The following is a 54,876-nucleotide window of genomic DNA, read 5'->3' as shown; positions in this document are numbered from 1 at the left end:
CCTGGAAGCCGAAGGAAAGCTGGCTGCCGAAAGGCGCCAGGCGGCCGCGGAAGTTGGGGGCTATGCCACCGGTGACGATGAGGCCGACGCCACCTTCGGCGCGGGCCTTGTAGAAGGCGGCCATCTTGGCAAAGCCGTTCTTTTCTTCCTCGAGCCCTGTATGCATGGAGCCCATCAGCACCCTGTTCTTGAGGGTGGTAAAACCGAGGTCCAGGGGGCTGAGCAAGTGGGGGTAAGCTGCGTTCATTAGCAAGTCTGTCTTAGTTGTTGTCCCCAAGAGCCTACTCATCCGATGAGTCAGGATCAATCCACCCTCATCAACAAACCGTTACAAATTCCCTTTCGCTTCGCGCGGCCAATGCCATAGCATGCCAAAAGAGACTGTAAATCAAGGAAGCAACCCACCCATGCTGACGATGTTGAGAAAGGTGTTTTCCATTCTCTGGCAGGCCATCAACGGCCTGCGCCGCCTGGTCATGAGCCTGTTCGTGCTCTTCATCTTGGTGCTTGTCATCGGCTCCCTCGGCGAAGCCGAAGGCCCCAAAGTACCCAAGGACGGCGCCCTGCTGTTGAACCTGGACGGGGTCATAGTCGAGAAAGCCAAGACCAAGGATCCCTTCGAAGCCTTCGCCAAAGAGCTGCAAGGCAACAAGGAGCCGCCGGAGATCCAGCTTTCCGACGTGCTGGACGTCATCAAGAACGCCAAGGACGACAACCGCATCAAGGTGCTGGTGTTGAAGCTGGACGACCTCTGGACCAGCAGTCCCGACAAGCTGATGACCATCGGTGACGCCATTACCGACTTCAAGACCAGCGGCAAGAGGGTGATCGCCAAGGGCGACTACTACACCCAGGCCCAGTACCTGCTGGCCGCCTACGCCGACACCATCTACCTCAACGAAGACGGCTTCATGTCCATCGACGGCTACGGCCGTTACCGCACCTACTACAAGTCGTTGCTGGACAAGCTCAAGGTCACCACCCATGTGTTCCGGGTCGGTACCTTCAAGTCCGCCGTGGAGCCCTATATCCGCGACGACATGTCCGAACCGGCCAAGGAAGCCAACAAGGTGTTCCTGACGGCCCTTTGGAACCAGTACCAGGACAAGATCGTGGCGCTGCGCCACCTCAAACCTGGCGCCCTGGATGCCCTGCTGGAGAACCTGCCTGACCGCTTCGAAGCGGCCGGCGCCGACTTCGCCCAGTTGGCCATCAAGGAAGGCCTGGTGGACAAGCTGGCCTCCCGCGAGGACATGGATCAGGCCCTGATCGCCCTGGTCGGTGAAGACAAGGACGACCACCACTACCGCCGCATCAACTTCGACGACTACCTGTCCATCATCCATCCCAAGCTGCCGATGACCCCGCAGGGGCCCAAGGTTGGCATAGTGGTGGCCCAGGGCGAGATCGTCGACGGCGAGGCCCCCGAGAACATGTCCGGTGGCGACTCCATCGTCGCCCTGCTGCGCCAGGCCCGCCTGGACAAGGACATCAAGGCCGTAGTGCTGCGGGTCGACAGCCCTGGCGGCAGCGCCTTTGCCAGTGAAATCATCCGCAAGGAACTGCTGGCCCTGAAGAAATCCGGCAAGCCGGTGGTAGCCTCCATGGGCACCTACGCGGCCTCTGGCGGCTACTGGATCTCCGCCAGCGCCGATGAAATAGTGGCCCACCCCACTACCCTCACCGGCTCCATCGGCATCTTCGGCATGCTGGCCACCTTCGAGAACAGCCTGGACGCCATAGGGGTGCACACCGACGGCGTCGGCACCTCCGAATACGCCGGCACCACCCTGACCAGGCCCTTGTCCGACAACCTCAAGCGCATCATCCAGGCCAACGTCGAAAAAGGCTATGACCGCTTCCTGACCCTGGTGGCCAACAGCCGCCACATGACCAAGGAAAACGTCGACAAGATAGCCCAGGGCCATATCTGGATCGGCGCCCAGGCCAAGGAGCTGGGGCTGGTGGACAAGCTGGGCGATATGCAGCTGGCCATCGACGACGCCGCCAAGCTGGCCAAATTGGACCACTACAAGGTGGTGCAGGTGCGCCGCAAGCTGAGCCCCAAGGAGGAGTTCATCAAGGCCCTGTTCGGCGATGCCGCCAAGGTCGCCTCCGGCCTGCAGACCGAGCAGAACCCCTGGCTCGGCAAGCTGATGGCGGTGCTGGACCAGCAGGTCAAACCCCTGGTCGACATGCAGGACCCCCAAGGCATGTATCTCTACTGCCGGGACTGCGGTTTCGAGTAACAGCGCAGACCACAAAAAACCGGGCTAAGGCCCGGTTTTTTCATATAATGCGGCGGTCACAGACAGGAGCAGTTCATGGCTAAGAAGCGCATCTATGTCGCCTACACCGGCGGCACCATCGGCATGAAGAAGTCCGCCAAGGGCTATGTGCCCGTGCCCGGCTTCCTGGTGGAACAGGTGCTGGCGCACCCGGACTTCCAGCGCCCCGAGATGCCCGACTTCGACATCCATGAATACAACCCGCTGATGGACAGCTCGGACATGACCCCTGCCGACTGGCAGCACATTGCCGACGACATCGCCCAGCATTACGACAGCTACGACGGCTTCGTTATCCTCCACGGCACCGACACCATGGCCTATACGGCCTCGGCCCTGTCCTTCATGCAGGAAAACCTGGCCAAGCCGGTGATTGTCACCGGCTCCCAGATCCCGCTGTCGGCACTGCGCTCCGACGGCCAGGAAAACCTGCTCACCGCCCTCTACCTGGCCGCCGAATACCCCATTCCCGAGGTCAGCCTCTTCTTCAGCAACCAGCTGTTCCGGGGCAACAGGGCCACCAAGGCCCATGCCGACGGCTTCGACGCCTTCGCCTCCCCCAACTTCCCGCCGCTGCTGGAAGCGGGCATCCAGATCCGCAAGGTGGCCCCCTGCCTGGCCCAACCCCAGGGCCCGCTCAAGGTGCACAGGATCACCCCCCAACCCATCGGCATGGTGCGCCTCTATCCGGGCATCGATCCGGCCATCATCAGCAACCTCATCCAGCAGCCGGTCAAGGCCCTGATCCTGCAAAGCTACGGGGTCGGTAACGCCCCCAGCAGCCCCCGCCTGCTCCAGGCCCTGGAAAAGGCCAGCCAGGACGGCATAGTGGTGCTCAACCTCAGCCAGTGTTTCAAGGGCGCCGTCAACATGACCGGCTATGCCACAGGCACCGGCCTTGCCGCCTGCGGCGTGGTCTCCGGCGGCGACATGACGGTGGAAGCGGCCCTCACCAAGCTCCACTACCTGTTCAGCCTGGGCCTGGATGCCGACGCTATCCGCGCCCAACTGAAGCAAGATCTGCGCGGCGAACTGACCTGCTGATGGCCCAGAACGAAACCAAGGCGCTGCTGTGCGGCATCGGCGCCGTCTTGATGTGGTCCACTGTCGCCAGCGCCTTCAAGCTCACCTTGCGGGAGCTGGGCACGGCCCAGATGCTGCTCATCGCCTCCCTGACCACCATCGCCATCCTCACGACGGTGGCGGCTTGGCAGCGCAAGCTGGGCGGCCTCTGGCCCATGCTCAGGCAGCGCCCCGGTTATTATCTGCTGCTGGGGCTGCTCAACCCCTGCTGCTATTACCTGGTGCTGTTCGGCGCCTATGACCTGCTGCCGGCCCAGCAGGCCCAGGCCCTCAACTACACCTGGGCCATCAGCCTCAGCCTGCTGGCCGTGCCCTTCCTCGGCCACAAGCTGCGCCGCATCGACGGCCTGGCCATCCTCCTGGGTTACAGCGGCGTGCTGGTCATCGCCACCCGCGGCCAGCCCTGGAGCCTGGATCTTCAAAGCCCGTTGGGTGTAGCCCTGGCGCTGCTCTCCACCCTGCTCTGGTCCGGCTACTGGATAGCCAAGACCCGCCATCAGGACGACCCCGTGCTGAGCCTGCTGCTGGGCTTTATCCTCGGCCTGCCCGGGGTGCTGGCCGCGCTTTTCTGGCAGGGCCGCTTCGACTTCAGCCTCAATGGCTGCCTGGGCGCCCTCTATATCGGCGCCTTCGAGATGGGCTTTGCCTTCCTGCTCTGGCTCACCGCCATGAAGCTGACCCGCCACACGGCCCGGCTTTCCAACCTCATCTTCCTCTCCCCTTTCCTGTCGCTCTGGCTGCTGTCGCGCCTGGTGGGGGAAGCCATACTGCCCTCCACCCTCTGGGGCCTGGCCTTCATCCTCGGCGGCCTGGCTGTACAGCAGCTGGGCAAAGCAAAAAAGTCCTGAGGATAGCCGCCCGGGCCATTGACAAGGTGCTTCCCCTCTGGGCACTGTGCTGGAAAGCCAAAACCAGAGGGAAGTTGCCGTCATGCACAAGAAGTCCGCTAAGCTCAAGCACGTCTGTTACGACATCCGTGGTCCTGTGATTGTCGAGGCGGCGCGCATGGAGGCAGCGGGCGAGCAGATCTTGAAGCTCAACATCGGCAACCCAGCCCCCTTCGGTTTCACCGCCCCTCCGGCATTGCTGGAGGCCATAGGCGCCAACCTGCACCAGAGCCAGGGCTATTGCGACGCCAAGGGCCTGGGCCAGGCCCGGGAGCTGGTGGCGAGCCACTACCGGCGCCAGGGCGTACGCCAGGCTGCCGCCGAGAACATCTTCATCGGCAACGGCGTCTCCGAACTTATCCAGATGAGCCTGCAGGCCCTCTTGGACGACGGCGACGAGATCCTGCTGCCGGCCCCCGACTACCCGCTCTGGACCGCCTGCACAGTGCTGGCCGGCGGCAAGGCGGTGCATTACCGCTGCGACGAAGGCAGCGGCTGGCAGCCGGATCTCGAGGATATCCGTGCCAAGATCACGCCCAGGACAAAGGGCCTGGTGGTGATCAACCCCAACAACCCCACTGGCGCCGTCTACGAAAAGGCCATGCTGGAGGCCCTTATCCAGATCGCCCGCGAGCACCAATTGGTACTCTTCGCCGACGAGATCTACGACCAGATCCTCTACGACGGCGCCGTCCACCACCCCATGGCCGCCTTGAGCGACGACGTCCTGACCCTCACCTTCAACGGCCTGTCCAAGGGCTACCTCGCCGCCGGCTTCCGCCAGGGCTGGCTGCTGGTGTCAGGCCCCTTGCACCAGGCCCAGGACTACCTGGAAGGCCTCTCCATGCTGGCCAACATGCGTCTCTGCGCCAACGTGCCGAGCCAGCACGCCCTGCTGGCGGCCCTAGGGGATCCCAAGAGCATACAGCCGCTGCTGCTGCCCACCGGCAGGCTCTGCCAGCAGCGGGACTTGGCCTGGGACATGCTGACCTCCATCAAGGGGGTTAGCTGCGTCAAACCCAAAGGCGCCCTCTACCTCTTCCCGCGTCTTGACCCCAAGCGCTTTGCCATCAGCGACGACCAAGGCCTGGTGCTGGATCTCTTGCGCCAGGAGAAGATCCTGCTGGTCCAGGGCACAGGTTTCCACCACCCCAGCCCGGATCACCTGCGCATCGTCTTCCTGCCGCCCCAAGCGGTACTGCAGGACGCCATAGGCCGCTTTGGCCGTTACCTGGACCGGCTGGCCGAGAGTGTTGGCAGCAGCGCCGCCTGAGCGGCAGGCACAAAAAAAGGCGCCTTGGAGGCGCCTTTTTTCTTGCCGTTAGCGGCTCAACCTACCACCTGCAGCATCACGGCCGCGTAGTGGCAGACGCTGCCCCCCAGCACGAAGCAGTGCCAGATGGCATGGCCGAAGGGAATACGGCGCAACAGGTAGAAAACGGTACCCAGGGTGTAAAAGACGCCGCCGGCCACCAGCCAATGCAGTTCGGTCGCCGTCAGGGCCTGGCTCATGGGCTTGATGGCCACCACCACCAGCCAACCCATGGCGATATAGACCAGGGTGGAGACACCACGGAAGCGGCCGGTGAAGAACAGCTTGAAGACGATGCCCAGGGCCGCCAGGCCCCAGATGGTGCCAAACAGGCTCCAACCCCAGACCCCGCGCAAAGCGATAAGGGTAAAGGGGGTATAGGTGCCGGCAATGAGCACGAAGATGGCGCAGTGGTCGAAGACCTTGAGCTTGGCCTTGGCATCTTGGTGGGGAATGGCGTGGTAGAGGGTGGAGGCGGTGTAAAGCATCAACAGCGCCGCCACGAAGATGGAGGCCGATACTATCTGCCAGGCGTCGCCATAAACGGCCGCCAGGGCGATGAGCACGGCGCCGCCGGCGATGGAGCAGAACATCCCCAGGCCGTGGGTGATGGCGTTGGCCAATTCCTCCTTGAAGGAATAACGGTGACCTAGGGTGATGACTTCCATAACTGCGCCTGTCTGCAGGGGGGTTTCATTATTGAAGACTACGTGAAAAAAAGGGCCCGGCCAAGAGGCCGGACCTCCGTCCTATGGCCGCACCTGGCCGGCGCCTGTCACCAGGAATTTCTCTGTGGTCAGGGCCTCCAGGCCCATGGGGCCGTAGGCATGGAGCTTGGAGGTGGAAATGCCGATCTCGGCCCCCAGTCCCAGCTCGCCGCCGTCGGAAAAACGGCTGGAGGCGTTGACCATCACCACGGCCGCGTCCACGTGGCGCTGGAAGGCCTCAGCCCTGCCCTTGTCTTCGGTGCAGATCACCTCGGTATGGTGGCTGCCGAAACGGTCGATATGGCTGATGGCCCCATCGAAGTCCGGCACCTGGCGGATGGCGATCTCCAGCGCCAGGTATTCCTGGCCGTAGTCGTCCTCCGCCATGGGCAAGGCGCCATCGAAATAGCCGAGGCTCGCCGGATCGGCATGAACCTTGACGCCTTTCTCGGCAAAGGCTGCGGCCACCCTCGGCAGGAAGGCCTGGGCCACATCCTGGTGCACCAGCAGCCCCTCCAGGGCATTGCAGACGCCGGTGCGTTGGGTCTTGCCGTTGACGAGGATCTTCAGCGCCTTGTCGAGATCGGCGTGTTCGTCCACGTAGAGGTGGCAGACCCCCTTGAAATGCTGGATGACGGGGATACGGCTCTGCTCGGTGACGAAACGGATAAGGCCTTCGCCGCCCCTGGGGATCACCAGGTCGATATGCTCGGTCTGCTTCAAAAGCGCCAGCAGCAACTCCCGGTCGGGGTCGTCGACGACGGTGATGGCCTCGGCCGGCAGGCCCTGGGCCCTGAGCGCCTCCTGCAGCACCCGGGCTATGGCCAGGCTGGACTGCAGGGCCTCGCGGCCGCCCCTCAAGATGACGGCGTTGCCGGACTTGAGGCACAGCGCCCCGGCGTCGGCCGTGACGTTGGGGCGCGCCTCGTAAATCATGCACACCACCCCCAGGGGAATGCGCATCTTCTCTATCTGCAGGCCGTTGGGGCGGATCTCCACCGGGCGGCGCTTGCCAACGGGATCGGGAAGATCTGCGATGAAGTCGATGGCGCCGGCCATGGCGTCGATGCGCTCCGGGGTCAGCAGCAGGCGGTCCAGCATGGCCGCATCCAGGCCCTTGTCGCGGCCCGCGGCCATGTCGGCGGCGTTGGCCTTGAGGATAGGCTCATGGCTGGCGCGCAGGGCCTTGGCCATGTCCGCCAGCACGGCGTTCTTCTGGTTGCTATCCAGGCCGGCCAGCACCTTGGCGGCCTTGGCGGCGGCCCTGGCGTAGTCTTGGGCTCTTGCCATCATCAATGGTTTTCCTCCAACAGCATCAGGTTATCGCGGTGGATCACTTCGTCCGGCAGGTAATCGCCCACCAGATCCTGGACGTCCTGGGCTTGACGCCCCTTGAGGTAGTTGAGCTCCCAGGCGCTGTACTGGCAGATCCCCTTGGCCAGGGCCTGGCCCCCTTCGCGGATGATGACGGCGTCACCCCGCTCGAAGTCCCCTTCCACCGCCTTGACGGCGCCACTCAGCAAGGAGCTTCTTCCTTCCAACAAGGCCTTGGCGGCACCGGCGTCCACCTCCAACTCGCCCTGGACCCGCAAGGTGTGGCGCAGCCAATGCTGGCGGTTGGGCAGGGGTTTGGGATGGCGCAAAAACAGTGTGCCGGGATTGTCGCCGCGCAGCAATTGCTCGAAGCTGTCGCTGTCGCGACCGTTGACGATATAGGTATCGATGCCGTGGCTGGTGGCCTTCTCGGCCGCCTCCACCTTGGTCCTCATGCCGCCGGTGGCGATGGCGTTACGGGCGGGGCCGGCCAGGGCAAAGATGCTCTCGTCTATCTCCTCCACCAGCGGGATACGGCGGGCATTGTCGAAGAGGGTGGGATCCTTGTCGTAAAGGCCGTCCACGTCCGAGCAGATCAGCAAGGTGTCGGCGTCCACCACTGTCGCCACCAGGGCCGCCAGGTTGTCGTTGTCCCCCACCCGCAAGGCGTCGGTGGCGACGGTGTCGTTCTCGTTGACGATGGGCAGGATCTGGTTTTCCAGCAGGGCATCCAGGGTATTTTTGATAGAGACGTAACGTTCCCTGTCCCCCAGATCCCCATGGGTCAGCAGCACCTGGGCGCAGGGGAAGTCGAAAAAGCGGGACCAGTTGCTCATCATTTCGTTTTGCCCCACCGCCGCCATGGCCTTCTTGAGCGGCACCGGCAACGCCTCCTGGGAAAAATCGAAATGACTGCGGCCCGCCGCCACACTGCCTGATGACACCAATACCACGTCGATACCGCGCTCGCGGCAGCGGGTGATGAAGCCGGCGATGGCCAGCAGGTATTGGGCGCTGCAGCCCTTACCGCCGGGCGCGATCAGGGCGCTGCCCACTTTCATTACCACTCTTTGCCATTTTGGCGTCGCCATCGGGCTCTCCCTCTCAACAAAAGAGGGCACAGCCTAACATCATTTGAAGACTAATGAAAAGAAGATGCTTGGGTTCGCTTTACATGGGGTTAAGCCCAAAACCTTTATTCGTACCAAAAAGAAAGGCTCCCTCAGGGAGCCTTTTGGTCGTTCTCTTCGATGAGCGCGAAGCGCGGTATGGGGCCATCAGGGCCGCTCACGCTTTCTTCGAACATGGCAAGGGGCCTGACCCAGAGGGCCTTTTCCCCGTATAGGGGCCGGTAGACCACCAGCAGCTCGTCGGTCTCGCTGTGGCGGGCCACCTCATAGACTTGGTAGAGGCCGCCCTTGTAGTGGCGGTAAATGCCGGCCTTCAGACCTTGCTCCTCATGATCTCCTGCTCTTCCACCCCGGTGAACTGAGCCTTGAGCTCGCGCTTGGATTTCTGCACCAGCTCGCCGTCCGGGCCCACTTCCATATGCTGGTGTTCTGTCTGGCGCAGGGCCTGGAAGGCCATCACCAGCTGCAGGCAGTTGCCCCGCTGTTCCTCGGAAAGCACTGTGCCGTCCGGCCACTTGCCGGTCTCGGCCGCGTCCCGCAGGCGCAGGTAGGTGGCTTGGTCCATGTTGGCGACCATTTGCGAAAGCATGCTCAGTTCCCCTTACGCTTGAGCCACAACATCATGGCCCTGCAACCAATGTAACCGATGAAACCCACTGACATCAGGCCCTTGGCCAGCCAGTCGAACTCGGGGTGACTGCTGAGGACACTGAACATCAGGCCACCGGCCAGCACCATCACCAGCGCCACCATGGCGCCGTTGTTGAACTTGCCGATGCGGGCCTGTTTGCGCATGGCTTCAGCCTGGGCCCTGACTTCAGGATCTGAGCTGCGCACTTCCCCGCAATAGGGGCAAACCGGCGCCTTGTCGGAAATACGCTTGCCGCAAGCGTAGCAATGGATAATGGCCATGGGTCCTCCTGTGGGGCTGCATGGTACCAAAAAGGGCGCCTTGCGGCGCCCTCTTTCAGTCTTCCTTGAGGTTGGCCCAGTAGTCCTTGACCGTCTGCTTCATCTCCCTGGCCAGCATCATGATGCCGAAGAGGTTGGGCAGCGCCATCAGCACTATGGCCACGGCCGCCAGGTTCCACACCAGGGTGGTGTCGGAGAAGGAGGCCCAGGCGAAACCGAACACGTAGAGCACCCGGTAAGGCATCACCCACTTGTAGCCGAGCAGATAGATGATGGCCCTGTCGCCGTAGTAGGACCAGGCGATGGCGGTGGAGAAGGCGAACAGCAAGAGGCCTATGGCGACGATGTACTGGCCGTAATCGCCGAAATAGCCCTTGGTGAAGGCGCGGGTGGTAAGTTCGGCCGAGTGCACCAGGGACTTGCCCACTACGTTGACGTCAGGGTCCTGCAGCTTGCCGCCGCTGATGTCCAAGAGGCCCTCATAGGGGTGGCCGCCGACGCGGAACTCCACGTCCTCGGCCACGGATCGGGCATTGATGACGGTGATGGGGCCGCCTTCGACGACATGGCCAGCAACCACCTTGACGGCGCCGTTGAAGGCCTTGACCTCGGAGGGCTTGCCGCCCAAGTAGTTGTAGAGGGCTTCGCGATCGCTGGCCTTCTGATCCGTGTAGCTGCCGGCAACGATCGACATGTCGGTACGCTGGAACTGGTTCTCGAACTTCTGGGTCCAGGCGCCTGAGCTCAGGATCACCATGCCGGTCAGGGTACAGATGATGATGGTGTCGATGAAGGGCTCGAGGATGGAAACCAGGCCCTCGGACACAGGCTCATCGGCCCTGGCCGAGGCGTGGGCTATGGGCGCAGAACCCTGGCCCGCTTCGTTGGAGAAGAGGCCGCGGTTGACGCCGCGGTTGAAGGCGTAGGCGAAGCTCGCCCCCAGGAAGCCGCCGGCCGCCGCCGTGCCGGTGAAGGCATTGGCGAATACCGATTTGAAGGACGGCCAGAGGTTGTCGAAGTTCATCAGTATGACCGACAGAGCCCCCAGCACATAGAAGAGGGCCATGAAGGGCACCACCTTGGAGGTGACCTTGGCGATGCGGTGGATGCCGCCGAGGATCACCATGGCCAGCAGTATGGCCAGCACTGTGCCGGTGATGTAGGGCTTGATGCCGAAGGTGGCTTCCATGCCCTGGGCGATGTTGTTGCTCTGGGGCAGGTTGCCGGTACCGAAGGAGCTGATCACGGTGGCGATGGCGAAGATGACGGCCAGCCACTTCATGTTGAGGCGCTTGTCCATGTAGTACATGGGGCCGCCGGCCATGGTGCCGTCCGGGGCGCGGTCACGGTACTTGTGGGACAGGGTCACTTCCACGAATTTGGTGGTCATGCCGAGGAAGGCGGTCATCCACATCCAGAACAGGGCAGCCGGGCCGCCGAGGAAGATGGCGAAGGCGACGCCACCGATGTTGCCGGTGCCGACGGTGCCGGACAGGGCCGTGCTGAGCGCCTGGAAGTGGGAGGTGTCCCCTTTCATGTGGGAATGGTCGTATTTGCCGCTCACCACCCGCCAAGCCTGGCGGAAGTAGCGAATTTGCGGGAAACCCAGATAGAGGGTGAAGAAGAGGCCGACGCCCAGGAGGACCCAGGGGAACCAGGCCGAACTGCCGAGGTAGCTGTCCAGGAGCAGCAACCAGTTGTTAAAGGCTTCCATGAAAAAAGGGACTCCGAAAAATCGTTTTTATAATGAGCCCTTACCCTGACACAGCAACGTCTTTTTAACAAGAACAAGGGCCGCAGCTGCGGCCCTTTTCATCTTCTTTACTTAAGGTGCTTCCAGAGTGCCGCCAGTACGTCCTCGCCCAGCTGTATGGCGCGGGTCGGCGACCAGCCATAGTCCTCGTCGGGCAGGTCGGCGTTGTCCTTGAAGGGCATCTCCAACGTATAGGCCAGGGTCTGGAAACGCTCCGCCACCCAGTTGGTGGCCACCGTCATGTTGGCCTGGCCGGGGGCCTCGATGTCGTAACCGTAGAGGGTCTGGAACTCGGGGGTTACGGCCAGCAGGGCTTCCTTGAAGCCATCCTGGGCGGCTTTGAGGCCCTCGTTGAAGCTGGGAATGCCTTCGGAGCCGGCCAGGAAGTTGTAAGGCAGGCCTTCGTCGCCGTGGATGTCCAGGAACAGATCCAGGCCCTTCTCTTCCATCATCTTGCGCACCAGGAACACCTCGGGACTCTTGTCCATGGAGGGCTCCTGCCACTCACGGTTGAGGTTGGTGCCGACGGCGTTGGTGCGCAGGTGGCCGCGGACGCTGCCGTCCGGGTTCATGTTGGGCACCAGGTAGAAGACGTTGTCGTTGAGCAGGGAACGGGCCACGCCGTCCTCGTCGTCCAGCAGGCGGCCGATGAAGCCTTCCATGAACCATTCGGCCATGGTCTCGCCGGGGTGCTGGCGGGCTATGACCCAGATCTTGCGCTGGGCATTGGCCTCGTCACCCACCACCAGCATGGTCATCTCGCGGCCATCCAGGGTCTCGCCCAGATGCACCGGGGTGCAGAGCGGGCTTTCCTGGGATTCGGCGACCAGATCCTGGTGGCGTTCCCAGGAGTATGGGGCGAAGTAGGCGTAGTAGCAGATGGCCTCGTCCTGGATATGGGTGATGGTCAGGTTCTGGCCGTCGAAGTCGGTGGGTACCCGGAACCAGGTCTGGCGGTCATAGGAGGCCACGGCCTGGTAACCCTGCCAGCCCTTGGGGGCATAAGCGGCGCCACCGGCATTGGTGAGCTTCAACACATACTGCTGCCCGGCTTCGCCGTGCAGGCGGAAATGGAACCACTGGTAGAAATCGGACTGGTTGTCCTTGCGGATGGCAAGCTGGATATCGTCGGCCGCTTCGGCCTTCAATACGTCGATGTTGCCACTGTCGAACCCGGCGGAGATATGCATGGAGATGTCCTTGTTTCTTAAATAGCGGGAAGCCGGCCAAGCTTAGCACGGCCGGCAGGCCATGAAAAAAGGCGCCCGGGGGCGCCTTTGCTTGCCTGGGCGCTTAATGCGGCAGGCTGGGGTAGTAGAGGCCGGCCATTTCCTGGGCCACACGCACTACCTGGCAGGAGTAACCGAACTCGTTGTCGTACCAGACGTAGAGGACAACGTGGTTTTCCTGGGCCAGGGTGGCCTGGGAGTCCACCACGCCGGCGTAGCGGGAACCCACCAGGTCGGAAGACACTATCTCGGTGGAGGTGGTGAAATCGATCTGGTCGCGCAGCTCGCTGAACAGGGAGGCCTTGCGCAGGTAGTCGTTCACCTCTTCCTTGGTCACATCCTTCTTCAGGGTCAGGTTGAGGATGGCCATGGAGACGTTGGGGGTCGGCACGCGGATGGCGTTGCCGGTCAGCTTGCCCTTGAGCTCCGGCAGGGCCTTGGCCACGGCCTTGGCGGCGCCGGTGCTGGTCAGCACCATGTTCAGCGGGGCGCTGCGGCCACGGCGCTCGGCCTTGTGGTAGTTGTCGATGAGGTTCTGGTCGTTGGTGTAGGAGTGGACTGTCTCCACGTGGCCGTACTCGATACCGAACTCGTCGTTGATGGCCTTCAGCACAGGGGTGATGGCGTTGGTGGTACAGGAGGCGGCGGACAGGATCTTGTCGCCGCTCTCGATCATGGCGTTGTTGACGCCATAGACGATGTTCTTGATGTCGCCGCCGGCAGGGGCGGTCAGCAGCACCTTGCCGGCGCCTTTGGCTTCCAGGTGGCGAGCCAGTTGGTCGTCCTTGAAGACACCGGTGTTGTCCACGACCAGGGCGTCTTCGATGCCGTACTGGGTGTAGTCGATGTCTTCGGGCTGGTTGGCGTAGATCACCTTGATGTAGCAGCCGTTGGCGACGATGGCAGATTGCTCTTCATCGACCCAGATGGAGCCGTTGAAGGGGCCGTGGATGGAGTCACGGCGCAGCAGGCTGGCGCGTTTCTGCAGGTCGCCGGCCTTGCCGCCGCGCACGACGATGGCGCGCAGGCGCAGCTTGTTCTGGGGACCGGTGCGCTCGATCAGCAGGCGAGCCAGCAGACGGCCGATACGGCCGAAACCATAGAGCACCACGTCCTTGGGCTTCATGTTGTCGTCGTGATCGACGATGTCGGCCAGTTCTTCACGCAGGAAGGCGTCGACGGACTTGTCGCCGTGGTTGCGCAGGTAGTTGACGGCCAGCTTGCCGATATCGATACGGGCCGGGGCCAGCTTCATGTTGGACAGGGCTTCGACCAGGGGGAAGCACTCGCGCAAGCGCAGCTTGTCACCCTCATACTGGCGCACACTGCGGTGGGCCTTGATGATGTCGATGGTGGAAGCGTTGAGCAGCGGCTTACCGTATACCACCAGCTCCACGCCATAGTTGCGGTACAGACGGCCGATCAAGGGCTGCATCTGTTCTGCCAGTTCCTGACGCTCCTGCCAGCTTTTCAAGTAGATATCCGGTTGCGTGTTGCTCATGGGGCCTTTCCTTTCGTTTCACGTCGTAGGGTGCCGGCGATCTCGGTCTTTTTTGCTGATCGCGATGTAGGGTGCTGTCAGGCCTTGTGGCGGCCCGTCCGGCGGCGGCAATTTTACCCAAGGGAAACCGCTTTCGCCAGACAATGTGAAGGCCATTGTGCCAAGGCTATTGCCACCCTGCCCCAGCGTTGCCAAACTGGGGCTGGCAAAAATCACAATACAACGAGCGACCCAAGGTCCATGAAAAAGCTGTTATGCCTGATGCCGCTGTTGCTGGTGGCCTGCAAAGGGGAACCCAGCCTGTCGGACATCTGCACCGACAACGCGGAGTTCTGCACTGACCTCAATGCCGACGGTTGGTGCCGCCATGAAAGGGCCGACCTTATCCGCCAACGCTACAAGGTGGCGACCGACAAAGGCAGCGATCACGACTACCAGCAATACCGGCTGCTGCGGAGCACCGAGGATTACCGCGATTGCATGGCCAAAGCGATAGGGGTGGTGCACAAGAACCTCAAGGAACGCCAGAGCGACCGCGGCACCGCCTACATCAACAGCCTGGTGGCCCTCAAGGCCCTGGAAGCCGAAACCAAGAACAGCAGCGAACCCCACCTGCTCTATTACCGCTACACCCGCCTGGGAGACGATGAAGCCCTGCAGCAGTTCCTGGCCCTGGAAGGCTCCGGCGCCTTCAACACCCTGGAGCTCAAGGCCATGCTGGCCGGCTACTATGCCAAGTCCGACAGGGCCAAGACGGCCAAGCTGCTGCTCGAAGGCCTGGCCCTGCCCCGTGAAGACGACAACATCAACCCCGAGATCTACCAGACCCTGGCCACCCTCTCCCAGCAGCTGCACCACTTCAAGGAAGCCTACCTGTGGAGCCTGGTCGCCAAGGGCAACGACGTCGCCATCGACACCCATGCCCTGGAATCCATACTGCTCAAGGATCCGCAAGTCCTGGCCAGCATCCAGGAAAAGGCCGAAGAGGTGGCAAGCGCCATCAAAAAGGGCCAGTTCAAGGTCGCCATGGCCCAACTGGACAGCCAGGGCTGAACAGGCCGCAGGTTACACCAACAGAGAGGGACGACATTGTCGTCCCTTTTTTATTGGCAGGCCCTAGCCCTCCCCTTGCGGCACGAAGTGCAGCGCCACCGAGTTGAGGCAGTAGCGCTTGCCCGTCGGCGCCGGCCCGTCGTCGAAGACATGGCCCAGGTGGGCGTCGCAGCTGGCGCAGCGGATCTCGGTCCGCACCATGCCATGGCTCAAGTCTTCCAGATAGCGCACGGCGCCGCTGCCCACCGCCTCAAAGAACGAAGGCCAGCCGCAGCCGGCGTCAAACTTAGTCTCGGAACGGAATAAAGGGGTGCCGCACACCACGCAGTGGTAGATGCCGGGCCTTTCCTCGTGGAGGTACTGGCCGGTGAAAGGCCGCTCGGTGGCCCCTTGCTGGGTCACGGCCTGTGCCTGTTCGGTCAGGGGGCCTTTCCAACCCATCTTGCTCATAAATCACCCCAATCATGTAATTTAATTTCAAAAACACGGGCTTTAATGGCGAAATGCTCTTGATAACCGCGGCCCATTCTGTAAATTTACTACCAATTCACAGTCAGAAGCGATAAGGACACTATCATGCGGGTTGCCATCAACGGTTATGGACGCATCGGTCGTAACATACTGCGCGCCTTGTTCGAGAGCGACAAAGCCTACGATATCGAGATCGTCGCCATCAACGACCTGGGCGACGCCCATATCAACGCTCACCTGACCCAGTACGACACTGTCCACGGCCGCTTCAACGCCAAGGTCGGCTACGACGAGGCCGCACTCTACATCAATGATAAGCGCATCAATATCTACAGCGAGCGGGATCCGGCCAAACTGCCCTGGGGCGAGCTGGACATCGACGTCGTCTTCGAGTGTACCGGCCTCTTCACCACTGGCGAGAGCGCCGGCGCCCACCTCAAGGCTGGCGCCAAGAAGGTGCTGATCTCAGCCCCCGGCAAAGACGTGGACGCCACCATCGTCTTTGGGGTCAACCATGACAGCCTGACCGCCGACATGAAGGTCGTCTCCAACGCCTCCTGCACCACCAACTGCCTGGCTCCCATCGCCAAGCCGCTGCAGGAAGCCTTGGGCATAGAGTCCGGCCTGATGACCACCATCCACGCCTACACCAACGATCAGCGTCTGAACGACGTCTACCACAAGGATCTGCACAGGGCCCGCGCCGCCGCCATGAACATGATCCCCACCAAGACAGGCGCTGCCGCCGCCGTCGGCCTGGTGGTCCCCGAGCTCAAGGGCAAGTTCGACGGCATGGCCGTGCGGGTGCCCACAGTCAACGTTTCCCTGGTGGACTTGACCTTCGTGGCCAGCCGCGACACCAGCGTCGAGGAAGTGAACGCCATCCTCACCGAGGCCGCCAACCACGGCGCCCTCAGCCAGGTACTGGCCATCAACACGGCGCCTTTGGTGTCCATGGACTTCAACCACGTGGCCTATTCCTCCAACTTCGACGCCACCCAGACCAAGGTCCAGGGCCGGCTGGTGAAGGTGATGAGCTGGTACGACAACGAATGGGGTTTCTCCAACCGCATGCTCGATACCGCCACCGCCATGATGGCAGCCAAGTAAGAGTAAGAAAAAAGGAACGGGGCCAATTGGCCCCGTTTTTTTATGCCCGCTTGCGTCTGCCCGGCTGCTGCCAGTCGGCCAGGAAGGCCTCCAGCTCAAGGGGAGCCAGAGCCTTGCTACACAGGTAGCCCTGGTACTGCTGGCCCTGCAGGGCGCGGATGAAGTCCAGCTGATCCTCGGTTTCCACCCCTTCTGCCACCACGTCCAGCTTGAGGCTGTGAGCCAGGGCCATCACCGCCTGTACTATGGCCGCATCCTGGGGATCGTTGAGCACACCGGCGGTGAAGGATCTGTCTATCTTCAGTCGGTGTATGGGGAAACGTTTGAGTTGCACCAGGTTGGAATAGCCGGTGCCGAAGTCATCGATGGACAGGGTCACCCCCAGCTTGCGCAGCGCCTCCAGAATGCCGCGGGCCCGCTCCGGATTCTGCATCACGGCGCTCTCGGTCAGTTCCAACTCCAGCAAGGCGGGATCCAGGCCTGTCTCGACCAGAATGGCGCTCACCTGCTTAACGAAGTCATGCTGGTTGAGCTGGATGGCGGAGAGGTTGACCGCCACCGGCAGGGGGGATTCGAAGCGAGTGGACCAGGCCGCCGCCTGGGCGCAGGCGGTGCGCAGCACCCAGTCCCCCAGGGGCAGGATCAGGCCCGTCTCCTCCGCTACCGGGATCAACTCGTCCGGCGACACCTGCCCCAGCTCTTCATCCTGCCAACGCAGCAAGGCTTCGAGGCCGGTGAGGCTGTTGTCGGCCACCAAGATCTTGGGCTGGTAGGCCAGGCTCAGGCTGCCCTGCTCCAGGGCCAGGCGCAGCCGCTTTTCCAGCACCTGGCGCCGTTCCACGGCCGAGGTCATGCCGGCCTCGAAAAACTGGAAGTTACTGCGCCCGGCCGCCTTGGCCTGGTACATGGCGGCGTCGGCATGGACCATCAACTCGTGCTTGTCGGCACCGTTGTCCGGGTAACAGCTGATGCCGACGCTGCAAGAGATCCGCACCTCGTTGCCGTCCAGGCAAAAGGCGCTGGTCATCAGCGCCACCATTTCCTCGGCCAGGGCCGCACTCTTGGCCCTGTCTGTACCGGCAAAGGTCAGCACCAGGAACTCGTCGCCGCCGACCCTGGCCACCAAGCCGTCGTCCCCTAGGGCCTTCTTGAGACGCGAGGCCGCCGCCTGGATCAGGGCATCCCCCACATGGTGGCCAAGGGAGTCGTTGACCCCCTTGAACCTGTCGAGATCCACGAAGAAGACGGCGAAAGGCAAGGTGAGGCGCCGGGCCTCAGCCAACACGGCATCCAGGCGCTGCTCCAGCAGCAGCCGGTTGGGCAGCCGGGTCAGGGGATCGTGCATCACCATGGCCTGCAACTCGGCGTTGGCCTCTTGGAGGGAGGCCGCCAGCCGGGCATTGTGGGACGCGAGGTGGGCATCGAAGACCGCCATCACCAGGCCGGCCATCATGATGCTGGCAGCCACCAGGGCCACCCCAATGGCCAGGTGAATGGAAGAAAGGGCGTCACTGGCCATGCCACCGGTAGCCAGGGGAAAACGCGCCGCCGCCATGCCGGTGTAGTGCATGCCGCAGATGGCGACCCCCATAGCCAGGGCAGCAGCCAGGCGGTAGCCCAGGGCAGGCCTGTCACTGCCGGGGTTGAGCCTGAAAGCCAGCCAGAGCGCCGCACTGGCGGCGCTGACCGCCACCAGCACCGACAGCCACAGCAAGGCCCCGTCGTAGTGGATGCGGGTGGGCATTTCCATGGCCGCCATGCCCACGTAGTGCATGGCACAGATCCCAAGGCCCATGGCCAGGCCACCTGCCAAGAGGCGGCCACCACCGAGCCGGGGCACATTGACCAGGCCAAGGGCCAGGGCCGAGGACAACACGGCTGCCAGCATGGACAAGGCGGTCAGCCCCAGGTCGTAACCCGTCTTCATGGGCAGTTGCAGGGCCAGCATGCCGATAAAATGCATGGCCCAGATCCCGGTCCCCATGGCGAAGGCGCCGCCCCAGCGCCAGAGCAGCCGCCGTTTGCCCTGGCGCGCCGCCCTGACCCTGCCGGCCAGATCCAGGGCCGTAAAGGAGGCCATCACAGCCACCCCAAAGGACAGGGCCACCAGGGCCAGGTTGTAAGTCCCCTGCATCTGCACCAACTGCTCCGACTTCTTAACAGGACGCGCTATTCTACAGGGCCCAGGGCAAGGAACAATCAAAGAGGTCAGGCCAGATCGCCAGGTTGTGACGCAGTTAAAGGCTTTATCGCCAACGCAACAACCAGTGATGCCTAGCAAGTAAACCTCGGAGCCATAGCGCCCAAGGATCTGCCGGGTCCAGATAAAGAAAAACCCAGCGCTAAGGCTGGGTTTTCTATTTGGTTGCGGGAGCCGGATTTGAACCGACGACCTTCGGGTTATGAGCCCGACGAGCTACCAGGCTGCTCCATCCCGCGTCAATTTCGTAGCTTGGCCCTGGTCTGGTGCCTTGCGTTGTCTTTCTGCCCCTCAGATGGCACAGAAATTTGTTTGGTTGCGGGAGCCCGGATTGGAACGGGCAGCCCTGCTGCGACGACCTGGGTCGTCGGTCAATCCTGAATAAAAGCATTGATCTTAAATTTGGTTGCGGGAGCCGGATTTGAACCGACGACCTTCGGGTTATGAGCCCGACGAGCTACCAGGCTGCTCCATCCCGCGTCTGATGGCGGCCACTATACGGACTTTTATGGCCTTTGCAACAGCTGTCGGTGCGCTTGCCTAGAAAGCCGGCAAAATGGCACCTGAAAGCTCAATAAATCAGCGAAATCGGCGATAAAGGCCCCAAAAGCTGAAACAGGCCAGCAGCACGCTGGCGGTCATGGTGCCTGTCATGGCCAAGGCATCGTGGCCCTGGGCGGCGGCCATCAGGGCGCCGACACCGGCCCCTATGCCAAAGCGCAGGCTGCCGGTCAGGGAGGCGGCGGTACCGGCCAGGGCCGGCAGCTGCTCCAGCACCAGGGCCATGATGTTGGAGCCCACCATCGACAGGCAGCCCACATAAGTCATCACCGCCACCACCAGCAGCCAGAAGGGGCCATTCCACCAAGCCGTGGCCAGGGCCACCAGGGCCGCCAGGCATTGCAGCCCCAGGGCAAAGGCCAGCAGGCGCTCGGCCCCCTTGCGCCCCACCAGGCGGCCGTTGACGAAGGTCAGCGCCATCAGCGACAAGACGTTGAGGCCGAAGTAGTAGCCGAAATGGCCCTCGGGCACCCCGAATTGGTCGATGTAGACAAAGGAGCCGGCGGTGAGGAAGGCCATCAGGCCACTGAAGGACAGGCCGGAGCAGAACATCAGCCCCAGCAGCGCCGGTTTTGCCAGCAAGGTGCGGTAATTGCCCAGCACTGTGCCAAGGGCCAGGGGCGCCTTAGCCGGCAGGGTCTCAGGCACCTTGGCCGCCACCAGCAGGCAGGCGGCGGCCCCGAAGGCGCCCAATACCCAGAAGATGGCGTGCCAGTCGGCCAGCAGCAGCACCCAACCGCCCAGCATGGGTGCCAGCAGCGGCGCCAGGGTCACCACCAGGGTGATGGTGGAGAAGAGCCTGGCCAGCTCGTTGCGATCGGACACCAGATCCCGCAGCAGCGCATAGATCACCACAGAGGCGGCGGCCCCGGCCCCGCCCTGCCCTATGCGCAACCACTGCAGGAAGCCGATGTCGGTGCTCAGGGCGCAAAGCGGGCACAGCAGGGTGAATACCAGGGTGCCCCAGAGCAGCACCGGCCGGCGGCCCAGGCTGTCCGCCAGGGGCCCCAGCGCCAGTTGGCCAAGGGCGAAGCCCGCCACATAAGCGGAGACGGTACCCTGCACGGCGCCGGGCGCCACCCCCAGATCCCGGGCGATGCGCGGCAGGCTGGGCAGGTACATGTCGATGGCCAGGGGGGTCAACATGGCGACCAGGCCCAGGGTCAGCAGCAACGAAAAGGGAACGCGAGGCACAGGACAGTCTCGGGAGCGGAGCTAGGCCACCTATTTTGCCACAGGCCTCAGCCCTTGGGGGCGCTGGCCAGGGCCGCTTGTCGCAGTTGGCTGAAGAGCCGTCGCAGCAGTACCGGCACCCCTTCCTTGCCGCGCTTGCCGGCCTCTTCGGCGATGCGCAGCGCCACCTCCGGCTTGGACAGCCTGCTGATGGCGGTGCGGATGATGGAGCTGGGCTCGCCATGGCCATGCCAGTGGGCCAGATGCCGGAACAAGGCCCCATAGCCCTCTTCGAAGAAGAAGTGCTCTATATCCAGGGCTGGCAGTTGGGTCAGGCTGGCCTCCGCCTGATTGCCGAGAGTGCCCCTCACCTTGTCGGCGTAGCGGTCGCCGGCTTCGTCGCCGTCGCAAAGCACATGGACCCCTATGCCCAGGTCCCGGGCCAGGTGCAGCAGCGGTTTGAGGCCACATTGGGCGAAATCGATGACCTTGATGCCTTCGGCGGCCAGGTGTACCCCGGCCAGGTGGGCCAGCTCCGACATCAACCAGATCTCGGTCTCCCCCTCCACCAGCAGCCAGCAGCGGGCGAAGAGGCTGCTGGGCCTGTTGACCCTCAGGTGGAAGCCGATCCGCCGGTAGTCGTCCTCCCGCAGCAACTGCTTGAGGCGAAAACAGCGGAGCTCCCCCTGGCGCCGCACCAGACGGCGGATGGCCATCAGATCCTGGGCTCCCAGCAGCTCCGCCGACTGGGTCAACAGCAGCCGCCCCAAGGGCAGCTGGGACACCAGGCTCCAGAAGGTCGCCAGCATCACCGGGTGCAGCCGCGCCTCCGGCATGTCCAGCAGCAGTAACGGCCTGGCCAGGCGGGCCAGGGGCTTGTCCCCTTCCTGGACCATCATGACCCCGAAGAGTCCCAGCAGCGCCATCCTCGTCTGGCGGCTCGATTGGGTGATCACCTGCTCCAGGGTGCGGATGGCCTGCCAGTTGACCGGTTGGCGGGCGATGGCAAAGCGGCTGCGCGGCACCTTGGGCGCCTCTTCGCTGAAATAGCGGGCCAGCACCGCCTTCACCGAGGCCAGCCCCTCTTCCAGGGCCTGCTCCTTGAACTGCTCGGGGGCGTCCAGCAGCGTCTTCAGCCAAGGGGTCTTGGCCAGGTGTTCGGGTTCGGGGAAACCAAGGCGCAGCAAGGGGTGCAGGGCCAAGAGGTGGCGGGCCAGGCGCTGGCACTGCTCCGCCTCCAGGGGCTGGCCCTTGGCATCGGCAAAGAAGAGGCGGCTGCCCTGCCCCAGCCTCGCCTGCCAGCAGAGGCGGATGCGCATATGGCCGTCAGACTGGCCCCACATCAGCTGGCGCAGGGGCCTGTAGCGCAGCCGCCGCCAGTGGCCGCCTTGGCGCTCCACGAAAGTTAGGCTCAGTTGCAGTTGGTCGGTGCCTTGGTAAAAATCGGCCTCTTCGAACACCGCCTCCACGCCCTGTGGCCCCATGACCCTGTCCAGGGCATTGAGGAAGGAGCGCCGCCCCCAGGCGTTTTCGCCGATGAGGGTGGTGGCCTGGTCCAAAGGCAGGGAGAGCGCCTTGATACCCTGGAAGTGAAGAATGTCTATCTGCTCTAAGCGCATATCGGTCCTACATGCGGATCTGGCCCTGGCCGCCACCTTGGAGGCCGCCCTGCCGGAATTCGGCGGCGGCCGCTCTGTGGCGCAGTACCGGGCCCGGTTCACCGGCCCCCACCTTTGCCTGGTGGCCCTGGTGGATGGGGTGCCCGCCGCCTTTAAGCTTGGCTATGCCCTTGACGATACAACCTTTTATTCCTGGCTGGGAGGGGTATTGCCGCCCTACCGCCGCCAGGGCCTGGCCCAGTTGCTGCTGGAAGCCCAAGAAGCCTGGGCCGCCGGCCAGGGTTATGGCCGTATCGAGGTCAAATCCTCGGGGCGCTTTCCCGCCATGCTGGCGCTGCTGGCCAGGAACGGCTACCAAGCCTGTGGCGAGCACAACGGCAAGATCTTGTTCGCCAAGCCATTAAGCTGCTAGACGTTTAAGGAAAGGCTGTAGAAAAGCCCAGGCCGGCCGATAACAAGACAAGTCCTTCACGGAGGTGGTTTGATGAGAGAACGCTCCCTTGCCTTCAAGCTGTTCCTGACAACAGGGCTGCTGCTGTTGGTGTCTATCGGCGTCCTGACCCTGGTGGTGGCCGGCTTCCTGGGCAGCACCGCCGGCAAAGTCAGGGGCGAGAGCACCCGCCAGGTGGAAGACGAACTGATGCGGCGCCTGGAGGCCCAGGCCGGCCAGTACGGCGAGCAGATGGCCGGCCTCGTCAACGGCGCCTTCAGGGTGCCCCTGTCCCTGGCCGGCCAACTCAAGGGCAGCATCGAGTCCGGCGCCCCTCTGGCCCGGGACAAGGTGGTGGAGCTGGACAAATCCATGCTGGCCGCCAACCAGGGCCTGAGTTCCATCTACAGCCAGTTCGAGGCCAACGGCTATGACGGCCGCGACGCCGACTTCAAGGAGGGCTTCAAGCATTCGGTGAAGGGGGTCGGCACCCTGGAGATCTATTTCACCCGCAACCGCGACGGCAAGATAGAACAGCAGGTGGTGGACGACGCCGAGGAAAAGCACGTGGCCACCATAGGGGCCAACGGCCTGCGTGAAGCCGAGTGGTACCTCTGCGCCATGGACACCCACAAGCCCTGCCTGATGGAGCCCTACCTCTACGAGATCACCCCCGGCTATTCGGAGCTGATGACCTCCCTGACGGTGCCGGTGATGGCCGACAACCGCTTCCGGGGCGTGGTGGGGGTCGACATGAACCTGCCCATCTTCCAGAAGAAGGTCGAGGCCCTGTCCCAGTCCCTCTACGGCGGCCAGGCCAAGGTGATGCTGCTGTCCCGCCTCGGCCTGCTGGTGGGTGCCAGCCACCACAAGGACAAGCTGGCCAAACCGCTCAAGGAGGTGATGCCGGCCTTGGCCGACAAGATCCTCGGCCTGCATGGCAAGGGCCGGCTGGAAACCGGCGACAGCCTCATCGTCGCCTACCCGGTGGACATCCAGGCCGCCAACCAGATCTGGACCCTGGTCATCGAAGTGCCCAAGGCCTTGGCCCTCAAAGACGTGGACGCCATGAACCGGTCCATAGGCCATGACTTTGACCAGCTGGTGCTGAGCCAGGCCGGCATAGGGGTGCTGGTGATCCTGTTGGGTCTGGCCGTGATGCTGGTGCTGGTACGCACCATCACCACCCCCCTCAAGACACTCAACGGCCGCATGGACGATCTCAACGGCAGCGAGGGGGATCTGACCAAGGAAGTCAGCATCGACACCCACCAGGAGCTGATCACCCTGGCCGGCGGTTTCAACCGTTTCCTCGGCAAGCTCAGGGGCATGGTCGACCACCTCAAAGGGGTCAGCCTCGACGTGCAGCGCCAGGCCGAAGGCAGCGCCCGCATTGCCTCCGACACCCGTAACCTGGTGGCCCGCCAGCACGGCGAGATAGAGTCGGTGGTTACCGCCATGAACCAGATGAGCGCCGCCGCCAGCGAGGTGGCCCGCTTCGCCGCCCAGGCCGCCGACGAGGCCAGCCAGGCCAACGGCGCCGTCCAGGGCTCCAGAACCACCCTGGGCTCGGCCGTGGCCGACGTCAAGGGCCTGGCCGACGACATGTCCACCGCCGCCACCGCCGTCAACCAGGTAGCGGCCCGCAGCGCCGACATCAACTCCATTCTGGAAGTGATCCGCGCCATCGCCGAGCAGACCAACCTGCTGGCCCTGAACGCCGCCATCGAAGCGGCCCGGGCCGGCGAGCAGGGCCGCGGCTTCGCTGTGGTGGCGGACGAGGTGCGGGCCCTGGCCGCCAAGACCCGCAGTTCCACGGACGAAATCGCCGGCGTCATCAACAGCCTCAACCAGGAGGTAAGCGCCACCGTCGCCGTCATGGACCAGGGGGTGGAGCGGGCCAGCAGCACCGTCGGCCAGGCCCAGAGCGCCCTGGAGGATTTGACCCAGGTGGTGAGGCTCATCGACACCATCAACGACCACGTCACCCAGATGGCCACGGCCGCCGAGGAGCAGAGCTCGGTAAGCGACGAGATCAACCGCAACATCACCGGCATCGGCAGCGCCGCCAACGAGCTGGCGGCACTGGCCCAGCAGGCCGAGCAATCGGGCCAGCAACTGCACGGCCTGGTGGGGGATCTGGATAGGGAACTGGGCAAGCTGCGCACCTGAGGCAGCAACAGGCCGTCTCTGGCAGGGACGGCCTGGCTGTCGTAGTATCGGGGGCTTGGCTTTTTAGTTGATTTGTCCCTCTCCCATGCAGAATTTCGTCTACCACAGCCCCACCGTCATCCGCTTTGGCGAAGGGGAAATCGCCCAGCTGGCCCGCCATATCCCCGAGGGCGCCAAGGTGCTGCTCACCTATGGCGGCGGCTCCATCTTCCAAAACGGCGTCTATGACCAGGTCAAGGCGGCCCTCAAGGGCATGCCCTTCGGCGAGTTCGGCGGCATAGAGCCCAACCCCCGCTATGAGACCCTGATGCAGGCGGTGGCGCTCGTCCGCAACGAAGGTTTTGATTTCCTGCTGGCCGTGGGCGGCGGCTCGGTGCTGGACGGCACCAAGTTCATCGCCGCCGCCATTGGCTTCGACGGCCTGGATCCCTGGGACATCCTCGCCAAACAGAGCCCGGTCAAGGCCGCCCTGCCCATAGGCACTGTGCTGACGTTGCCGGCCACCGGCTCCGAGACCAACGGCGCCGCCGTCATCACCCGCGGCCCCGACAAGCTGGCCTTCGTCTCCGATAAGGTCAAACCCCGATTCGCGGTGCTGGATCCGGCCACCACCTACAGCCTGCCCCCCCGCCAGGTGGCCAACGGCGTGGTGGACGCCTTCGTCCATGTCATGGAGCAGTACATGACCCCTTCTGTGGCGCCGGTGCAGGACAGGTTCAGCGAAGGCCTGCTGCTGACCTTGCTGGAAGAAGGCCCCAAAGCCATGGCCAAGCCCCTGAACTACGATGTGCGGGCCAACCTGATGTGGGCCGCCACCATGGCCCTCAACGGCATCGTCGGTGTCGGCGTCGCCCAGGACTGGTCCACCCATAGCCTGGGCCACGAGCTCACCGCCCGCTTCGGCATAGACCACGGCCGCACCTTGGCCATAGTGCTGCCGGCCATGCTGCGGGTAAGGAAGGACGCCAAGCGCGCCAAGCTGCTGCAATTTGCCGAGCGCGTCTTTGCCGTGACAGGCGGCAGCGAAGAGGAACGCATCGAAGGCGCCATCGCCAAGATGGAAAGCTTCTTCCAGTCCCTGGACGTACCGACCCGGCTGCGCGACTACGGCGTTGAAGAGAGCGCTATCGATGGGCTGGTGGCGGCCCTGGAACGCAAGGGCATGACGGCCCTGGGCGAAGACGGCGGCGTCACCCTGGCGCTGAGCCGCCAGGTGTTCGAAGCCGCCTACTGAGGTACCAGCCACAAAAAAGCCCGCCAAGTCGGCGGGCTTTTTCGTGGCCAGAGGCTTAGGCCTTGAGAGCCACGGCTTCCTTGGCCAGGGCAGTGATACCGGCCCAGTCGCCGCTTTCCACCAGTTCCTTGGGGGCCAGCCAGCTGCCGCCGACGCAGAGCACGTTGGGCAGGGCCAGGTAGTCGGGAGCGCTCTTGAGGCTGATGCCGCCTGTGGGACAGAAGCGCACCTGGGGGATGGGGCCGCCCATGGCCTTGAGCGCCGGGGCGCCGCCGCTGGCCTCGGCCGGGAAGAACTTGAAGTAGGACAGGCCCAGATCCATGCCTTCCATCACCTCGGACAGGGTGCTGACGCCGGGAATGAGCGGCGCCGGGCCGGCCTTGGCGGCCTGGACCAGGGAGGGGGTCATGCCGGGGCTGATCACGAAGCGGGCACCGGCGGCCACGGCCGCCTGGTAGTCATCGCCGTTCAGCACAGTGCCGGCGCCCACCAGGGCGTCGGGCAGCTCACGGGCGATGGCGCTGATGGCGTCCAGGGCGCAGTCGGTGCGCAGTGTGACTTCCAGCACCTTGATGCCGCCGGCCATCAGGGCACGGGCCAGGGGCACGGCGTGCTCCAGTTTCTCGATGACCAGCACCGGCATTACCGGGCTGGCGGTCATCACCTCTTGGGGGGCAAGCTTCCAGGTCATTGGTTGTCCTCAAAGGGGAATCGGAACAGGGTGGCGCCCTGCTCGGCGCCGCACAGCTGCGGCCTTAAGTTCATGAAGAGGCCGCGACCCATGCCGATGCTGTTGGGGGCGAGATCGGCCTTGGCAGGCTGGCGCTGGGCCAGGGTCGCCTCGTCTACCAGCAAGGTCAGCTCGCCGGTGTGGGCGTCGAGGCGGATCATGTCGCCGTCCTGCACCTTGGTCAGCACAGGGTTGTCCAGGGCCTCGGGGGTGATGTGGATGGCGGCCGGCACCTTGCCAGAGGCACCGGACATGCGCCCGTCGGTGACCAAGGCCACCTTGTAGCCTTTTTCCTGCAAGACGCCGAGCGGCGGCGTCAGCTTGTGCAGCTCCGGCATGCCGTTGGCCTTGGGCCCCTGGAAACGCACTACCACTATGCAGTCTCTATCCAGCGCACCCGATTTGAAGGCGGCGTCCAGCTGGTTCTGGTCGGAAAAGACCACGGCCGGCGCTTCGATATGGGTGTTGGCGGCCGGTACGGCGGACACCTTGATGACGCCGCGGCCGAGGTTGCCGTGCATGACCCTCAGGCCACCCTCGGGGCTGAATGGCGCCTCGGGCTCGGCCAGCACGGCGGTGTCCAGGCTCTTGTCGGTGCCCTGGCGCCATTCCAGCTTGCCTTCATTGAGCCAAGGCTCCAGTTCGTACTGGTCCAGGCCCTCGCCCACTATGGTCTTGACCTCTTCGTTCAAAAGGCCCAGCTTGCGCAGGCCCTTGAAGAGGTAGGCCATGCCGCCGGCGGCCTGGAAGTGGTTGATGTCGGCCTGGCCGTTGGGGTAGATGCGGGTCAGCAGCGGCACCACCTTGGACAGGGCGTCGAAGTCGTCCCAGTTGATCTCGATGCCGGCTGCCCGGCCTATGGCCACCAGGTGCATGGTGTGGTTGGTGGAGCCGCCGGTGGCCAGCAGTGCCACCATGGCGTTGACCAGGGACTTGGCGGTCAGGATCTCAGCAAAGGGGGTGTAGTTGCCGCCCTGCTCGGTGAGGCGCGTCACCTGCTTGGCGGCGGCCTCGGTGAGGGCGTCGCGCAGGGCCGTGTTGGGGTTGACGAAGGAGCTGCCCGGCAGGTGCAGGCCCATCACTTCCACCATCAGCTGGTTGGAGTTGGCGGTGCCGTAGAAGGTGCAGGTGCCGGGGCTGTGGTAGGACTCGCTCTCGGCGCGCAGCAGCTCGTTACGATCGGCCTTGCCCTGGGCATAGAGCTCGCGGATGCGGGCCTTTTCCTTGTTGGGCATGCCGGACGGCATGGGGCCGGCAGGCACGAAGACGGTGGGCAGATGGCCGAAGCTGGCGGCGGCGATGAGCAGGCCGGGGACTATCTTGTCGCAGACCCCCAGCATCAGGGCGCCGTCGAACATGTTGTGTGACAGGGCCACGGCTGTGCTCATGGCGATGATGTCGCGGGACAGCAAGGACAGCTCCATGCCGGGCTGGCCCTGGGTGACGCCGTCGCACATGGCCGGTACGCCGCCGGCGAACTGGCCGACCGAGCCCACCTGGTGCAGCGCTTCCTTGATCAGGGCCGGGTAGCCCTCGTAGGGCTGGTGGGCCGAGAGCATGTCGTTGTAGGCGGAAACGATTGCCACGTTGGCCTTGGTGAAGGAACGCAGGCTGTCCTTGTCCGCCATGCCGCAAGCGGCAAAGCCGTGGGCCAGGTTGCCACAGGACAGGCTGGCGCGGTGCACGCCTTGGGCGCGCTGGCTTTCCACCTGTTCGAGATAGCGGGCGCGGGTGCCTTGGCTGCGCGCTTCGATACGGGCCGTTACCTCGGCCACAACCTTGTTCATGCTTCCTCCAGGTACAGGTAGAGGTCTACCGGGGTCTGCTTCTGGCCGAGGATGGCGCGGATCGGCATGGCCGCCACGTCATTGCTGGCCAGGGCCTGGTTCAGGGTGGCCTGCTTGTCGGCGCCCTCCAGGTGCAGATGGATCTGGCGGCTGCTCAGCAGCGCCGCCAGGCTCATGGAAATGCGGGCCAGGGGTTGGCTGGCCGGGTGGGCGGCGATCAGCCTGTCCTGGGTGTCCAGCCCCTGCCTGAGGTTGGGACAGTCGGGGAACAAGGAGGCGGTGTGGCCGTCGTTGCCCATGCCGAGGATCACCACATCCAGTGGCTGGGGCAAGGCGCCCAGCCAGTCGCTGGCGAGGCCAAGCCCCTCTTCCGGGGTGGCGTGAGGCGTCTTGAGGCCCACGAAACGGGCGCTGGCCGCCCTGCCCTGCAGCAGGTTTTCCCGCACCAGGGCTTCGTTGGAGGCCGGGTCGTCGATATCGACCCAGCGCTCGTCCGCCAAGGTCACCAGCACCTTGCTCCAGGTGATGGGCTGGCGGGACAGGGCGTGGAAGAATTTCAGCGGGGTACGGCCGCCGGACACCACCAGCGAGGCCTTGCCGCGCGCGTCTATGGCTTCCTGCAACTGGCCTGCGACCTTGGCGGCCAGGCTTTCTGCCAGGGCGTCTCTGTCGTTGAAGCGTTTCTCAACGGTGATCTTCATTTATTCCTCCCAGCTGCGGCCGTCACGGGTGATGAGGGCGATGGAGGCCACAGGGCCCCAGCTGCCGGCCTGGTAGCTCTTGGGCGCGTCGCCGCTTTGCTGCCAGGCGTCCATGATGGAATCCACCCAGGTCCAGGCCGCTTCCACCTCGTCGCGGCGCACGAAGAGCGCCTGGTTGCCGACCATGGCTTCCAGCAGCAGACGCTCGTAGGCGTCGGCGATGCGCTCGTCCCGGAAGGCCTCGAAGAAGGACAGGTCCAGCTTGGTGTTCTGCAGGCGCATTTGGGAGCCCAGGCCCGGCACCTTGCTCTGCATCTGCAGCTCCACCCCTTCCTCGGGCTGGAGGCGGATGATCAGCTTGTTGGCGGCCAATTGCTTCTGGGACTTGGCGAAGATGTTGTGGGGCAGCGCCTTGAAGCTCACCACCACTTCGGTGCACTTGGCGGGCATCCGCTTGCCGGTGCGCAGGTAGAAAGGCACGCCGGCCCAGCGCCAGTTGTCGATATCCACCCGCAGCGCCACGAAGGTCTCGGTGTGGGAGTTGGTGTTGGCGCCCTCTTCCTCGGCGTAGCCGGGCACGGCGTGGCCGCGCAGGAAGCCGGCCGTGTATTGGCCGCGTACCGTCACGTCGTTGACGTTGGCATTGGTGATGGGCCTCAGGGCCTTCAATACCTTGAGCTTTTCGTCGCGGATGGCGTCGGCGTCCAGGCTGACCGGCGGCTCCATGGCAATGAGGGTCAGCACCTGCAACAGGTGGTTCTGCACCATGTCGCGCATCTGGCCGGCCTTGTCGAAGTAGCTCCAGCGCCCTTCGATGCCAACCTCTTCGGCGACGGTGATCTGCACATGGTCGATGCAGCTGTAGTCCCAGTTCTTGGCGAAGAGGGCGTTGGCAAAGCGCAGGGCCAGCAGGTTCTGTACCGTTTCCTTACCCAGGTAATGGTCGATGCGGTAGATCTGGCGCTCGGCAAAGTGGGCGTCCACCTCGTCGTTGATGACGCGGCTGGAGGCGAGATCGTGGCCTATGGGCTTTTCCATGATCACGCGGCTGTTGTCACGGATGAGGTCGGCGGCGGACAGGCCCTGGCAGATGCTGCCGTAAAGGGAGGGCGGGGTAGCGAAGTAATAGACTTCCGGGGTGTCGTGGTTGACCGCCTCGTGGATGGCCCCATAGGCATCCAGATCGGCAAAGTCCAGGTCCACGTGGCCGAGACGGGCCTTGAAGCGGGCCAGTACTGTCTCGTCCACCGGCTCCTTGAGGAAGGTTTCCAGGGTCTTTTCGATGGGATCGGCCTCCCCCCTGGCGACGCCGACGATACGGCTGTCGTCGTGCAGCAGCCCCGCCTTGTCCAGTTGATAGAGGGCCGGCAGCAGCTTGCGCCTGGCAAGATCCCCCTTCACCCCAAAGAGCACCAGATCGCAAGGGCCTATGGCTTGCTCCCGTTTCATGCGTGCATCCTTCCGCTGATCAGTTACGTTGTAATTTAACTACATTATATGCGGGAAAACCCCACCGCTGTCTATCTCCTGGGCACAGAATTTCGCCTTGCAAACTTTCATAAGAGGTTTTTTTTCATAATAATGGCGAAAACGGTAAGCATCAGTGGGATCTTCCCGGCGGCCTGCCTCAGACCATAAGGAAATTGTAGCCATGAACACCCTGGATAAAATCGCCAAGAGCCTGGGCAGCCTGTCGAAGTCCGAACGCAAGGTGGCGGAGGTGATCCTCGCCAACCCCCAGTCGGCCATCCACTCTTCCATAGCTTCACTGGCCAAGGCCGCCGATGTCTCAGAGCCCACCGTCAACCGCTTTTGCCGCCGCCTGGACACCAAGGGTTTCCCCGACTTCAAGCTGCACCTGGCCCAGAGCCTGGCCAACGGCACCCCTTATGTGAACCGCCATGTAGAGGAAGACGACGGCCCCGACGCCTATACCGCCAAGATCTTCGAATCGGCCATGGCCTGCCTGGACACGGCGAGGCGCAGCCTGGACACGGCCGTCATCAACCGCGCCGTAGATCTGCTGACCCAGGCCAAGAAGATCTCCTTTTTCGGCCTTGGCGCCAGTGCCGCCGTGGCCCATGACGCCCTCAACAAGTTCCTGCGCTTCAACGTGCCCGTCATCTATTCCGACGACGTGCTGATGCAGCGCATGAGCTGCATGAATTCCGCCGCCGACGACGTGGTGGTGCTGCTGTCCCACACCGGCCGCACCAAGAGCCTGGTGGAACTGGCCCGCCTGGCCCGCGAGAACGATGCCACCGTCATCGCCATCACCTCCAAGGATTCGCCGCTCGCCAAGGAAGCCAGCATCGCCATCGGCATGGACGTCCCGGAAGACACCGACGTCTACATGCCCATGGCCTCCCGCCTGGCCTCCCTGACCGTCATCGACATTCTCGCCACCGGTTTCGTGCTGCGCCGCGGCCCCCGATTCAGAGAAAATCTGCGCCGGGTGAAGGACGTGCTGCGGGATTCCAGGTTGGAAAAAGACGACGAAAAGCGCTGATCGGATTTGTAGTAAAATTACATCATCTGGACAAGGCTTATGCTATAGTGGCTCCGTCGCCATTGTTGGTAAACAGTCATGCTCAGAAGAACGAAAATCGTCACCACCCTGGGGCCCGCCACGGACAAGGGTAACAACCTCGAGAACATCATCAGGGCCGGCGCCAACGTCGTCCGCCTGAACTTCTCCCACGGTAAACCTGAAGATCACATGGGCCGCGCCAAAGCGGTCCGCGACATCGCCGCCCGCCTCGGCCGCCATGTCGCCATCCTCGGCGATCTCCAGGGTCCCAAGATCCGCGTCTCCACCTTCAAGGACGGCCCCATCCAACTGGCCGTCGGCGACAGCTTCGTGCTGGACGCCGAGCTACCGGCAGGTGAAGGCCACCAGGGCGCCGTCGGCTTGGACTACAAGGCCCTGCCCCAGGACGTAGAGAAAGACGACGTGCTGCTGTTGGATGACGGCCGGGTACAGCTGGTGGTAACCGGCGTCGAAGGTGCCAAGGTGTTCACCCGCGTCATCATCGGCGGGCCCCTGTCCAACAACAAGGGCATCAACCGCCAGGGCGGCGGCCTCACAGCCCCTGCCCTGACCGACAAGGACAAGGCCGACATCAAGACCGCCGCCGCCATCGGCGTCGACTACCTGGCCGTTTCCTTCCCCCGCAGTGGCGACGATCTCCGCTACGCCCGGGAGCTCGCCGAGCAGGCCGGCGCCAAGGTGCTGATCTGCGCCAAGGTGGAGCGGGCCGAAGCGGTAGCCGACGACGAAACCCTGGACGACATCATCCAGGCCTCAGACGCCGTCATGGTGGCCCGTGGCGACCTGGGCGTCGAGATCGGCGACGCCGAACTGGTAGGCCAGCAGAAACGCATCATCAAGCGCTCCCGCGAGCTGAACCGGGTGGTGATCACCGCCACCCAGATGATGGAGACCATGATCGAGAGCCCCATGCCGACCCGGGCCGAGGTCATGGACGTGGCCAACGCCGTGCTGGACGGCACCGACGCCGTGATGCTCTCTGCCGAGACCGCCGCCGGTAAATACCCGGTAGAAACCGTGGAAGCCATGGCCAGGGTCTGTATCGGTGCAGAGAAGAACCCGGCCGCCCTCATCGACACCCACCGCATGAGCCACAGCTTCAACTCGGTGGAAGAGACCGTCAGCCTGGCCACCATGTACGCCGCCAACCACCTGGCCGGCGTCAAGGCCATCATCGCCCTCACCGAGAGCGGTGCCACCCCGCTGATGATGTCCCGCATCAGCTCGGCCCTGCCGATCTTCGCCCTGTCCCGCCACGCCAACACCCTCAACCGGCTGGCGCTGTATCGCGGTGTCTTCCCGGTGGCTTTCGACTCCAGCCACTACCGCGACGAGGCCCTGAAACGCGAGGCCCTGGCCCTGCTCAAGGGCAAGGGCCTGCTGCAGAGCGGCGATCTGGTGCTGCTGACCCACGGCGACCGCATGGAAACCATAGGCGGCACCAACACCTGCAAGATTTTGCAGGTCGACTGAGTCTCCGAAACGCAAAAAGGCGCCTGATGGCGCCTTTTTTATGCCTGCCTGGATCAATAGTGCAGCGGAAGTGCCTTATTCTCCAAGACCTGCATGACCAGCAGAGACAGGGCTGCTATGGTGTCACCATTTTCAGCCCCAAGGGACTAGCATGAAGAGCGGTAACATTCGCGCCAACATCAAGATCGGCGCCAAGGTGGCAGTGGTACTCAAAGAAGACCAAAGCAGCGGCGCCCTGACCGAAGGGGTGGTGCAGCGCATCCTCACCAACTCCGCCAACCATCCCCACGGCATCAAGGTCAGGCTGGAAGACGGCCAGGTCGGCCGGGTAAAAGAGATCCATAACGACTGAGGTTTGTCCCCGGGGCCAGCTTTATAGGGGTCTGCGGACTAGAGATCAAAAAAGCCCCTGCAAAGGGGCTTTTTTTTAAGGCTCAGTAGATATTGATGGTGTAGTCGATGTTCTGCACCTGCTCACCGTCGCCGGCTTCGTAGCGGGAGCGGATACTGAGCTTGTGCTCCCCTGGCGGCAGGGGTTTGACCATCACCCAGTAGCCTTCGGTGGCCGAGGGCGTGATCTTGGGCGGCAGCCGGTCTCGGGACACGGCCCCCAACAAATCGAAGCACTGCCTGGAACTCTGCTTGAAAGGCGCCAGGTTGCCCATGTCCTGGCCATCCACCTGCAGGCTCAGTTCCTTGATCAGCGGCCAGCTGACCTGCACCGCCTGCTGCATGGTCTCGCAGGGGTACTGGTTCTCGAAATTGGGGGCAGCCAACATGCTGAGCATGGGTACGAACAGGAACTTGCCTGCCGGCACGTTGCAGTAGCGATCCACCTTCTGGCCGTTGGGTGCGCTGGCCAGGAACCAGACAGGTCCCTTCTGGTTGTAGTCGCAGCGGTGCCCTGTCACGTCCGCATAGGGGCTGGCCGGCCCGGGCACGGACTTCTGCCACTGCCACCAGGCCACAGCGTATTGTTCCTGGCTGACCTTGGCCACCCTCATCCTGGGGGGCAGCAAGGCCTCATCCAGGGCCAGAGTCTCAAAAGAAAACAATGCAAGCATCAAAGCCAGGATCCCGGCTCGACTCCCCTTATCCATCTCCAACATTCCCTCATTGTCCTGTAGCAAGGATCTTTGCCTCGCTTTTCCTGCTTTTACAGCAGGTTGAACACTAAATTAACAAATAAGAGGGAAATGTAAAGCAAAGGCTCCGGTTTGAGCGCACAAAGTTGCCATGGTGTCTCGCTTTGGACGACAGCACCCTGGGCCAAGGCAAGGGATAGCCTAGCGCCGGCGCCGCCAGCCGAGGCGGTTACCAAGGGCGTTGATCACCGAGCCCACCACCACCAATGCCGCCCCAAAATAAGACAGCCAGGGCAGCTGGGCGGTATCGAAACCAAAGGGCAGAAAGGGCGCCAGCATCGCCACGAACAGGAAGGTGAAGAGCGGCGTGGTGGCCAGCAGGGCCGACACCTTGGAGGCCTCCCAGTGGTTGAGCGCCTCGGCAAAGGCGCCGTAGGCGATGAGGGTGTTGAAACAACAGAACAGCAGCCAGCCTCCTTCCCAGGTCGAAAGGTGCAGCACCTGGGCGGGGCTCGCCATAGGCAGGAACACCAGGGCACCGGCCAGGTTGATGAGCATCATGATCTGCACCGAGTTGAAATGGCGCAGCAGCTTCTTCTGGGCCAGGGCATAGGCGGCCCAGGTCACGGCGGCGATCACCATCAGGAAGATGCCGAGGCCAAGGCCGGCAAAATCGGTGACGATCTGCACCAGGCGTTCGTTGAAGAAAAGCCCCAGGCCCAACACCAGCACCAAGACCCCCAGCAGCTGGGACGGCCCGAAGGGCTCCTTGTAGAGCCAGACGCCCCCCAAGAGCAGCAGCAGCGGCGCCAACTGGATCACTGTCTGGGCAGTACGGGGGTCGAGGTGGCGAAGGGCCAGCAGGTAGAAGCCGTAGTTGGCCAGCAGGCCGACGATGCTCACCCCCAGCAGCCAGGGCCCCTGCCCTTCGAGGCGGCCAAGCTGCGGCAAATTCCCCTTGGCTCCCAGCCAAGTGGCTAGGATAAGGCCAGAAACCAGGAAGCGGTAGAAGGTGATGGTGTAGGGGTCCATGTGCACCAGCACTTCCTTGAGGGCGATGGGCAAGAGGCCCCAGAGCAGCACTGTCACCAACGACAAAAACGCGCCAAAGCCGGCGCGCCCTGATAACGGATGCATGGATAAGCTCCGAAAGTGGGTAGATGAAAAGCCCTGAGCCAAGCTCAGAGCAACAGCTGTTTGACCTTTTCCCGGTAGGAGCGCCCAACCCGCAGCTCATCGCCGCTCTTGAGGCGCACCAGGTAGTCGGCGCTGGCCAGGTTGATGAGCTGGCCGATGCGTTCGCGGTTGACGATGGCGCTGCGGTGGATGCGCACGAAGCGGCGGGGGTCCAGCATGGCCTCCAGCTCTTTCATGGTCTTGCGCATGATGTGGGTGACGCCCTTGGCGTGGATGCACATGTAATCGCCGGCGGCGTCCACCCAGTCGATGTCGGCAACGGCCACCAGGCTCACTTCTGAGCCGTCGCGGATGGCCAGTTGGCTGGCGTAGTCGCCGGTCACCGCCTCGCCACGGCTGAGGCGCTGCTGCACCTCGTCCATGCTTACGCCGGCCAGTTCCGCCAGGGCCTTGAGCATGCGGGCCTCGCGCCGCGCCTGGTCACGCTGCTCCAGTTGGCTGCCGATGCGCTCCAGGCAATCCTTGAGGCGCTCGCCATCCACGGGTTTCAGGAGGTAGTCCAAGGCGTGGAGTTCAAAGGCCTTGACCGCGTAATCGTCATAGGCGGTGACGAAGACCACCAGCGGTAGATCCAGGTCTTTTTCCACCAGGGATTCGAGCAGCTCGATGCCGCTCATGCCCGGCATCTGGATGTCGAGGAACACCAGATCCGGCTTGAGTGCCACTATGGACTGCAAAGCCTCCTTGGCGGAGGAAGCCTCCCCCACCAGCGTCAGGGCCGGATAGTCGGCCAGGCGGAGTTTCAGTCCCTGGCGGGCCAGGGGCTCGTCGTCAACTATCAGGGTTCTAATGGTCATTCTTCTGTCTGGTAGGGTATGCGTAAGTTTACGGTCAATCCCGAGGCCGCCCTGGAGGTCAGGGTGAAGGCGAAATCCTCACCGTAGAGGGTCTGAAGGCGCTCGCGGGTATTGGCCAATCCAAGGCCGGTGCTGGTGCTCTTGCCCTGCCCAAGGCCTGGGCCATCATCGGTGATCTCCAGCAAGAGATCACTACCAAAACGTTTGCCCGAGATCCAGAGGTTGCCCCCCTGCACCCGGGCCGCCACCCCGTACTTGATGGCGTTCTCGATAAGGGGCTGGAGGATAAGGGACGGCACCAGCGCCAGTTTCACCTCGTCCGCTATCTGCCAGTGCACCTTGAGGCGGTCGGAAAAGCGCACCTCCTCGATGGCGAGGTATTTTTCCATGGCCCGCACTTCCTGCTCCAGCGGCACCCGGCGGATAGGGTCGTTCTCCAACGAGTAACGCAGGAAGTCGGCCAAGCCCACCACCATGCGGTTGGCGGTGTCGTTGTCCTTGACCATCACCAGGGTGGAGATGGCGTTCAGGGTATTGAACAGGAAATGGGGGTTGAGCTGGTAGCGCAGGGCCCGCAGCTGCGCCTGCTGGGCGGCGTTGGTGGCCTTGAGTGCCTTCTCGTTCATCAGCTGCAACATGCGGTAGTACTTGATGCCGAAATAGAGGCCGCTCCAGGCCGCCAAGATGGGCACCGCCGCCACCACGTAGCCGTAATAGCCCGACCAGGCGTCCGGCGCCTTGTTGGGATAAAGCACGGCAAAGTAGAAGAAATTGCGCGCCAGCTGCCAGACCATGCCCACCAGCAGGCAGGCGAGAATGGCGATGAAGACGATGGTGCGGGGCCTGAAGTTCCAGATCCGCCGGTACAGGTAGCGCAGGGGTATGGACAGCAGCCAGCCGGTACCGCTCAAAAAGGCGATATGGACCCAGTACTTGTCTGAACTGCCGGCCAGGTAGTTGGAGATCCAGAACAGGGCGCCGTAGCTTGCCCAGCCGAAGCTGTGCAGCAGCCAGAAATACTTGTCGTGATGTCGGCCGAACAGGGTGCGGCCCACGTCCTTGGGATCGTCAGAGAGGGACTTTCTCATAAGGCGCCTCGGCAAGCGATAGAGGCGCAGTCAGCCTTGGGGCTTGGCAACATGAAGGGAACCGGGCAATGACTCTAGGGCGAAGGCTAAAGGACGCTTTCGAGGGCGGCAAGGCAATGGCCCCATGCTTTGCGATAATGCGCAGCATAGGCAAGGTAACCCGCCTGGGGATGGCGGCACCAGGCCTCGCAGAGGTGGGCAAAGACGGCCGCCATGGCCAGCAGCCGGGCCTTGTCCAGCGCCTCGCCGCCACCTCGCTGCCAGCCGCTGGTGAGCCTGTCGATGGGCACCTCATGGGTGATATGCAGGGCAGCGATGTCGTAATAGGGGTCGGCCAGGCTGCCATATTCCCAGTCCACCAGCCAGAGCCTGGGCCCTTGCCAGAGGCAGTTCTGGGGATTGAGATCCACATGGGCGGATACCAGCGGCAAGGGACTCTGCTCGATAAGGGCGTAGGCGGCCCAGGGCCCCTCGGCCCTGCCCTCGCCTGCCCCCAGGGCCAAGGCCCGCTCCCGCAAGGGCAACACCGGTAGTGCCAATGCCTGGCCCTGCAGCCAGCGGATGGCCCCCAAGAGGGCATCCAGCTTCTGCTCCGTATCGGCGGGGCCGGGCTCTGCGTCCAGGAAGCGGCACAGGGTCCAATCCCCCTGCTGCCAAAGCAGCTCCGGGCTGATGCCGGCAGCGCTTGCCGCCTGCCAAAGCCGAAGCTCGGCGCCGCGGTCTATGCCCAGCTCCAGGGCGGCGCTGTTTTGCCTGAGCAGCGCCTTGCCGGCGCCGCCCTCCAGCAGCCAATGGCGGTTGGTCAGGCCGCCCTCGAAAGGGGTGCGGCGGGCTTTGGCCCAGGGCTCAGGCAGGTTGCAGATCACGGCGCCAGCTCCAGTAGCCCGACAGGGCCATCAGCACGTAACCGAGGAACAGCAGCGCCGTCATGGCGAGATCCTTTTGCAGGTAGAGCCAGATGCTGACCCCATCGATGACCACCCAGTAGAGCCAGTTTTCCAGCACCTTGCGGGTCACCATCCAGGTGGTTAACACCGCAAAGCAGCTGGTGGCGCCGTCAAGATAGGGAAAGGCGGCCTGGGTGTGGTTGGCCATCAAGTAGCCCCAGCCCAGGGAGAGCAGTCCCCCGACCGCGATCAGCCGCAAGTGCCAGCCCAGCGGCCTGGCGTTGACCGGCAGCCGGCCCCCTTGGGTGCCCTGGCGCCAGCTCCACCAGCCGTAGCCGGCCATGGCCATGTAGTAGAGGTTGAGCACCGACTCGGACAGGAGCGCCACGTCATAGAAGAGCACCACGTAGATCAGGGTGCTGACCAGGGCCGCCGGCCAGCACCACTGGCTTTGGCGCATGGCCAGCCAGAGGTAGGCGACGGCCAGCACCACCGCCGCCCCTTCCAGGGGCGAGGTGGCCAGCAACTGGTCCAGCACTTCCTGAGCGAAGTGGCTCACGGGCGCAGATCCCCGCCCAGGAACTTGCAGACGAAGCTGGCCTTGCCCTTCGCGTGCTGGGCCTTCATGGCCTGCCCCACCACCGCCAACACCAGATCGTAGGGGCCGAACACCTGGGTGCTCATGGTGTTGGTGATCACCTTGAGCTCGGGGTGGCGGTTCAGCTCGTCGATAAAGGCCTGGATCGGCGGAATATAGTCATCCGCCAAGGGGTACATCGAGATCTCGACAGAGAGTTGCATCTTGGCTCCTTAGAAACGGTAACTGGCACTGACACCGACCACGCGGCCGTCGCCCAGTTGATAATAGGGATGTTCGGTGTAGCCGTCCGCCGGATCGTTGCCGAAGCCGCCGAAGCCGCGGGTGGCGTAGTGGCGGTCGAAGAGGTTGCGCCCAAAGAGATCCAGCTCCCAGTTGCCCTGCTGCCAGGCCAGGTTGGCGTGCCAGAGGGCATAGGCCCAGGACTGCTCGTCGTGGCTGTCGGAGAAGTAGTACTTGTCCTTGCCCTCGGTCTCGACGGTCAGCAGCCAGGCGTCCGCCAGCTGCCAGTCGGCGGCCAGGTGGTAGCTCCAGCGCGGCGCCTGGGCCTGGTCACGGCCGTCCAGCTTCTCGCCGCTGGCGTTGACGAAGTCCTTGTAGCGGGTCTTCAAGAGGCCCAGGCTGGCGCGCAGGCGCAGGCTCTGGGTGGCCTGCCAGCCAAGCTCCGCTTCCAAGCCCTGGTTGCGGCCGGAGGCGGCATTGTCCAGGTACTCGATGAACTCCACAGATCCGTCACCGCGGTCGCGGGTCTCGTAGGTCTTGACCTGCATGTTGTCCCGCCACATCTGGAAGACGCTGACCGCCAGGGACAGGTCGGATCGCAGCCACCACTTGGCCCCGGCCTCCAGGTTGACCGCCGTCTCGGTGTCGAAGCTGCGGTGCTGCGGGCTGACGCTGCCGGTGCTGTTGAAGCCGCCGGGCTTGTAGCCGCGGGAGAGCGCCAGGTAGTAGAGGGCGTTGTCCAGGCTGTAACCCAGGCTGAGATCGGCGCCCCAGAGGTTCTCGCTGTGGGAGAGCTGCTGGGGATAGCTGTCGTCGTAGTCGGCCTGCCAGCGCTCGAGGCGGGCGCCGCCGGTCAGGCGCCAGTTGCCTGACAGCGGCAAGGACAGCTGGCCGTAGAGGGCACTGTTGTCGCTCTTGATCTTGGAATTGAGGCCGCCGTAGGTGTAATCGCGCACCAGCTTTTCGTTCTGGTGGCGGCCGTAGACGCCCAGCACCCAGTCGGCCTGGCCCAGGCGGCCGACGGGCTTGGAGACCAGGCGCAGGTCCGCTACTTGGGTGTCGCGGTTGCGGTCGTAGGAATCGAAGCTCTCGTAGTCACCAAAAGGGCAGTCCCGGCTCTGGCAGTAGCCCGGGTTGGACCAGTCTTCGTCATAGCTGTAGAGGCTGCTTGATTTGCTGGCGGTGGTGCTGAGCTCGACCTTGGCCTTGTCCCAGCCGAGGTAACTCAGGCGCGAGCCCAAGCCGCGGCTGAGCTGCTTGTCGCGGCCCGGTTGGTCGGACAATGTGGTGCCGGAGTTGTCGAAGCTGAAGGCGTCGTAGCCGTTGTCCACGTCCAGGAAGAGGCCGGTCAGGTCCCACTGCCAATCGCTGCCGAGATAACGGAGTTTCAGGCGAGCGCTGTCTTCGCTGCGGTCGTTGGTGGCGTGGCCCAGGAAGCTGTTGAAGTTGTCGCCGTCTGAGTCGTAGCTGGAGCCGGCCAGGCGCGCCGACCAGCCCTCGCCCAAGCCGCCGCCGACGGCCCCTTCCAGGCGGCGGGCATTATGGTTGGCCAGGCTCAGGCGGCCATAGCCTTCGACATCCTGGGCAGGGTCTTGGGTGTGGATGTTGACGAGGCCGGCCAGGGCGTTGGCGCCGAAACGGGTGCCCTGGGGGCCGCGGAAGACCTCCACCTGGTCGACGTCGCTCAGGATGCCGGCAAGGCCGAGGCCGGAAAAGTCGAAGCCGTCGACCAAGAGGCCCACAGAGGGGTTGACCGGATCCACGAACTGGCTGCGCTCACCTATGCCGCGAATTTGGATGAAGCGGCCGCGGCTGGCCCCAGATGCGAAGTTGACGTTGGGCACCAGATCCAGGGCCTGGTCCAGACTTTCCGCATGGCGTTTGTCCAGCTCGTCGGCGGAGAGCACAGAGATGCTGTCGGTCAATTCGGTCAGGGCCTGGGAGCGGAAATCGCCGGTGACCTGCAGATGCTCGATGCCGTCGTCGGCCTGGGCCAGGGCGCTGAGCAGGGAAAGGGTGATAAGGGATTTTGGGAACATCTGGACCTCTTGGATAAGAGATCCGGGGCGTGCGGCAGTAATGGCAGAGCACCATCCCTACGCCGGTACGAGCCGGATCAGGTTCAAAGGGTCTGTCGGTGCACCGACATCTCAGGCCTGAAAGGCCTCCCCCTGGTGAAAATTCGCGGCGATTGTAACGAGACCGCAATCCAATGTCAGCCCCTTACCGCCAGCAAGCGGTAAGCAGTGACCTCCTTGCTCCCAGCTACCAGCGCCTAGCCCCTGGCCAGCATGGGCCCCAGCGGCCTGCCACCCAGCAGGTGCAGGTGGATATGGTAGACCTCCTGACCGCCGTGGCTGCGGCAATTCATCATCAGCCGGTAGCCGTCTTCGGCCACGCCGGCGTCCCGGGCCAGCTTGGCCGCCACCGTCATCATGCGGCCCAGATAAGGCTCATGATCCTCGGTGATGTCGTCGGCGGTGGGAATGAGGATATTGGGCACGATCAGCACATGGACGGGGGCCTTGGGGTTGATGTCCCTAAAGGCGGTGACCAGGTCGTCCTGGTAGAGGATCTCGGCGGGGATCTCGCGGCGGATGATCTTGGAGAAAATGGTTTCTTCGCTCATCTGGTGCTCCTTAAGCGGCTTCGAAGTCCATGCTAGACTGGCAGCCAAACCCTTGATGCTGCAAGCCAATGACTGCCATCCATTATGACATCAAGCCTGTAAGCCTTAGCAGGCATTTGTTCGAAGTGCTCCTCACCATCGACGAACCCGAGGCGGGCGGCCAGCAGCTCTGGCTGCCAGCCTGGATCCCGGGCTCCTACCTCATCCGCGATTTTGCCAAACACCTGCAATGGATAGAGGCCAGCGACGAGGACGGCAACCCCGTCACCGTCACCAAGCTCGGCAAGGCCCGCTGGCAGCTGGGCCAGGTAGAGGGGCCGGTGCAGGTGCGCTACCAGACCTACGCCTGGGATCTGTCGGTGCGCGGCGCCCACCTCGACGAGACCCACGGCTTCTTCAACGGCACTTCGGTGTTCCTGGCCGTCGCCGGCCAGGAGAGCGAGCCGGTCACGGTCGACATCCAGGCCCCCCTGGAGGCCCCCCACTGGCAGCTGGCCACTGGCCTGCCCCGCCAAAGCGGCGAGCCCTGGGGCTTCGGCCGCTTCCAGGCCCAGGACTATGACGCCCTCATCGACCATCCCGTCGAGATGGGCGACTTCGAGGTGCTGAGCTTCAAGGCCAAGGGCATACCCCACCACCTGGTGCTGACCGGCCATCATTATGGCGACAGGGAGAAGCTCAAGCGGGATCTGGCCGCCATCTGCGAGACCCAGCTGGATTTCTTCGGCGAGCCCCACCCCTTCACCGAATACTGGTTCCTGACCATGGTCACGGCGGACAGTTATGGCGGCCTCGAGCACCGTAACTCCACGGCCCTGATGATCCCCCGCTACGCCTTGAACGGTAAGGACTACCTGGACTTCCTGGCGCTCTGCTCCCATGAGTATTTCCACAACTGGAACGTCAAGCGCATCAAGCCCGCCGCCTTCCTGCCCTACCAGCTGGAACGGGAGAGCCACAGCATCCAGCTTTGGGCCTATGAGGGCATCACCTCCTACTACGACGACCTGATGCTGCACCGCGCCGGCCTTATCGACGCCCAGGGTTACCTGGACCGCCTGGCCACCACCTTCACCCGGGTGGCCAGAAGCCCGGGCCGCCAGGTGCAAAGCCTGGCCGATTCGAGCTTCGACGCCTGGACCAAGTTCTACCAGCAGGACGAAAACGCCCCCAACGCCATCGTCAGCTACTACACCAAGGGCGCCATCATGGCGCTGTGCCTGGATCTCACCCTGCGCCTGCAATCGGGCCACGAGGTCAACCTGGACGACCTCATGCTGCGGCTCTGGGAAGACTTCGGCCAGCAGGGCCTGGGCACGGCGGACGACAGCCACCAGCGCCTGGCCGAAGGCCTGCTCGGTGAGCCCCTGGACGCCTTCTTCAGCCAGGCCCTGCACAGCACCGAAGAGCTGCCGGCCATACCGCTGCTTTCGGCCATGGGCGTCACCCTGAGCTTCGAACCGGCCGCCGACGATAGCGACCAGGGCGGCCAACCCGGCAAGGCCCGCCCCAGCCGCCTGGTACTGGGCGCCAAGACGCTGGACGCCGACGGCGGCATCAAGCTGCAAAACGTCATCCATGGCGGTAGCGCCGACCAGGCCGGCCTTGCCGCCGGGGATGTCATCGTCGCCATCGACGGCCTGCGCGCCCGCCAAGGCCAGCTTGCCAAGCAGCTGGCCGCCATAGGCGAGCGGGCTGTGGAGGTACACGCCTTTCGCCGCGACGAGCTGATGACCTTCGAGCTGATCCCAAGCCCGGCGCCTTTGGACACGGCCGTGCTGGCGCTGGCCGAGCCGGACAAGCTCAAGGGCTGGCTGGACGCCTGATGTAAAAAACGCCGCGAAAGCGGCGTTTTTTTCAAGGCAACAGGAGCTTTCCTTCGATGGGGATGAATTCACTGGCGGCATGCATCAGGGACGCCGCCGTCAGCTCGGCCACGCCATAGACCTCGACCCTCTGGCCCTTCTCCCGCAGCCGGCTCGCCAGCAGGTCGAAATCGCCGTCGCCCGACAGCAACACCACCACATCGGCAAGGCCTGCATGGTCCATGGCATCGAGGGTGATGCCCACGTCCCAGTCCCCCTTGGCCGAGCCGTCCGCCCGCTGGATAAAGGGTTTGAGCTTCACCTCGAAGCCGATAGCCCTCAGGATATTCTGGAATTCCCGCTGCTTCTGATCGCCCCTGTCGATGGCGTAGGCAAAGGCCTTGACCAGTTCCCGGCCCGCCGTGGCCCTGGCCCAGAAGGCGTTGTAATCGACGTTGCGGCCGAAGGCCTGCCTGGCCGTGTAATAGGCGTTCTGCACGTCGACCAGTATCAGCACTCTTGTCACTGCGGGCTCCCGGGCCTGTCGTTGGGGTCGTCGAGGCGATCTGGTGGCGCCCCTTCATCACATTTCTTGCAGCCGAGCATCAGCCCCAGCTTGGCCGCCCTGCCCGCTTCGGTCACCACCCAAGGCCGCTGCTGCCAGGGCGGGTCATGGCGCACATGCTGGAAATGGCCACAGGCCAGCTCCGCTACCCAGTGGCCTTCTGCGTCCTGGTGGTAACCGATGATGGGCTGGTCCATCTCTATCGCTCCGTCAACGCAGGTAAGGCGTTGCTGATGTTAGCCGCCTTCAGATGGCCTCAGGCTTTTCCGAAGGAAATGTTGGATATGGGGGTGCCTTCGGGCAAATCCTTGACCTGTTCGTGGACTTGCCCGGAGAAGCTGAAATGCACCTGCATGTCGGTGGGCTCCAAGTTCTCGATGTCGAAGCCGCCACCCAAGGCGGGAGGCCGGATATAGCCGTAGACCTGCCCCTCGGCAAGCCGCTTACCAGCCTCTCGCAGGCCGACAAAATCTTCGACCAGGAACCTTTCCATCACGAAGTCGTGGTCGGACAGGCAGGCTTCCAGCTCTTCAACCGAATTGGTGACGGGCTTCAGGCTTCCTTCGCCAGCATCGAGCAGCCAGACACTGTCATCGGCCCTGTTCAGCAAAAAAGCATTGCCCATGGCCGTGATCAGGATCGGCTGCTTGTCGCTGCCAGTTAGCCAGCGCCAATCCGACAACAACGCATCAGGATCCAGATGGGAAAAATCGACGATCAGGTCATGTAAGGTGATTGACATAAAACTCCCTGTGAAAGCCACCTCAAAAAGCCGGCTTATTGCTCAGTAAAACCAGGCGGTGCGGATCTTACCATCCACCACCTTGTAGACGGCAATGGCCGAGACCGGCGCCTCGCCAAGGCCGCTGACCTCTTCATGGTCGACGACGATATTGCCCGACACCATGCGGTTGACCAGCCTGGCGTGCAGGTCCGGCAGGTTGAAACGGTGATTGGCGTAATGGGCCCCCATGGCCGCCTTGCCCACCTGCACAGGCTCCGCCGCCGGTGGCCGGAAAACCTGCACATCCTCATGGTACTGGGCCAGGAAGCGTTCCAAGTCGTGATCGTTGTAAGCGTCCAACTGGCGCTGGACAGGGGCTTCAGGGTTGGTCACTACAGGTCTCCTTGTGAGCCATCTCGTTGAACGGGTAAAACCCCTCTCAACCGCTCGGCACCAAGGCGCCCGCGTTGCAGCAGAGATGCGTTTTTAGCAGGTCGAAAAGGCTATCCTATTGAATAAGGCCGATTATTAAGGCGACTATCAAACAAAGCAATCCACAACCATAAGCGGCAACGCGCCAGGGAGAGACTGATGTCAGACAAGCTGCAGATCCGCAACATGACCAGGGCCGAGCTGGATAGCTTGGTGGGCTGGGCGGCGAAAGAGGGCTGGAACCCTGGCCTGCACGATGCCGAGCTGTTCTGGGCCACGGATCCGGACGCCTACATCGCCGCCGAACTGGACGGGGAGCTGGTCGGTGGCGGCGCCATCACCAGCTATGGCGGCGACTTTGGCTTCATGGGCTTTTTTATCATCCGCCCCGAGTTTCGCGGCCATGGCCTGGGCGATGAACTCTGGCGCAAGCGGCGGGAGGGGCTGCTGGCCCGCCTCAAGCCCGGCGCCGGCATCGGCATGGACGGCGTCTTCGACATGCAGCCCTACTACGCCAAGGGCGGCTTCGTCTTTTCCCACCGGGACCTGCGCTTTGAGGCCGACATTGCGGCCGGCTTTACCGCGCCGCCGGGCGGCGAGCAGCTGGTGCCGCTTTCCGAGGTGGCCTTCGCTGATCTCGAAGCCTATGACCGCCAATGCTTCCCCGCCTCTCGCAGTGCCTTCCTCGAAGGCTGGATAGCCCAGCCGGACGCCCAGGCCCTTGGCTGCCTGCGCGGCGGCAAGCTGGCCGGTTATGCCGTGGTGCGCCGCTGTGGCCAGGGCTGCAAGGTAGGCCCCCTCTTCGCCGACGACGCCAAGGCCGCCGAGGCCCTCTACCAAAAGCTGGCGGAGTTCGCCGCAGGCGGCCCCCTCTTCCTCGACGTGCCGGAGAATAATGGCGCCGCCATGGCCATGGCCCGGCGCCACGGCATGGCGGAGGTGTTCGGCTGCGCCCGCATGTACTTAGGCTCCAAACCCGCCGTCGCCGAGGACAAGGTATTCGGCGTCACCACCTTCGAGCTCGGCTGATGGCAAAGTCCGGCCCGGGGCGGGAGCTCGTCGGCTACGGCGGCCGGCCACCTCATCCCCATTGGCCGGGCGGGGCACGCGTCGCCCTGCAGTTTGTGCTCAATGTCGAGGAAGGCTCAGAGTCTTGCATCCTGCACGGCGACGCCCAGTCCGAGGCCTACCTGCACGAGCTGCCTGGGCGGCCGCCGCGCCGGGGCGAGCGGGACTGGAGCGTGGAGAGCCTCTATGAATACGGCGCCCGGGCCGGCGCCTGGCGCCTGCTGGCACTCTTTGCCGAGCGCAACGTACCCCTGACCGTCTTCGCCACAGGCCAGGCCCTGGAGCTCAACCCACCGCTGGCCCAGGCCCTTAGCCAAGGCGACATCGAAGTGGCGGGCCACGGCTATCGCTGGCTGGACTATCACTTTGTCCCTGAAGACGAGGAAAGGCGCCACATCCAGCAGACCCTGGCGGCGATAGCCAAGTGCTGCAACAAGCAGGCGCTGGGCTGGTATACGGGCCGGCAAAGCGCCAATACCCGGCGGTTGGTGCAAGAGGCGGGGTTGCTCTACAGCTCGGATTGCTACAACGACGACCTGCCCTACTGGCACCAGGATCTTCTGATGCTCCCCTACAGCCTGGTCACCAACGACATGCGCTATCTGCTGCCGAACTGTGTCGCCAGCGGGGAAGACTTCTTTGCGCTGCTCAAGGATGCCTTCGACTGCCTCTGGCAGGAAGGGGCGACGGCGCCGAAGATGATGAGCGTCGGCCTCCATGGCCGTATCAGCGGCCACCCTGCCAGGGCCCTGGCCCTGGTGCGCTTCTTGAGTCATGTACAGGCCAAAGGCGGGGCCTGGATCTGCAAACGCCAAGACATAGCCCGGCATTGGCAGGCCCATCATCCGTCGCGCCCCTAACCCAGCCCCTTGGTCAACCAGCGCCTCAGCACGGCAAAGGAAAAGGGCAGCAGCACCATACCGGGTATGGCCCCAATGGCCACCGCCAGGGACAGGTCCCAGAGCAGGCCTGTGATGAGGGTGCCGCCGTGCTGTCCCATGTCGGCGCTGTAGAGGTTGGCAAAGAAATCCGCCAACCCCTTGCTGTGACTGAGCCAGAAGCCGAAGAAGTCCTTCTTCGTCAACAGCATGGCGAAAGCCAGCAAGCTGCCCGCCAGGGCCCCTGACAACAGCTTCAAGCCATCCCTTATCCAGCTCTTGGCCATAAGCCCCTCCTTCAACGGTCCTGGCAAAAGACCGGCAAAGGCGGTGGTGCCTTGCAGCGCCCTAGGCCAGGGCGCTGATATTGTCCGCCGTCAGCTCCACAATCTTCTGCCTGGCCTCTCGGCTTATCCAGGCGTTATGGGGGGTGACGATGAGGTTCAGGGGCTTGGCCAGGGCATCCAACAAAGGGTGACCTGCCCGCGGCGGCTCTTGTGGCAACACATCCACGGCCAGGCCGCCGAGGCGCCCGGCCTCGAGGGCCGCCAGGCAGGCGGCTTCGTCGATGATGCCGCCCCTGGCGCAATTCACCACCAGGCAGCCAGGTTTGACGAGGGCCAGGCGCTCGGCGTTCAAGAGATGATGGGTGTGCTCGGTGAGGGGGCAATGGAAAGAAAGCAGATCGGCCTTTGGCAGCAGCGCCTCCAGGCTGGGCCTGGGATCGTCCTTGCTGCCGGGCCTGGCCGCAAACACCACCTCCATGCCGAAGGCCTCGGCCAACCTGGCGACGCTGCTGCCCAGGGTGCCGGCGCCCACCAGCACCAGGGTCTTGCCGTGAAGCTCAGTGGTGGCATGGCCCATCAGGCAGAAAAATGGGCTCTGCTGCCAGGCACCTGCACTGAGATCGCACTGATAGAGGGGCAGCCTGGCGGCGAGGGCCAGCATCAGCATCAGGCTGTGCTGGGCCACCGAATGGGTGCCGTAATTGACCACGTTCCTGACCGGTATTCCCAAGCGCTCGGCAGCAGCCAAGTCCACATTGTTCATACCGGTGGCCATGACGCAGATGGCCTTAAGGCCGGCCATGGCCGAACCCGGAATAGGCACCTTGTTGGTCAGGGCGATATCCATGCCGGCCAGACGCCCGGCCAGTTGCTCCGGGGTGGTGTTGCCGTGGATCTCGAGGTGGTTGACGGCGGCTTTGAGGGGGCCAAGGTCGATGTCCTGGCCCAGGGTGTCGGCGTCCAGCAATACGGCTTTCATAGGGCTGTCCTGAGAAGGTTTTGCCCCCCTTTTAAAGCAGCCAGGTCCCGGTTACAAGGCGACTTTGGTTAAGTGGGCAAGCCGGCGATGACTGCCCGCCAAAGGCGGCCCGGCACTGCTTTAGTCAGTGCGCCAGCCGCCCGGCCAAGCGGGACAGGGGGATCATGCCGGCGATGACTGCCCGCCAAAGGCGGCCCGGCACAGCTTTTCTTAGTGCGCCAGCCGCCCCGCCAAGCGGGACAAGGGCACCATGCTGGCAACGACTGCCCGCCAAAGGCGGCCTGGCACCGCTTTTCTTAGTGTGCCAGACGCCCCGCCAAGCGGGACAGGGGGATCATGCCGGCGATGGCCGCCACGGCGAACCACCAGGGGTAGGCGAAGAGGGTCACGCTGGCCAGCACCAGCAAGGCCAGTATGGCCACCAGGGTCCAGGCCAGGATCGCCTGCTCCCGGCGCTCCAGCAGCAGGGTGGTCACTACACCGACGAAGGTGGCCATCCAGAATCCCAAGAGGGACAGCAACGAGTAGCCCAGGGACAAATTGCTGCTGCTCGGCTCCTGGCCGTAGAGGGCCACGGCGATGCCTTGGATCAGCACCTGGGTGGAAGCGGCGACGATAAGGCCGGCGAGTACCGCCAGGGGAAGGCGCAACCAGCGGTCGAAGCGGTTGTGCGGGTAATCCTTTTCTGATGCCATCACCAACTCCTTGTCAGCGGAAGGGCTCAACCAGAGCCCTTCATTTAACCCTAAGTTAACATTATGGCGACTTAGCCAACTTGGCAAGTAAGGCCTTGCGTTCGGGCGTGTAAAACCACCAGGGCCTGGCCGGCGCCCCCTCCATGAAACGCACCACCGACATCAGTACATCCAGCACGCAAGGGTCGTGGCGCTGGCCGGTCAGGCGGCAGAGTTCCTGGTAAAGAAAATAAGGATCCTGGCCGATCAGCTGCGGCGGCGCTTCAATGCCCAGCAGTTGCAGATCCTTGGCGGTGGCGGGCCCCACATTGGGCAGATCGGTCAATTTCATGGACAACCTCAGACGTCTGGACTTCCAAACACGACAAAGGCTATGATGCGGCCTTCAATCAACAGGTTGAAGAATACGCCTTTTTCCGTGGTGCCCCCAGAAGGGATAATCGGGAAGCCGGTGCAAGTCCGGCACTGCCCCCGCAACGGTAAGGATGGCGCGCTGCCAAAAGCCACTGTGATCTCACGGGAAGGCGGCAGCGCGGTTACCCGTCCAAGTCCGGAGACCGGCCATGAGAAGAAAACCCGGTGCCTTCGGTGGGCAAGGCCCGGGTTCGGCATCATGCTGTGGTATCCCTTTGCCCCCATGAAGTGGACTGACTTTATGGGCTTTTCCAAATCCCTGCTGGCCCTGGCCTTGTTGCCAGGCCTGCTGCAGGCGGCCGAGACCGCCGACGAACACCTGGTGGTACTGGGCCGCCAGAGCCAATCTATCGACCAGATCCCCGCCGCCGTGACCTTGATAAGCCAGGACGACATCGAGCAAAGCGGCGCCAGCTCCCTGATGGATCTGCTGCGCGGCCGCGCCGGCATCCAGGTGGCCAACTCGGGATCGGGCCCTGTGCTGAGCCTGCGCGGCTTCGCCCCCGACCAGGCCGGCAGCAACGTGCTGGTGCTTATCGACGGCCGCCGCCTCAACAGCCAGAGCCTGGCAGGCCCTGCCCTGTCCAGCCTGCGCCTTAGCAACCTCCAGCGCATCGAGATCTTGCAAGGCAGCGCCGGCGTGCTCTACGGCGACCAGGCCGTGGGCGGCGTCATCAACATCATCACCAAGGGCGGCGTGGACGGCGGCGAGCTCCAGGCCAGCCTCGGCAGTTGGGGCCACAAGGCCCTGGGTGCCAACCTGTCCAAGGGCTTTGACAATGGCCTCTTCCTTGACACCAACCTGGCCTGGGACAAGAGCGACAATTTCCGCGACCGCAGCACCAGCAAGACCCGCAGCGCCCAGGGCCGCCTCGGCTACCAGGGCGAGGGTCGCAAGCTCTTCCTGGAGCTGGGCTGGGACCAGGACAAGCGCGACCAACCGGGCCCCCTGCTGCTGAGCCAACAGGACAGGCGCGGCTCCAACCCCGAGTTCGCCAAGGATTTCATCAACCAGATCAACCGGGTGGTGCGCCTGGGCCTGGAACAACAGCTGGACGATCGCTGGCAACTGCTACTGGACGGCTCGGTCAACCGCCGTGAGCGGGATTACAACCAAAGCTACAGTGGCTGGCCGGTGGACAACCCCAGCGAGACGGTGGAGCGCCTGGCCCGATTGTCGCCGCGCTTGAAAGGCACCCTTGGCGACATCAGCCTGCTGGCCGGGGCCGACATCGAAAACGGCCACTATGACGACGACAACCTGGGCGCCCACAACCAAAGGGCCAGCCAGAGCCTCTACGGCAGCGGCCAATGGCAGCAAGGGCCCCTGAGCCTGACCGCCGGCCTGCGTTACGCCCGTGTCAAAGACCAGCTCCGCTACGGCGGCACCTACCCTGACGGCCAGGACATCCGCCACCACGCCACCACCTGGTCCCTGGCCGGCCAATACGCCCTCGGCAGCGGCCGGCTTTTTGCCCGTATCGACCGCAACCTGCGTTTCGCCAAGCTCGACGAACAAGGCTATACCCCGGCCGGGGTCATAGGCCTCAAACCCCAGAAGGGCACCTCGTACGAGGCGGGCTGGGCAAATGGCGACCTTTCCCTGTCCGCCTTCCGCCTGGATCTGGATGACGAAATCGTCTTCGACGCCAACGCCCCGGCCCCGGCCGGCGGCCAGTTCCCCGGCGCCAACGTCAACGGCGAGGCCTCGCGCCGCTACGGCATCAACTTCAAGGGCGGATACGACCTGGGCCCCCTGCACTTGGGCCTGGACTACCAGTGGCTGGACGCCCAGTTCACCAAGGGCCAGAACGATGGTAAAAAGGTGCCCTGGGTCGCCCGTCACTCGGGCAGCGCCTGGGGCGAGCTGGCCCTCAGCCAGGCGCTGTCGGCCAGGCTCGAGTACCAGTACCGCGGTAGCCAGTACCTCTTGTCCGACACCCAGAACCTGGGGCCGAAACAAGGGGGCTATGGCCTCTGGAACCTGGCAGGCAACTGGCGGCGGGGCCCCTGGCAGCTGGTGCTGCGGGCCGACAACCTCTTTGATAAGCACTATGCGGACTATGCTGTTTACAATACCTGGGGTGAAGACGCCTGGTATCCCGGCAATGGCCGCGCCATAAACCTTACCGGCCGATACCACTTCTAACCGAGGATTGAGGATGAACCCACGTCTGACCACGCTGCTGGCGATGATCGCCCTTTGCGCCCTGTACCGGGTGATACCGCACCCCTGGAACCTGTCGCCAGTGGCGGCCATGGCCCTCTTTGCCGGCGCCAAGTTCCAAAGCCGTACCCTGGCGATGCTGGTGCCCCTGGCGGCCATGGCCTGTTCAGACCTGGTGCTGGGCCTGCACCCTACCCTGCCCTTCGTCTACGGCGCCCTGCTGCTGACGGCGGTGCTGGGCTTCTGGGTGGGCAAGCAAGGGGCGGCCGCCGACGCCATCCTTTTCGGCTCCCTGGCCGGTTCAGTGCTGTTCTTCTTCATCACCAACGGCGCCGTCTGGCTGGTGGGCGACTACTACCCGGCCGGCTGGCAGGGGCTGAACCAGGCGCTGATCGCCGGCCTGCCCTTCTTCCAGAACAGTCTCCTGGGGGATCTCTTCTTCAACGCCCTGCTGTTCGGCAGCTTCTACGCCTTGGAGCGCTACTTCCCCAGGGCTTTCGCCCATTGAAAAAGGCGCCGCAAGGCGCCTTTTTTGTTGTTTGCGGCTCAGTCCGCCTGCCAACGTCCTCCCGCCACGCCGAAAGCGATGTGGGCCTGCACCACTCCCTGCTGGGCCAGCAATTGCCGGGCCTTGTCGGCTTCCACCAGGTACTTGGGCGCCTCGAAGCGACCATTGATGGCGGCGCAGGCGGCAGCGGCCTCGTCGAAACCGACGGCCTGGGGTGCCAGGCGCCAACCGCTGCCATCATGGCAGAGTGGCCGCAACAGCTCCCCCTTGTCGCCCATGGCCAGGTAGTAGTGACCATTGGCGGTGAGGCGCGCCGAGCGGCTCTCGGCCTGCCAGTCGCCGTAATGGCTGGCAGGGGCGGGGTCGAAGGCCCACAGCTGGTAGAGGGCCTTGCCGTCCTCCACCAACTGGTCCTGGGCCACTGAGTTGATACCGGCCAGTTGGGCCTGACGCACCTGTTCGGCGTTCAGCACGTTGGTGCAGTTGGGGTGGTCGCACTCGTAGGCCCGGGAAAAGCGCCCGTCGACATAGTTGCGGCCGCTGAAGTCGGTGCCGTCGTCGCGCACCGAATGGCCCGACTCGAAGTCACCGCGGGCGAACACCAGGCCCTCCACGCAGGCCCTGTCGCTGAACACCACTATCTGGCGGTCGGCGGCCAGCACCTGCTGGTTGCTGATCTCCGGGCTCAGGTTCTCGCAGCCCTGGGGCCGGTACAGGCGAGTACCGAAGCTGCTGGCCACCACCTGGCCCAGCAGCGCCTTGTCGCCGTCTCCCAGGTAGTCGTTGAGGTAGAGGTAAAGCACCTGCCGGGGGTGGCTGTTGAGCCAAGCATTCAGCTCGGCGGCCAGGCGGCGCATGGACTGTCGCAGCCAAGGGGACCAGAAGCAGTCACCGTCGCTGGCGTGGCAGAGGGCTACGTCGTCGCTCCAATAGCTGTGGGCGTCGAACTCGAACATGCGGGCCCCCATCTCCAACTGCTCGGTGAGGCTGCGCCTCTGGTTGGGTGAGACGAAGCCCTCGGTGTTGTTGTAGGCGGAGCTGTTGAAGCTGTTGTGGCTGCCGAGCACTGTACTGCCATGCAGCGGCGCCTTGTCCCCCAGCCGCTCCTGCAGCTCTATGGCTACCTCCTGGTCACGCTTGGCGCGCTTCACCGCCTTCCAGCTGCTGATGTTGTCGTCCAGCCAGCCGCCGGGCCTGGCGTTGAAGTCGCTGGTGGAGCGGCTTAGGAGCTGGCTCTTGCCGCCGTAACCGACGTTCTCGAAGACGGTCACCGCTACGTCGCCAAAGAGCTGCATCGAGCTGGTGGCGTCGTTGTAGCCGACGGCGGTCAGGTCGCTTTCCGACTGGCCGGCGGCCAGGCAGTGCACGTCACCGCGGAAACCGTCATGGTCGAACATGCAGGCAAAGTCGTCGCTGCTGCGCCTGTAGATCTGCACCGAGGCGATAGCGTCATTCATGCCGTTCAGCTCGTAGGCATTGGCCATGACGTTGCGGCTGTCACCCTGGTACTGCTCGCCCTTGTAGATCCGCGCCGCGCCTCGGCCTATGACGCGGATAGAGCTCCAATCCCGGTTCGCCACCGCCGACACCGACTGTCCCGGCAGGTAGCAGTGCTCGGCCCCCTTGTAATGGCTGTGCTGGTAGAAGCAGACGCCGTCGGTGATGTCTTCGGCCGTGCCGGCCCAGGCAAGCTGGCTGGCCAGTCCCAAGGCCAATATGGATAGGGTTTTCATGTGTCCTCCCAGAAAGAACAGGCCGGGCGGTATTGCCCCTGACCTGGGCATTTCCGTCAAGGCGCAATAAAAATTCGCCTAACTTATTGATTAAATGGGAAATGCCAAAATGAGACTAACGGACAAATATGACGCATAGGTAGCAAAAATGCGCAACTGAGCTTTCAAGCTCGGCCTGGGGCGATAAAAAAGGCGCCCTGGGGCGCCTTGGTTCCTTAGTGCTTCGACAGCCCCTGCACCAGCAGCGGGTCGCCATGGCGCAGGTGGCTAAGCTCATGGGCCACCACCAGCCTTAACTGTTCCAGTTCCAATTTATCCGGGGCCCAGCGGCTCAGTACCAGGCCGTTGCGGCCACAGGCAAAGTGCGACAGCCTGGCGTCGGTCAGCAGCAGCTTGAGCCCTGGCGGCGGTGCGTCCACGCCCAGGTGCCTGGCCAGCTCACCTTCTGCCGGCACGACCTGGCACTGGCCCAGCAGCCCCTTGAGCGCCCTGTTACGGCGCCAAAGCCCCCACAGCTGCCAAGCCGCCCCCAGGAACCAGACACACAGCAGCAAAGCCGGCAGCGGCAGGGAAACCGCTGCTGCGGCAGACTCCTGGGCAAGGCCCTGCCCCGCCGGCATCCAGTGGCCCAGGGTCGGCAAGGTCAGGCGCAGCACCTCGGTGGGCGCGTGCCTTGGCAGCTGGGCAAAGACGAAAGGGAGCAGGCTCAGCAGCAGCGCTGCCAGCCAAGGGTCGCG

Annotated in this window: 54 protein-coding genes, 2 tRNA genes and 2 riboswitches (2 of these 58 running past the window's edge); of the genes, 17 read left to right on the top strand and 39 right to left on the bottom strand. The window is 63.7% G+C overall.

Going from position 1 to position 54,876, the window contains the following annotated elements; all coding sequences use genetic code 11:
- Positions 1–247, bottom strand: the 5' portion of a protein-coding gene (locus PVT67_RS08125; RefSeq protein WP_301499400.1) for an NADPH-dependent 2,4-dienoyl-CoA reductase. Its footprint begins 1,781 nt before the window's first position; the window shows 247 of its 2,028 coding nt (coding positions 1–247); the start codon lies at positions 245–247; its stop codon lies beyond the left edge, outside the window.
- 160 nt (positions 248–407) lie between these two features.
- On the opposite strand from PVT67_RS08125, the gene sppA reads away from it, so the two are divergent.
- The 4 genes from sppA to PVT67_RS08105 all read left to right on the top strand — a co-directional run bounded on the left by sppA (position 408) and on the right by PVT67_RS08105 (position 5,531).
- Positions 408–2,249 (top strand): signal peptide peptidase SppA, encoded by a 1,842-nt coding sequence (gene sppA / locus PVT67_RS08120; RefSeq protein ID WP_301499399.1) that lies wholly within the window; start codon positions 408–410, stop codon positions 2,247–2,249.
- A 75-nt stretch (positions 2,250–2,324) separates the two neighbouring features.
- Positions 2,325–3,332 carry an asparaginase gene (ansA, locus tag PVT67_RS08115; RefSeq protein ID WP_301499398.1) on the top strand — a complete coding sequence of 336 codons (1,008 nt, stop codon included), beginning with the start codon at positions 2,325–2,327 and terminating at the stop codon, positions 3,330–3,332.
- Positions 3,332–4,219, top strand: coding sequence for a DMT family transporter (locus tag PVT67_RS08110; protein ID WP_301499397.1), 888 nt, complete (start codon positions 3,332–3,334; stop codon positions 4,217–4,219). Before ansA ends, PVT67_RS08110 begins: the two co-directional genes overlap by 1 nt.
- 82 nt (positions 4,220–4,301) lie before the next feature.
- Complete coding sequence (locus tag PVT67_RS08105; protein WP_301499396.1) at positions 4,302–5,531, top strand: pyridoxal phosphate-dependent aminotransferase; 1,230 nt, start codon at positions 4,302–4,304, stop codon at positions 5,529–5,531.
- 56 nt (positions 5,532–5,587) lie between these two features.
- Here PVT67_RS08105 and trhA read toward each other — a convergent pair whose 3' ends face one another.
- The 9 genes from trhA to PVT67_RS08060 form a co-directional block, all read right to left on the bottom strand.
- Positions 5,588–6,238: a PAQR family membrane homeostasis protein TrhA gene (trhA, locus tag PVT67_RS08100; protein WP_301499395.1), complete on the bottom strand. Its 651-nt coding sequence runs from the start codon at positions 6,236–6,238 to the stop codon at positions 5,588–5,590.
- A gap of 81 nt (positions 6,239–6,319) precedes the next feature.
- Complete coding sequence (locus tag PVT67_RS08095; RefSeq protein WP_301499394.1) at positions 6,320–7,567, bottom strand: glutamate-5-semialdehyde dehydrogenase; 1,248 nt, start codon at positions 7,565–7,567, stop codon at positions 6,320–6,322.
- Positions 7,568–7,569: 2 nt separating this feature from the next.
- Complete coding sequence (proB, locus tag PVT67_RS08090) at positions 7,570–8,652, bottom strand: glutamate 5-kinase (RefSeq protein WP_336407823.1); 1,083 nt, start codon at positions 8,650–8,652, stop codon at positions 7,570–7,572.
- Between the two features lie 161 nt (positions 8,653–8,813).
- Entirely contained in the window at positions 8,814–9,026 is a 213-nt protein-coding gene (locus PVT67_RS08085) for a DUF1653 domain-containing protein (protein ID WP_336407843.1), read from the bottom strand.
- An 8-nt stretch (positions 9,027–9,034) separates the two neighbouring features.
- Complete coding sequence (locus PVT67_RS08080) at positions 9,035–9,310, bottom strand: YeaC family protein (RefSeq protein WP_301499392.1); 276 nt, start codon at positions 9,308–9,310, stop codon at positions 9,035–9,037.
- A 2-nt stretch (positions 9,311–9,312) separates the two neighbouring features.
- Entirely contained in the window at positions 9,313–9,633 is a 321-nt protein-coding gene (locus tag PVT67_RS08075; protein ID WP_301499391.1) for a hypothetical protein, read from the bottom strand.
- Positions 9,634–9,688: 55 nt separating this feature from the next.
- A complete protein-coding gene (locus tag PVT67_RS08070; RefSeq protein WP_301499390.1) occupies positions 9,689–11,347 on the bottom strand; it encodes an alanine/glycine:cation symporter family protein in 1,659 nt (552 codons plus the stop codon).
- A 107-nt stretch (positions 11,348–11,454) separates the two neighbouring features.
- Positions 11,455–12,576, bottom strand: a complete 1,122-nt coding sequence (locus PVT67_RS08065) for a M14 family metallopeptidase (RefSeq protein WP_301499389.1) — start codon at positions 12,574–12,576, stop codon at positions 11,455–11,457.
- A 103-nt stretch (positions 12,577–12,679) separates the two neighbouring features.
- Entirely contained in the window at positions 12,680–14,116 is a 1,437-nt protein-coding gene (locus PVT67_RS08060) for a glyceraldehyde-3-phosphate dehydrogenase (protein ID WP_301499388.1), read from the bottom strand.
- Between the two features lie 240 nt (positions 14,117–14,356).
- Between PVT67_RS08060 and PVT67_RS08055 the strand changes: the two genes are divergently transcribed.
- A complete protein-coding gene (locus tag PVT67_RS08055) occupies positions 14,357–15,169 on the top strand; it encodes a DUF2989 domain-containing protein (RefSeq protein ID WP_301499387.1) in 813 nt (270 codons plus the stop codon).
- A 63-nt stretch (positions 15,170–15,232) separates the two neighbouring features.
- On the opposite strand, the gene msrB is transcribed toward PVT67_RS08055, so the two are convergent.
- Entirely contained in the window at positions 15,233–15,619 is a 387-nt protein-coding gene (msrB, locus tag PVT67_RS08050; protein ID WP_301499386.1) for a peptide-methionine (R)-S-oxide reductase MsrB, read from the bottom strand.
- A 126-nt stretch (positions 15,620–15,745) separates the two neighbouring features.
- Between msrB and gap the strand changes: the two genes are divergently transcribed.
- Entirely contained in the window at positions 15,746–16,750 is a 1,005-nt protein-coding gene (gene gap, locus PVT67_RS08045; RefSeq protein ID WP_301499385.1) for a type I glyceraldehyde-3-phosphate dehydrogenase, read from the top strand.
- A 40-nt stretch (positions 16,751–16,790) separates the two neighbouring features.
- On the opposite strand, the gene PVT67_RS08040 is transcribed toward gap, so the two are convergent.
- From PVT67_RS08040 to PVT67_RS08020, 5 genes are all read right to left on the bottom strand, one after another.
- Complete coding sequence (locus PVT67_RS08040) at positions 16,791–18,884, bottom strand: putative bifunctional diguanylate cyclase/phosphodiesterase (RefSeq protein ID WP_301499384.1); 2,094 nt, start codon at positions 18,882–18,884, stop codon at positions 16,791–16,793.
- Positions 18,885–19,112: 228 nt separating this feature from the next.
- Positions 19,113–19,189: transfer RNA gene (locus PVT67_RS08035), tRNA-Met, on the bottom strand.
- Positions 19,190–19,353: 164 nt separating this feature from the next.
- Positions 19,354–19,430 (bottom strand) — tRNA-Met (locus tag PVT67_RS08030).
- A 99-nt stretch (positions 19,431–19,529) separates the two neighbouring features.
- Complete coding sequence (locus tag PVT67_RS08025; protein WP_301499383.1) at positions 19,530–20,705, bottom strand: Bcr/CflA family multidrug efflux MFS transporter; 1,176 nt, start codon at positions 20,703–20,705, stop codon at positions 19,530–19,532.
- A gap of 47 nt (positions 20,706–20,752) precedes the next feature.
- Positions 20,753–22,303, bottom strand: coding sequence for a DUF2813 domain-containing protein (locus tag PVT67_RS08020; protein WP_301499382.1), 1,551 nt, complete (start codon positions 22,301–22,303; stop codon positions 20,753–20,755).
- Here PVT67_RS08020 and PVT67_RS08015 point away from each other — a divergent pair.
- From PVT67_RS08015 to PVT67_RS08005, 3 genes are all read left to right on the top strand, one after another.
- Complete coding sequence (locus PVT67_RS08015; RefSeq protein WP_301499381.1) at positions 22,281–22,715, top strand: GNAT family N-acetyltransferase; 435 nt, start codon at positions 22,281–22,283, stop codon at positions 22,713–22,715. The genes PVT67_RS08020 and PVT67_RS08015 overlap by 23 nt on opposite strands.
- A gap of 72 nt (positions 22,716–22,787) precedes the next feature.
- Complete coding sequence (locus PVT67_RS08010; RefSeq protein ID WP_301499380.1) at positions 22,788–24,905, top strand: methyl-accepting chemotaxis protein; 2,118 nt, start codon at positions 22,788–22,790, stop codon at positions 24,903–24,905.
- 85 nt (positions 24,906–24,990) lie between these two features.
- The gene (locus PVT67_RS08005; protein WP_301499379.1) at positions 24,991–26,139 is read left to right on the top strand and encodes an iron-containing alcohol dehydrogenase; all 1,149 of its coding nucleotides are present in this window, start codon (positions 24,991–24,993) and stop codon (positions 26,137–26,139) included.
- A gap of 55 nt (positions 26,140–26,194) precedes the next feature.
- On the opposite strand, the gene PVT67_RS08000 is transcribed toward PVT67_RS08005, so the two are convergent.
- The 4 genes from PVT67_RS08000 to zwf are packed head-to-tail and all read right to left on the bottom strand — an operon-like array spanning position 26,195 to position 30,806.
- Positions 26,195–26,830 (bottom strand): bifunctional 4-hydroxy-2-oxoglutarate aldolase/2-dehydro-3-deoxy-phosphogluconate aldolase, encoded by a 636-nt coding sequence (locus PVT67_RS08000; RefSeq protein WP_301499378.1) that lies wholly within the window; start codon positions 26,828–26,830, stop codon positions 26,195–26,197.
- On the bottom strand, positions 26,827–28,656 hold the full coding sequence (gene edd, locus PVT67_RS07995) for a phosphogluconate dehydratase (protein WP_301499377.1): 1,830 nt from the start codon (positions 28,654–28,656) through the stop codon (positions 26,827–26,829). Before edd ends, PVT67_RS08000 begins: the two co-directional genes overlap by 4 nt.
- Positions 28,653–29,357 (bottom strand): 6-phosphogluconolactonase, encoded by a 705-nt coding sequence (pgl, locus tag PVT67_RS07990; protein WP_301499376.1) that lies wholly within the window; start codon positions 29,355–29,357, stop codon positions 28,653–28,655. The genes edd and pgl overlap by 4 nt, the downstream gene beginning before the upstream one ends.
- A complete protein-coding gene (gene zwf, locus PVT67_RS07985) occupies positions 29,358–30,806 on the bottom strand; it encodes a glucose-6-phosphate dehydrogenase (RefSeq protein ID WP_301499375.1) in 1,449 nt (482 codons plus the stop codon).
- A gap of 202 nt (positions 30,807–31,008) precedes the next feature.
- Between zwf and PVT67_RS07980 the strand changes: the two genes are divergently transcribed.
- The 3 genes from PVT67_RS07980 (at position 31,009) to PVT67_RS07970 (ending at position 33,733) form a co-directional block, all read left to right on the top strand.
- The gene (locus PVT67_RS07980) at positions 31,009–31,866 is read left to right on the top strand and encodes a MurR/RpiR family transcriptional regulator (protein ID WP_301499374.1); all 858 of its coding nucleotides are present in this window, start codon (positions 31,009–31,011) and stop codon (positions 31,864–31,866) included.
- A gap of 78 nt (positions 31,867–31,944) precedes the next feature.
- On the top strand, positions 31,945–33,381 hold the full coding sequence (gene pyk, locus PVT67_RS07975; protein ID WP_301499373.1) for a pyruvate kinase: 1,437 nt from the start codon (positions 31,945–31,947) through the stop codon (positions 33,379–33,381).
- A 151-nt stretch (positions 33,382–33,532) separates the two neighbouring features.
- Positions 33,533–33,733 carry a YwbE family protein gene (locus PVT67_RS07970; protein ID WP_301499372.1) on the top strand — a complete coding sequence of 67 codons (201 nt, stop codon included), beginning with the start codon at positions 33,533–33,535 and terminating at the stop codon, positions 33,731–33,733.
- Positions 33,734–33,815: 82 nt separating this feature from the next.
- Here the strand turns inward: PVT67_RS07970 and PVT67_RS07965 are convergent, their stop codons facing one another.
- The 9 genes from PVT67_RS07965 to hinT form a co-directional block, all read right to left on the bottom strand.
- Positions 33,816–34,445, bottom strand: a complete 630-nt coding sequence (locus tag PVT67_RS07965) for a hypothetical protein (protein ID WP_301499371.1) — start codon at positions 34,443–34,445, stop codon at positions 33,816–33,818.
- 222 nt (positions 34,446–34,667) lie between these two features.
- Positions 34,668–35,603: a DMT family transporter gene (locus PVT67_RS07960; RefSeq protein ID WP_301499370.1), complete on the bottom strand. Its 936-nt coding sequence runs from the start codon at positions 35,601–35,603 to the stop codon at positions 34,668–34,670.
- A 44-nt stretch (positions 35,604–35,647) separates the two neighbouring features.
- Complete coding sequence (locus PVT67_RS07955) at positions 35,648–36,460, bottom strand: LytR/AlgR family response regulator transcription factor (RefSeq protein WP_301499369.1); 813 nt, start codon at positions 36,458–36,460, stop codon at positions 35,648–35,650.
- Positions 36,457–37,548 carry a sensor histidine kinase gene (locus PVT67_RS07950; protein WP_301499368.1) on the bottom strand — a complete coding sequence of 364 codons (1,092 nt, stop codon included), beginning with the start codon at positions 37,546–37,548 and terminating at the stop codon, positions 36,457–36,459. Before PVT67_RS07950 ends, PVT67_RS07955 begins: the two co-directional genes overlap by 4 nt.
- An 86-nt stretch (positions 37,549–37,634) precedes the next feature.
- The gene (locus PVT67_RS07945) at positions 37,635–38,414 is read right to left on the bottom strand and encodes a choline/ethanolamine kinase family protein (RefSeq protein WP_301499367.1); all 780 of its coding nucleotides are present in this window, start codon (positions 38,412–38,414) and stop codon (positions 37,635–37,637) included.
- Positions 38,395–38,994, bottom strand: coding sequence for a nicotinamide riboside transporter PnuC (pnuC, locus tag PVT67_RS07940; protein ID WP_336407822.1), 600 nt, complete (start codon positions 38,992–38,994; stop codon positions 38,395–38,397). Before pnuC ends, PVT67_RS07945 begins: the two co-directional genes overlap by 20 nt.
- Positions 38,991–39,236, bottom strand: a complete 246-nt coding sequence (locus PVT67_RS07935) for a YkoF family thiamine-binding protein (protein ID WP_301499366.1) — start codon at positions 39,234–39,236, stop codon at positions 38,991–38,993. The genes pnuC and PVT67_RS07935 overlap by 4 nt, the downstream gene beginning before the upstream one ends.
- A 9-nt stretch (positions 39,237–39,245) precedes the next feature.
- Positions 39,246–41,294, bottom strand: a complete 2,049-nt coding sequence (locus tag PVT67_RS07930) for a TonB-dependent receptor (protein WP_301499365.1) — start codon at positions 41,292–41,294, stop codon at positions 39,246–39,248.
- 37 nt (positions 41,295–41,331) lie between these two features.
- A riboswitch (TPP riboswitch) is annotated at positions 41,332–41,437 on the bottom strand.
- Positions 41,438–41,530: 93 nt separating this feature from the next.
- Entirely contained in the window at positions 41,531–41,884 is a 354-nt protein-coding gene (gene hinT, locus PVT67_RS07925; RefSeq protein WP_301499364.1) for a purine nucleoside phosphoramidase, read from the bottom strand.
- 68 nt (positions 41,885–41,952) lie between these two features.
- Between hinT and PVT67_RS07920 the strand changes: the two genes are divergently transcribed.
- Complete coding sequence (locus PVT67_RS07920) at positions 41,953–43,710, top strand: M61 family metallopeptidase (protein WP_301499363.1); 1,758 nt, start codon at positions 41,953–41,955, stop codon at positions 43,708–43,710.
- 31 nt (positions 43,711–43,741) lie between these two features.
- Here PVT67_RS07920 and PVT67_RS07915 read toward each other — a convergent pair whose 3' ends face one another.
- From PVT67_RS07915 to PVT67_RS07900, 4 genes are read right to left on the bottom strand one after another with little or no spacing between them, the layout of a single operon-like run.
- Positions 43,742–44,215: an NYN domain-containing protein gene (locus PVT67_RS07915; RefSeq protein WP_301499362.1), complete on the bottom strand. Its 474-nt coding sequence runs from the start codon at positions 44,213–44,215 to the stop codon at positions 43,742–43,744.
- The gene (locus PVT67_RS07910; RefSeq protein WP_301499361.1) at positions 44,212–44,451 is read right to left on the bottom strand and encodes a DUF3565 domain-containing protein; all 240 of its coding nucleotides are present in this window, start codon (positions 44,449–44,451) and stop codon (positions 44,212–44,214) included. The genes PVT67_RS07915 and PVT67_RS07910 overlap by 4 nt, the downstream gene beginning before the upstream one ends.
- Before the next feature lie 59 nt (positions 44,452–44,510).
- Complete coding sequence (locus PVT67_RS07905) at positions 44,511–44,996, bottom strand: T6SS immunity protein Tdi1 domain-containing protein (RefSeq protein WP_301499360.1); 486 nt, start codon at positions 44,994–44,996, stop codon at positions 44,511–44,513.
- A 42-nt stretch (positions 44,997–45,038) separates the two neighbouring features.
- Complete coding sequence (locus tag PVT67_RS07900) at positions 45,039–45,371, bottom strand: nuclear transport factor 2 family protein (protein WP_301499359.1); 333 nt, start codon at positions 45,369–45,371, stop codon at positions 45,039–45,041.
- Between the two features lie 198 nt (positions 45,372–45,569).
- Here PVT67_RS07900 and PVT67_RS07895 point away from each other — a divergent pair, with 198 nt between their 5' ends.
- Positions 45,570–46,439: a GNAT family N-acetyltransferase gene (locus PVT67_RS07895; protein WP_301499358.1), complete on the top strand. Its 870-nt coding sequence runs from the start codon at positions 45,570–45,572 to the stop codon at positions 46,437–46,439.
- Positions 46,439–47,338, top strand: a complete 900-nt coding sequence (locus PVT67_RS07890) for a polysaccharide deacetylase family protein (protein WP_301499357.1) — start codon at positions 46,439–46,441, stop codon at positions 47,336–47,338. The genes PVT67_RS07895 and PVT67_RS07890 overlap by 1 nt, the downstream gene beginning before the upstream one ends.
- On the opposite strand, the gene PVT67_RS07885 is transcribed toward PVT67_RS07890, so the two are convergent.
- The 4 genes from PVT67_RS07885 to PVT67_RS07870 form a co-directional block, all read right to left on the bottom strand.
- The gene (locus tag PVT67_RS07885) at positions 47,335–47,643 is read right to left on the bottom strand and encodes a hypothetical protein (RefSeq protein ID WP_301499356.1); all 309 of its coding nucleotides are present in this window, start codon (positions 47,641–47,643) and stop codon (positions 47,335–47,337) included. The two genes, PVT67_RS07890 and PVT67_RS07885, sit on opposite strands and share 4 nt — an antisense overlap.
- A gap of 61 nt (positions 47,644–47,704) precedes the next feature.
- The gene (locus PVT67_RS07880) at positions 47,705–48,622 is read right to left on the bottom strand and encodes a D-2-hydroxyacid dehydrogenase (RefSeq protein WP_301499355.1); all 918 of its coding nucleotides are present in this window, start codon (positions 48,620–48,622) and stop codon (positions 47,705–47,707) included.
- A gap of 296 nt (positions 48,623–48,918) precedes the next feature.
- A complete protein-coding gene (locus PVT67_RS07875) occupies positions 48,919–49,317 on the bottom strand; it encodes a hypothetical protein (RefSeq protein ID WP_301499354.1) in 399 nt (132 codons plus the stop codon).
- 61 nt (positions 49,318–49,378) lie between these two features.
- On the bottom strand, positions 49,379–49,648 hold the full coding sequence (locus PVT67_RS07870) for a helix-hairpin-helix domain-containing protein (RefSeq protein ID WP_301499353.1): 270 nt from the start codon (positions 49,646–49,648) through the stop codon (positions 49,379–49,381).
- A 71-nt stretch (positions 49,649–49,719) separates the two neighbouring features.
- Positions 49,720–49,897: riboswitch (cobalamin riboswitch) on the top strand.
- Positions 49,898–49,972: 75 nt separating this feature from the next.
- Here PVT67_RS07870 and PVT67_RS07865 point away from each other — a divergent pair.
- Both PVT67_RS07865 and PVT67_RS07860 read left to right on the top strand, forming a co-directional pair.
- The gene (locus PVT67_RS07865) at positions 49,973–51,880 is read left to right on the top strand and encodes a TonB-dependent receptor (protein WP_301499352.1); all 1,908 of its coding nucleotides are present in this window, start codon (positions 49,973–49,975) and stop codon (positions 51,878–51,880) included.
- A gap of 13 nt (positions 51,881–51,893) precedes the next feature.
- On the top strand, positions 51,894–52,406 hold the full coding sequence (locus tag PVT67_RS07860) for a DUF6580 family putative transport protein (RefSeq protein WP_301499351.1): 513 nt from the start codon (positions 51,894–51,896) through the stop codon (positions 52,404–52,406).
- Positions 52,407–52,444: 38 nt separating this feature from the next.
- On the opposite strand, the gene PVT67_RS07855 is transcribed toward PVT67_RS07860, so the two are convergent.
- Both PVT67_RS07855 and PVT67_RS07850 read right to left on the bottom strand, forming a co-directional pair.
- Positions 52,445–54,139 (bottom strand): phosphoinositide-specific phospholipase C-related protein, encoded by a 1,695-nt coding sequence (locus PVT67_RS07855; RefSeq protein WP_301499350.1) that lies wholly within the window; start codon positions 54,137–54,139, stop codon positions 52,445–52,447.
- A gap of 215 nt (positions 54,140–54,354) precedes the next feature.
- Positions 54,355–54,876: the 3' portion of a M48 family metalloprotease gene (locus PVT67_RS07850; protein WP_301499349.1), read on the bottom strand. It continues 105 nt past the right edge of the window; 522 of the gene's 627 nt are visible here — the last part of the coding sequence; the start codon falls outside the window, past its right edge; the stop codon is at positions 54,355–54,357.

Origin of the sequence: Gallaecimonas kandeliae, assembly GCF_030450055.1 — a bacterium.
Lineage (GTDB): Bacteria > Pseudomonadota > Gammaproteobacteria > Enterobacterales > Gallaecimonadaceae > Gallaecimonas > Gallaecimonas kandeliae.
This window is presented reverse-complemented; position numbering and strand designations above follow the sequence as displayed.

What these genes read in the sequence shown, in the direction of transcription:
- PVT67_RS07935 (WP_301499366.1), bottom strand. Translation starts at nt 39,236, where the DNA reads ATGCAACTCTCTGTCGAGATCTCGATGTACCCCTTGGCGGATGACTAT.
- PVT67_RS07880 (WP_301499355.1), bottom strand. Translation starts at nt 48,622, where the DNA reads ATGAAAGCCGTATTGCTGGACGCCGACACCCTGGGCCAGGACATCGAC.
- gap (WP_301499385.1), top strand. Translation starts at nt 15,746, where the DNA reads ATGCGGGTTGCCATCAACGGTTATGGACGCATCGGTCGTAACATACTG.
- PVT67_RS08020 (WP_301499382.1), bottom strand. Translation starts at nt 22,303, where the DNA reads ATGCGCTTAGAGCAGATAGACATTCTTCACTTCCAGGGTATCAAGGCG.
- PVT67_RS08060 (WP_301499388.1), bottom strand. Translation starts at nt 14,116, where the DNA reads ATGAGCAACACGCAACCGGATATCTACTTGAAAAGCTGGCAGGAGCGT.
- PVT67_RS07910 (WP_301499361.1), bottom strand. Translation starts at nt 44,451, where the DNA reads ATGGACCAGCCCATCATCGGTTACCACCAGGACGCAGAAGGCCACTGG.
- PVT67_RS07890 (WP_301499357.1), top strand. Translation starts at nt 46,439, where the DNA reads ATGGCAAAGTCCGGCCCGGGGCGGGAGCTCGTCGGCTACGGCGGCCGG.
- PVT67_RS08000 (WP_301499378.1), bottom strand. Translation starts at nt 26,830, where the DNA reads ATGACCTGGAAGCTTGCCCCCCAAGAGGTGATGACCGCCAGCCCGGTA.
- PVT67_RS07865 (WP_301499352.1), top strand. Translation starts at nt 49,973, where the DNA reads ATGGGCTTTTCCAAATCCCTGCTGGCCCTGGCCTTGTTGCCAGGCCTG.
- PVT67_RS07875 (WP_301499354.1), bottom strand. Translation starts at nt 49,317, where the DNA reads ATGGCATCAGAAAAGGATTACCCGCACAACCGCTTCGACCGCTGGTTG.
- PVT67_RS08110 (WP_301499397.1), top strand. Translation starts at nt 3,332, where the DNA reads ATGGCCCAGAACGAAACCAAGGCGCTGCTGTGCGGCATCGGCGCCGTC.
- PVT67_RS08005 (WP_301499379.1), top strand. Translation starts at nt 24,991, where the DNA reads ATGCAGAATTTCGTCTACCACAGCCCCACCGTCATCCGCTTTGGCGAA.
- PVT67_RS07950 (WP_301499368.1), bottom strand. Translation starts at nt 37,548, where the DNA reads ATGAGAAAGTCCCTCTCTGACGATCCCAAGGACGTGGGCCGCACCCTG.
- PVT67_RS07930 (WP_301499365.1), bottom strand. Translation starts at nt 41,294, where the DNA reads ATGTTCCCAAAATCCCTTATCACCCTTTCCCTGCTCAGCGCCCTGGCC.
- msrB (WP_301499386.1), bottom strand. Translation starts at nt 15,619, where the DNA reads ATGAGCAAGATGGGTTGGAAAGGCCCCCTGACCGAACAGGCACAGGCC.
- pgl (WP_301499376.1), bottom strand. Translation starts at nt 29,357, where the DNA reads ATGAAGATCACCGTTGAGAAACGCTTCAACGACAGAGACGCCCTGGCA.
- PVT67_RS07955 (WP_301499369.1), bottom strand. Translation starts at nt 36,460, where the DNA reads ATGACCATTAGAACCCTGATAGTTGACGACGAGCCCCTGGCCCGCCAG.
- PVT67_RS07920 (WP_301499363.1), top strand. Translation starts at nt 41,953, where the DNA reads ATGACTGCCATCCATTATGACATCAAGCCTGTAAGCCTTAGCAGGCAT.
- PVT67_RS07885 (WP_301499356.1), bottom strand. Translation starts at nt 47,643, where the DNA reads ATGGCCAAGAGCTGGATAAGGGATGGCTTGAAGCTGTTGTCAGGGGCC.
- PVT67_RS07980 (WP_301499374.1), top strand. Translation starts at nt 31,009, where the DNA reads ATGAACACCCTGGATAAAATCGCCAAGAGCCTGGGCAGCCTGTCGAAG.
- PVT67_RS08095 (WP_301499394.1), bottom strand. Translation starts at nt 7,567, where the DNA reads ATGGCAAGAGCCCAAGACTACGCCAGGGCCGCCGCCAAGGCCGCCAAG.
- PVT67_RS07895 (WP_301499358.1), top strand. Translation starts at nt 45,570, where the DNA reads ATGTCAGACAAGCTGCAGATCCGCAACATGACCAGGGCCGAGCTGGAT.
- PVT67_RS07965 (WP_301499371.1), bottom strand. Translation starts at nt 34,445, where the DNA reads ATGCTTGCATTGTTTTCTTTTGAGACTCTGGCCCTGGATGAGGCCTTG.
- zwf (WP_301499375.1), bottom strand. Translation starts at nt 30,806, where the DNA reads ATGAAACGGGAGCAAGCCATAGGCCCTTGCGATCTGGTGCTCTTTGGG.
- edd (WP_301499377.1), bottom strand. Translation starts at nt 28,656, where the DNA reads ATGAACAAGGTTGTGGCCGAGGTAACGGCCCGTATCGAAGCGCGCAGC.
- PVT67_RS07855 (WP_301499350.1), bottom strand. Translation starts at nt 54,139, where the DNA reads ATGAAAACCCTATCCATATTGGCCTTGGGACTGGCCAGCCAGCTTGCC.
- PVT67_RS08015 (WP_301499381.1), top strand. Translation starts at nt 22,281, where the DNA reads ATGTCTATCTGCTCTAAGCGCATATCGGTCCTACATGCGGATCTGGCC.
- PVT67_RS07870 (WP_301499353.1), bottom strand. Translation starts at nt 49,648, where the DNA reads ATGAAATTGACCGATCTGCCCAATGTGGGGCCCGCCACCGCCAAGGAT.
- sppA (WP_301499399.1), top strand. Translation starts at nt 408, where the DNA reads ATGCTGACGATGTTGAGAAAGGTGTTTTCCATTCTCTGGCAGGCCATC.
- PVT67_RS07860 (WP_301499351.1), top strand. Translation starts at nt 51,894, where the DNA reads ATGAACCCACGTCTGACCACGCTGCTGGCGATGATCGCCCTTTGCGCC.
- ansA (WP_301499398.1), top strand. Translation starts at nt 2,325, where the DNA reads ATGGCTAAGAAGCGCATCTATGTCGCCTACACCGGCGGCACCATCGGC.
- PVT67_RS08040 (WP_301499384.1), bottom strand. Translation starts at nt 18,884, where the DNA reads ATGCAGGGGACTTACAACCTGGCCCTGGTGGCCCTGTCCTTTGGGGTG.
- PVT67_RS07970 (WP_301499372.1), top strand. Translation starts at nt 33,533, where the DNA reads ATGAAGAGCGGTAACATTCGCGCCAACATCAAGATCGGCGCCAAGGTG.
- PVT67_RS08105 (WP_301499396.1), top strand. Translation starts at nt 4,302, where the DNA reads ATGCACAAGAAGTCCGCTAAGCTCAAGCACGTCTGTTACGACATCCGT.
- pyk (WP_301499373.1), top strand. Translation starts at nt 31,945, where the DNA reads ATGCTCAGAAGAACGAAAATCGTCACCACCCTGGGGCCCGCCACGGAC.
- PVT67_RS07960 (WP_301499370.1), bottom strand. Translation starts at nt 35,603, where the DNA reads ATGCATCCGTTATCAGGGCGCGCCGGCTTTGGCGCGTTTTTGTCGTTG.
- PVT67_RS08080 (WP_301499392.1), bottom strand. Translation starts at nt 9,310, where the DNA reads ATGCTTTCGCAAATGGTCGCCAACATGGACCAAGCCACCTACCTGCGC.
- PVT67_RS08010 (WP_301499380.1), top strand. Translation starts at nt 22,788, where the DNA reads ATGAGAGAACGCTCCCTTGCCTTCAAGCTGTTCCTGACAACAGGGCTG.
- PVT67_RS08070 (WP_301499390.1), bottom strand. Translation starts at nt 11,347, where the DNA reads ATGGAAGCCTTTAACAACTGGTTGCTGCTCCTGGACAGCTACCTCGGC.
- trhA (WP_301499395.1), bottom strand. Translation starts at nt 6,238, where the DNA reads ATGGAAGTCATCACCCTAGGTCACCGTTATTCCTTCAAGGAGGAATTG.
- PVT67_RS07905 (WP_301499360.1), bottom strand. Translation starts at nt 44,996, where the DNA reads ATGTCAATCACCTTACATGACCTGATCGTCGATTTTTCCCATCTGGAT.
- proB (WP_336407823.1), bottom strand. Translation starts at nt 8,652, where the DNA reads ATGAAAGTGGGCAGCGCCCTGATCGCGCCCGGCGGTAAGGGCTGCAGC.
- PVT67_RS08075 (WP_301499391.1), bottom strand. Translation starts at nt 9,633, where the DNA reads ATGGCCATTATCCATTGCTACGCTTGCGGCAAGCGTATTTCCGACAAG.
- PVT67_RS08065 (WP_301499389.1), bottom strand. Translation starts at nt 12,576, where the DNA reads ATGCATATCTCCGCCGGGTTCGACAGTGGCAACATCGACGTATTGAAG.
- hinT (WP_301499364.1), bottom strand. Translation starts at nt 41,884, where the DNA reads ATGAGCGAAGAAACCATTTTCTCCAAGATCATCCGCCGCGAGATCCCC.
- PVT67_RS08055 (WP_301499387.1), top strand. Translation starts at nt 14,357, where the DNA reads ATGAAAAAGCTGTTATGCCTGATGCCGCTGTTGCTGGTGGCCTGCAAA.